Origin of the sequence: Sorangium sp. So ce1014, from assembly GCF_051521505.1 — a bacterium.
Lineage (GTDB): Bacteria > Myxococcota_A > Polyangia > Polyangiales > Polyangiaceae > Sorangium.
Genome location: NZ_CP150356.1, coordinates 10110001 through 10167671, shown reverse-complemented (window position 1 = coordinate 10167671; position 57671 = coordinate 10110001). Strand labels below are relative to the sequence as shown.

Annotated in this window: 44 protein-coding genes and 2 pseudogenes (1 of these 46 running past the window's edge); 16 read left to right on the top strand and 30 right to left on the bottom strand. The window is 70.0% G+C overall.

Annotated elements, in window-relative coordinates:
* Together WME75_RS38575 and WME75_RS38570 are read right to left on the bottom strand one after the other, a co-directional pair.
* Window positions 1–40, bottom strand: partial view of a DUF4209 domain-containing protein gene (locus tag WME75_RS38575; protein WP_437481596.1) — the 5' end (the start) only. The gene continues 1778 nt to the left of window position 1, outside the view; the window shows 40 of its 1818 coding nt (coding positions 1–40); the start codon lies at window positions 38–40; its stop codon lies beyond the left edge, outside the window.
* A 144-nt stretch (window positions 41–184) separates the two neighbouring features.
* Window positions 185–1213 (bottom strand): DUF6602 domain-containing protein, encoded by a 1029-nt coding sequence (locus tag WME75_RS38570; RefSeq protein ID WP_437481595.1) that lies wholly within the window; start codon window positions 1211–1213, stop codon window positions 185–187.
* Between the two features lie 408 nt (window positions 1214–1621).
* On the opposite strand from WME75_RS38570, the pseudogene WME75_RS38565 reads away from it, so the two are divergent.
* Window positions 1622–2572 (top strand): annotated as a pseudogene (locus WME75_RS38565) (integron integrase).
* 371 nt (window positions 2573–2943) lie between these two features.
* Here WME75_RS38565 and WME75_RS38560 read toward each other — a convergent pair.
* On the bottom strand, window positions 2944–3222 hold the full coding sequence (locus WME75_RS38560; RefSeq protein WP_012233090.1) for a helix-turn-helix domain-containing protein: 279 nt from the start codon (window positions 3220–3222) through the stop codon (window positions 2944–2946).
* A 168-nt stretch (window positions 3223–3390) separates the two neighbouring features.
* Here WME75_RS38560 and WME75_RS38555 point away from each other — a divergent pair, with 168 nt between their 5' ends.
* Together WME75_RS38555 and WME75_RS38550 are read left to right on the top strand one after the other, a co-directional pair.
* Complete coding sequence (locus WME75_RS38555) at window positions 3391–4041, top strand: RNA polymerase sigma factor (RefSeq protein WP_437481594.1); 651 nt, start codon at window positions 3391–3393, stop codon at window positions 4039–4041.
* A 5-nt stretch (window positions 4042–4046) separates the two neighbouring features.
* A complete protein-coding gene (locus WME75_RS38550) occupies window positions 4047–4673 on the top strand; it encodes a JAB domain-containing protein (protein ID WP_420854466.1) in 627 nt (208 codons plus the stop codon).
* Window positions 4674–5060: 387 nt separating this feature from the next.
* On the opposite strand, the gene WME75_RS38545 is transcribed toward WME75_RS38550, so the two are convergent.
* The 3 genes from WME75_RS38545 to WME75_RS38535 form a co-directional block, all read right to left on the bottom strand.
* Window positions 5061–7178 carry a recombinase family protein gene (locus WME75_RS38545; protein ID WP_437481593.1) on the bottom strand — a complete coding sequence of 706 codons (2118 nt, stop codon included), beginning with the start codon at window positions 7176–7178 and terminating at the stop codon, window positions 5061–5063.
* Window positions 7179–7427: 249 nt separating this feature from the next.
* Window positions 7428–7934, bottom strand: a complete 507-nt coding sequence (locus WME75_RS38540; RefSeq protein ID WP_437481592.1) for a helix-turn-helix domain-containing protein — start codon at window positions 7932–7934, stop codon at window positions 7428–7430.
* A gap of 76 nt (window positions 7935–8010) precedes the next feature.
* Window positions 8011–8382 (bottom strand): DUF5372 family protein, encoded by a 372-nt coding sequence (locus WME75_RS38535; RefSeq protein ID WP_437481591.1) that lies wholly within the window; start codon window positions 8380–8382, stop codon window positions 8011–8013.
* Between the two features lie 686 nt (window positions 8383–9068).
* On the opposite strand from WME75_RS38535, the gene ltrA reads away from it, so the two are divergent.
* Both ltrA and WME75_RS38525 read left to right on the top strand, forming a co-directional pair.
* The gene (gene ltrA, locus WME75_RS38530; RefSeq protein WP_437475746.1) at window positions 9069–10583 is read left to right on the top strand and encodes a group II intron reverse transcriptase/maturase; all 1515 of its coding nucleotides are present in this window, start codon (window positions 9069–9071) and stop codon (window positions 10581–10583) included.
* A 7-nt stretch (window positions 10584–10590) separates the two neighbouring features.
* Window positions 10591–10923, top strand: a complete 333-nt coding sequence (locus WME75_RS38525) for a LysR substrate-binding domain-containing protein (RefSeq protein ID WP_437481590.1) — start codon at window positions 10591–10593, stop codon at window positions 10921–10923.
* A gap of 3 nt (window positions 10924–10926) precedes the next feature.
* Here the strand turns inward: WME75_RS38525 and WME75_RS38520 are convergent, their stop codons facing one another.
* The 4 genes from WME75_RS38520 to WME75_RS38505 form a co-directional block, all read right to left on the bottom strand.
* Complete coding sequence (locus tag WME75_RS38520) at window positions 10927–12531, bottom strand: hypothetical protein (RefSeq protein WP_437481589.1); 1605 nt, start codon at window positions 12529–12531, stop codon at window positions 10927–10929.
* A 117-nt stretch (window positions 12532–12648) separates the two neighbouring features.
* Window positions 12649–13728, bottom strand: a complete 1080-nt coding sequence (locus tag WME75_RS38515; protein ID WP_437481588.1) for a hypothetical protein — start codon at window positions 13726–13728, stop codon at window positions 12649–12651.
* 802 nt (window positions 13729–14530) lie between these two features.
* On the bottom strand, window positions 14531–14956 hold the full coding sequence (locus WME75_RS38510; protein ID WP_437481587.1) for a hypothetical protein: 426 nt from the start codon (window positions 14954–14956) through the stop codon (window positions 14531–14533).
* Window positions 14957–15295: 339 nt separating this feature from the next.
* Entirely contained in the window at window positions 15296–16171 is an 876-nt protein-coding gene (locus tag WME75_RS38505; RefSeq protein ID WP_437481586.1) for a sigma-70 family RNA polymerase sigma factor, read from the bottom strand.
* A 16-nt stretch (window positions 16172–16187) separates the two neighbouring features.
* Here WME75_RS38505 and WME75_RS38500 point away from each other — a divergent pair, with 16 nt between their 5' ends.
* Together WME75_RS38500 and WME75_RS38495 are read left to right on the top strand one after the other, a co-directional pair.
* Window positions 16188–21056: an nSTAND1 domain-containing NTPase gene (locus WME75_RS38500; RefSeq protein ID WP_437481585.1), complete on the top strand. Its 4869-nt coding sequence runs from the start codon at window positions 16188–16190 to the stop codon at window positions 21054–21056.
* Between the two features lie 276 nt (window positions 21057–21332).
* On the top strand, window positions 21333–21866 hold the full coding sequence (locus tag WME75_RS38495; protein WP_437481584.1) for a hypothetical protein: 534 nt from the start codon (window positions 21333–21335) through the stop codon (window positions 21864–21866).
* A 47-nt stretch (window positions 21867–21913) separates the two neighbouring features.
* Here the strand turns inward: WME75_RS38495 and WME75_RS38490 are convergent.
* The 3 genes and pseudogenes from WME75_RS38490 to WME75_RS38480 form a co-directional block, all read right to left on the bottom strand.
* A pseudogene (locus WME75_RS38490) lies at window positions 21914–22405 on the bottom strand (hypothetical protein); the annotation flags it as partial.
* Window positions 22406–22667: 262 nt separating this feature from the next.
* Window positions 22668–23504, bottom strand: a complete 837-nt coding sequence (locus WME75_RS38485) for a helix-turn-helix domain-containing protein (protein WP_437481583.1) — start codon at window positions 23502–23504, stop codon at window positions 22668–22670.
* Window positions 23505–23531: 27 nt separating this feature from the next.
* On the bottom strand, window positions 23532–24548 hold the full coding sequence (locus WME75_RS38480; RefSeq protein WP_437481582.1) for an aldo/keto reductase: 1017 nt from the start codon (window positions 24546–24548) through the stop codon (window positions 23532–23534).
* A gap of 237 nt (window positions 24549–24785) precedes the next feature.
* On the opposite strand from WME75_RS38480, the gene WME75_RS38475 reads away from it, so the two are divergent.
* Window positions 24786–24947, top strand: coding sequence for a hypothetical protein (locus tag WME75_RS38475; RefSeq protein WP_437481581.1), 162 nt, complete (start codon window positions 24786–24788; stop codon window positions 24945–24947).
* 61 nt (window positions 24948–25008) lie between these two features.
* Here WME75_RS38475 and WME75_RS38470 read toward each other — a convergent pair whose 3' ends face one another.
* From WME75_RS38470 to WME75_RS38460, 3 genes are all read right to left on the bottom strand, one after another.
* Window positions 25009–25767: an NAD-dependent deacylase gene (locus WME75_RS38470; protein ID WP_437481580.1), complete on the bottom strand. Its 759-nt coding sequence runs from the start codon at window positions 25765–25767 to the stop codon at window positions 25009–25011.
* Between the two features lie 32 nt (window positions 25768–25799).
* Complete coding sequence (locus WME75_RS38465) at window positions 25800–26162, bottom strand: GFA family protein (protein WP_437495011.1); 363 nt, start codon at window positions 26160–26162, stop codon at window positions 25800–25802.
* 187 nt (window positions 26163–26349) lie between these two features.
* Entirely contained in the window at window positions 26350–27117 is a 768-nt protein-coding gene (locus tag WME75_RS38460) for an SDR family NAD(P)-dependent oxidoreductase (RefSeq protein WP_437481579.1), read from the bottom strand.
* Window positions 27118–27419: 302 nt separating this feature from the next.
* Between WME75_RS38460 and WME75_RS38455 the strand changes: the two genes are divergently transcribed.
* A complete protein-coding gene (locus tag WME75_RS38455; protein WP_437481578.1) occupies window positions 27420–29606 on the top strand; it encodes a sensor histidine kinase in 2187 nt (728 codons plus the stop codon).
* Between the two features lie 22 nt (window positions 29607–29628).
* On the opposite strand, the gene WME75_RS38450 is transcribed toward WME75_RS38455, so the two are convergent.
* The 6 genes from WME75_RS38450 to WME75_RS38425 all read right to left on the bottom strand — a co-directional run bounded on the left by WME75_RS38450 (window position 29629) and on the right by WME75_RS38425 (window position 37438).
* A complete protein-coding gene (locus tag WME75_RS38450; RefSeq protein WP_437481577.1) occupies window positions 29629–31875 on the bottom strand; it encodes a glycoside hydrolase family 2 protein in 2247 nt (748 codons plus the stop codon).
* A gap of 138 nt (window positions 31876–32013) precedes the next feature.
* Complete coding sequence (locus WME75_RS38445; RefSeq protein ID WP_437481576.1) at window positions 32014–33198, bottom strand: aldo/keto reductase; 1185 nt, start codon at window positions 33196–33198, stop codon at window positions 32014–32016.
* Between the two features lie 29 nt (window positions 33199–33227).
* On the bottom strand, window positions 33228–34544 hold the full coding sequence (locus WME75_RS38440; RefSeq protein ID WP_437481575.1) for a putative metal-binding motif-containing protein: 1317 nt from the start codon (window positions 34542–34544) through the stop codon (window positions 33228–33230).
* A gap of 219 nt (window positions 34545–34763) precedes the next feature.
* A complete protein-coding gene (locus tag WME75_RS38435) occupies window positions 34764–35210 on the bottom strand; it encodes a PIN domain-containing protein (protein ID WP_437481574.1) in 447 nt (148 codons plus the stop codon).
* A 31-nt stretch (window positions 35211–35241) separates the two neighbouring features.
* Complete coding sequence (locus WME75_RS38430; RefSeq protein ID WP_437481573.1) at window positions 35242–36645, bottom strand: glycosyltransferase family 87 protein; 1404 nt, start codon at window positions 36643–36645, stop codon at window positions 35242–35244.
* A gap of 76 nt (window positions 36646–36721) precedes the next feature.
* Window positions 36722–37438, bottom strand: coding sequence for a caleosin family protein (locus tag WME75_RS38425; protein ID WP_437481572.1), 717 nt, complete (start codon window positions 37436–37438; stop codon window positions 36722–36724).
* A gap of 301 nt (window positions 37439–37739) precedes the next feature.
* Between WME75_RS38425 and WME75_RS38420 the strand changes: the two genes are divergently transcribed.
* Both WME75_RS38420 and WME75_RS38415 read left to right on the top strand, forming a co-directional pair.
* A complete protein-coding gene (locus WME75_RS38420; RefSeq protein ID WP_437481571.1) occupies window positions 37740–38294 on the top strand; it encodes a hypothetical protein in 555 nt (184 codons plus the stop codon).
* 117 nt (window positions 38295–38411) lie between these two features.
* Window positions 38412–38729, top strand: coding sequence for a hypothetical protein (locus tag WME75_RS38415; protein ID WP_437481570.1), 318 nt, complete (start codon window positions 38412–38414; stop codon window positions 38727–38729).
* A gap of 54 nt (window positions 38730–38783) precedes the next feature.
* Here WME75_RS38415 and WME75_RS38410 read toward each other — a convergent pair whose 3' ends face one another.
* On the bottom strand, window positions 38784–40181 hold the full coding sequence (locus tag WME75_RS38410; RefSeq protein WP_437481569.1) for a cytochrome-c peroxidase: 1398 nt from the start codon (window positions 40179–40181) through the stop codon (window positions 38784–38786).
* 407 nt (window positions 40182–40588) lie between these two features.
* On the opposite strand from WME75_RS38410, the gene WME75_RS38405 reads away from it, so the two are divergent.
* Window positions 40589–43345 carry a serine/threonine-protein kinase gene (locus WME75_RS38405; RefSeq protein ID WP_437481568.1) on the top strand — a complete coding sequence of 919 codons (2757 nt, stop codon included), beginning with the start codon at window positions 40589–40591 and terminating at the stop codon, window positions 43343–43345.
* Window positions 43346–43418: 73 nt separating this feature from the next.
* A complete protein-coding gene (locus WME75_RS38400; RefSeq protein ID WP_437481567.1) occupies window positions 43419–45338 on the top strand; it encodes a PEGA domain-containing protein in 1920 nt (639 codons plus the stop codon).
* Between the two features lie 19 nt (window positions 45339–45357).
* On the opposite strand, the gene WME75_RS38395 is transcribed toward WME75_RS38400, so the two are convergent.
* The gene (locus WME75_RS38395; protein WP_437481566.1) at window positions 45358–45807 is read right to left on the bottom strand and encodes an FHA domain-containing protein; all 450 of its coding nucleotides are present in this window, start codon (window positions 45805–45807) and stop codon (window positions 45358–45360) included.
* Between the two features lie 405 nt (window positions 45808–46212).
* On the opposite strand from WME75_RS38395, the gene WME75_RS38390 reads away from it, so the two are divergent.
* Complete coding sequence (locus tag WME75_RS38390; RefSeq protein WP_437481565.1) at window positions 46213–48159, top strand: ribonuclease R family protein; 1947 nt, start codon at window positions 46213–46215, stop codon at window positions 48157–48159.
* 37 nt (window positions 48160–48196) lie between these two features.
* Here WME75_RS38390 and WME75_RS38385 read toward each other — a convergent pair whose 3' ends face one another.
* From WME75_RS38385 to WME75_RS38370, 4 genes are all read right to left on the bottom strand, one after another.
* Window positions 48197–50107: a hypothetical protein gene (locus tag WME75_RS38385; protein ID WP_437481564.1), complete on the bottom strand. Its 1911-nt coding sequence runs from the start codon at window positions 50105–50107 to the stop codon at window positions 48197–48199.
* Between the two features lie 17 nt (window positions 50108–50124).
* On the bottom strand, window positions 50125–52074 hold the full coding sequence (locus WME75_RS38380) for a serine/threonine protein kinase (RefSeq protein ID WP_437481563.1): 1950 nt from the start codon (window positions 52072–52074) through the stop codon (window positions 50125–50127).
* 108 nt (window positions 52075–52182) lie between these two features.
* Complete coding sequence (locus WME75_RS38375; RefSeq protein ID WP_437481562.1) at window positions 52183–53574, bottom strand: ABC1 kinase family protein; 1392 nt, start codon at window positions 53572–53574, stop codon at window positions 52183–52185.
* A 43-nt stretch (window positions 53575–53617) separates the two neighbouring features.
* Entirely contained in the window at window positions 53618–53971 is a 354-nt protein-coding gene (locus WME75_RS38370; RefSeq protein WP_437481561.1) for a DUF3634 family protein, read from the bottom strand.
* 157 nt (window positions 53972–54128) lie between these two features.
* On the opposite strand from WME75_RS38370, the gene nadA reads away from it, so the two are divergent.
* Window positions 54129–55088 carry a quinolinate synthase NadA gene (gene nadA / locus WME75_RS38365; RefSeq protein ID WP_437481560.1) on the top strand — a complete coding sequence of 320 codons (960 nt, stop codon included), beginning with the start codon at window positions 54129–54131 and terminating at the stop codon, window positions 55086–55088.
* Between the two features lie 19 nt (window positions 55089–55107).
* Here nadA and WME75_RS38360 read toward each other — a convergent pair whose 3' ends face one another.
* The gene (locus WME75_RS38360) at window positions 55108–55710 is read right to left on the bottom strand and encodes a hypothetical protein (protein WP_437481559.1); all 603 of its coding nucleotides are present in this window, start codon (window positions 55708–55710) and stop codon (window positions 55108–55110) included.
* 8 nt (window positions 55711–55718) lie between these two features.
* Window positions 55719–56552, bottom strand: a complete 834-nt coding sequence (locus tag WME75_RS38355) for a hypothetical protein (protein WP_437481558.1) — start codon at window positions 56550–56552, stop codon at window positions 55719–55721.
* A 154-nt stretch (window positions 56553–56706) separates the two neighbouring features.
* On the opposite strand from WME75_RS38355, the gene WME75_RS38350 reads away from it, so the two are divergent.
* The gene (locus WME75_RS38350) at window positions 56707–57252 is read left to right on the top strand and encodes a DUF4920 domain-containing protein (protein ID WP_437481557.1); all 546 of its coding nucleotides are present in this window, start codon (window positions 56707–56709) and stop codon (window positions 57250–57252) included.
* Window positions 57253–57671: the final 419 nt, after the last annotated feature.

Here is a 57671-nt window from a genome sequence, read left to right as displayed (position 1 = left end):
GCAGCTCGGAGAGGAACCTTCGTGCATCTTCTGCGTTCATAGGCCTTCGCATCTGGCTATCCTCGCTCGCAGGGACGGGACGTGTAGCAGCAGCGCCTGCGGCGCCACTCTGCTCCGCCCAACGGCCACCCGCTCACCCGCGGGGCGTCGTGCCGAGCGAAGCGAGGCACAGCCGCACCATAAACTACTCATCGGCTTCTCCGCGTGTTCGACATGGTTTCTCAAGGCGGCGCACCCAATCCTTGTCTGGCGGCAGCGCAACGTGTGGTTGCGTAGGGAGCGCGATTCCGAACGAGGCAGCGTCACCGTACGCTGTGACAATGTCCTCGGGGGCTAGCACCGAATGGAAGAGGTGCAGATGGAGGGTTTGCAGTAGCGAAAAGAGGGGCGGGCGCACATCCACGGGAGCGTATGCCGGGACAATCGGGTGAAAGAGATCGCCTTCCATGAAGAGAGCTGGCCTAACCTCGTCATTCCGAAGGGGATCACGGAAAGCCCATGTGACGGCACCTTTGCCTAGCACACACAGGCATCTTACGACTTCAAGTCGTCGAAGCTGACGGTTGATGTCGAAGAACCGCTCGATTAGTGGCTGCAGGTCGCCGCCGTCGACATCGCCCGCCAGAATGAAGCTAAAAAGAGGGTTGGTGAGGCCGTGTTCACATGGGCCAGACTCTCGATTTTCTACGATTCGATGGGCGTAGGTGGGTGGACGATGAAGCCTGTGGCAGGTTACAAGTTTCTCCATGGCGGCATCGAGCGTCGCAACGGAGAGCGTCTGCTTAACCTCACCGATCGCGTACGCCCCCTCCACAGGAATGAGCAGTCGGGCCGGTTGCGCCAAAGTGGGGGCATTGACCGCGGTGAACCAAATATGATTGAAGATGACGACGTCGCACTGACCGGCGGTGAATCCATTGCGATCCACCAGTACACCGTGCGTAACTTCATATCGGCGGGGAACTAGTCTTGCCAGCTCCTCACGAACGGCGGCCTCAAAGGGGAGTCCAGAGTCAAAATTGTCTACGGCGAGGTCCCGTTCCTGCTGAAGCATGCGACGCAGCGACTCCTCACCGGATGCGCACCGCTTTGCGAACGCGCTGGCTAGTGTCGTCGCTGCCTTCTCACGCGGAACCCAGTTCGCGGCAGACGGGAGGGCCTGAGGCTGACGGCCGTTCCGTTGTTGCTTCCGGTTGGTGCGCTTCTTCTTCATAGCTCACATGCTCGTCCGCCCAACGTCGCAATCATCTGTACCGCGCGACATATCTTCGCGCTTTTGCATGTAGGCTGCGAACCGTGGTGCCCGATCACCGTGTTCTCGCGGATGAGTCGCGGCACCCCGCAGCATATCTAGATATTCCCGCGGATAGGTCGCGATCTTCCGCAGGCTATCTGCGCATCTCCGGAGATAGGCCGCCTCTGCACAACTACCTATCGACGTTGAGGGGCTTCGGACGGCGACGGTGTGCCACGAAGCAAGATGCGTGCCGGCGATTGATTGCCCCGGGCGACTGATGTGCGGCCCAAATATCCGCCGGCCGACGCAACTCGCGCCCGCCCTGCGCCGATAAGGGTCAATGCGGGTCCCACGAACCGGCCCCAACCAATCGGATCCATCCCCATGACCCTCATCGAGGCCGTACGCGCCACCATCCGACGCCTGCATTACTCTCCGCGCACCGAAGAGGCGTATGTCCACTGGATCCGGCAATTCATCCGCTTCCATCACGGCAAGCACCCACGGCAGATGGGCGCGGAAGAGGTCACGGCCTTCCTCAACGATCTTGCGGTCGCGCGCCGCAGCGCGGCGTCCACGCAGAACCAAGCGCTGTGCGCGCTCCTCTTCCTTTACAAGCGGGTCCTCGACCTGCAGATACCCCGGCTCGAAGCGCTCGAGCGTGCCCGCCGGCCGGAGCACCTCCCCACGGTCCTCTCGCGAAAGGACGCTCTCACCTTGCTCGAGCACCTGATCCCACCTTTTCGACTCATCGGCGAGCTCCTCTACGGAAGCGGCCTGCGCCTCCTCGAAGCGCTTTCGATTCGCGTCAAAGGCGTCGACCTCGATCGACGGTAAATCATGGTGCGCCGCGGGAAAGGACAGCACGACCGGCCGGCCTTGCTCCCCGCTCGGGCGCGCGACGAGCTGCAGGCCCAGCTCGACGCCGTGGCGCAACGGCACCAGAAGGAGCTCGCGGCTGGCCGCGGCGAGGTCGACCTGCCCCACGCGCTGCGAGTGAAGATGCCAGGTGCAGCCACGAGCCTCCCCTGGCAGTACCTCTTCCCCGCCTCTCGCCCTTGCACCGATCCAGCGACGGGTCGACAGGTCCTCTACCACCTGCACGAATCGGCGGTGCAAAGGGCCGTGCACGATGCCGGACGGGCGGCGGGGCTCACCCAGCGTGCGACATGCCATACCCTCCGCCACAGCTTCGCGACCCACCTGCTCGAGGCGGGCACCGACATCCGGACGATCCAGACATTGCTCGGCCACAAGGATGTGCGGACCACGATGATCTACACCCACATCGTCGACCGCGGCCTGCTCGGCGTGATCAGCCCTCTCGACCGCTGACCGCCGCTTCCGCGTGGAGCGCCTTGAACTCCGACCCCATCCCCACGTGCCGCCCCCACGCATCGTGGAAAGGTAGCGTAGCCGACGGCTGCCCCATCTTGTCAAGGAGGCCAGCGCAGGACCGTGCGGTCTCTACACCGGACGAAGGCGCTATCGGGTCCTCGATGCCCTACCCCTCCGAAGCGAAGGAGTGCCCTTGCAACCTCCCGGCCGATCAGCGACGAGGCTGTTCAGGTTGCCGCAGTTCGCCGAGTTCTCCACCACGCGGGACGGCGTCCGAAGCCGCAACAACGCACGCGCCGACGGTGAGCCAAGTGGAGAAGCGCGCGGATGGCCGCGGGCTGTCGAGGTGCGGACACCGGGGTTGAATGTCAGGTGCCGGCGGGACGCTTGCGCGGCCGGCCGCGTTTGATCTCCGGCATCGCGGCGCTGCGAAGAAGAACCCCGGGCGACACATCGAGCGCGTTCGCGAGCCTGACGAGCGTGCCGAGGCTCATGCTCTGCCGCCCAACCTCGATCGCCTGCATCGTCCGCAGCTCGATCCCGGCGGCTTCCGCGAGCTGCTCCTGCGTGATGCCGCGCTGCTGGCGTAGACGCCGCAGGTTCGCCGCAATGTAGAGCAAGAGGGTATCGAGCGTGAGCGTTCGCACTCCGTTCGCGTACCCCTGCGCCGGGTTCAGAATAATGATCCAGCAGATCGGATTTCCTTGACCTGCCGGCTGTCAGCTCGTAACGTGGCGAGACCACAAAAGTGCCGCCCGCGGGTGCTGCTAACACCCCGGGCGGCGTGGCCGAACCCCGCGTTCACGAGGTCCGACATGGAAACCGTACGTCTACGCCCTGACCAGGGCCAAGAGATCGATCCGTCCTCCCATCGCCGCCCCCGCCCCGCAGCTCGCAGCCGCCTCGCCCGCCCGCCTAAACCCCTTCACCAGCCACCTCACCCCGCCGTCTACCTCGACCCCGCCGCGCTCCTCGAACAGCGCCCGCTCATCCGCCGCACCCTCCGCGCCCGCGGCGTTCTCCCCGCCGATCTCGACGACCTCACCCAGGACACCCTCCTCGGCGCCTGGCGCAGCCTGCGCGCCGGCCGCTTCCGCCCGTCCCCGGCTCTCCCTCCCGCCGACGCCCTCCGCCGCTGGCTCGCCGGCATCGCCTCGCGGCAGGCCTCGCACTACCGCGACAAGGCCCACCGCCGCCACGAGCTCCCCGCGGTCGACCCGGACCGCCTCTCCGCCTTCGCCGCCCCCTCGCCCGAGGCCCGCCTCGTCGCCCGCGGCCTGCTCCGCGCCTTCCACCGTCTCCGCCCCGAGCTGCGCGACGTCCTGGCGCTCGCCGCCACCGGCCTTTCCTCGCGCGAGATCGCCGCCTCCCTCGAGCTCCCGCGCCCCACGGTCGCCACCCGCCTGCGCCTCGCGCGCCGCCTCTTCGCCCGCGCCCTCACCCGCGCTCGGAGGTGGCCCCGATGAGCCCGATGAGCCGCGCCCCCGTCGACGCCCCCGCCGAGACGGCGGCCGAGCTGCCGACCGCGACCGAGGCCGCCCTGCTCGAGATGGTGCTCGGCCTGCCCGGCGTCGGGCCGCGCCTGCTCGGCACGGCCGCTCTCCCCGCGCTCGGTCGCCTCTCGCCCGCGGCGCTGGCCGAGCGCACCCAGATCGCGCTGTTCGACGCGACCCGGCTCGCCGCCGCCTTCGAGCTCGGCCGCCGCTACCACGCCGCCCGCGCGCGCCGGGGCGCGCTCCTCACCGACGCCGCCCGCGTGGCGCGGTACTTCGGCCCGAGGCTCGCCTCCCTGGTCCACGAGGAGCTCTGGATCGCGGCGCTCGACACCCACGGCCGCGTCCGCGAGACGCGCCTGCTCGCCCGCGGTGGCGCCGACGTGCTGTACATCGACCGCGCGACCGTGCTGCGCACGGCGCTGGACATGGCGGCCCACAGCTTCGTGCTGGCCCACAACCACCCGAGCGGCGACCCAACGCCGACCCGCGAGGACGAAGACATGACCCTGGAGCTGCGCCATCTCGGCTCGGAGCTGCACGTGCCGCTCACGGCCCACGTCATCGTCACCCCCAGCGGCCGCTACGCCGCCGTCCACGAGTAAGCCATCGCGGGGCGCTGCGCCCCTCCGATGGGCGCTGCGCCCCTGCGCATCGGGCCGAAAGCCTCCAGCGCACCGCCCCCGCCCGCATCTCCGTCGCCTCCGGCAGCCGCACAACGCGCTGGAGCACGCGGAGCCACCGGCTGTTGGTTCCCCAACCTCGGTCGGGTCACGGCGCCTCCTGCCGTTCGAGCGGCCGGACCGGATGATGCGTCGACGCGACGCTGACGAGGGGTCGTACAAGCCGGCCACCTTCGACTTCCTCGGCTTCACCATCCACTGGGGCAAGAGCCTCGCGGGCAAGTGGGCAGTGAAGACGCGAACGGCATCGGATCGCTTCCAACGGGCATTGAAGGGTATCTCGCAGTGGTGCAACCACCTGTCTTCACACTACACCTCTTTCGATTTCAGACGAGGACGTTGGTTCCGGCTCCGTGATGCACGGGCTGCCGCCGCCCGGTCGCTGAGGCGATCCCAGCGGCTGCAGTGCTTCGTGGGGTGAGTCGCCGGCTCCTCGTAAAGCCACGCGTGGCCGTTGTACGCATGCGCCTTGATGATGCCGTGCTTCACCCAGCTGATCAGGGTGCACTCGTGAATTCCAAGGCGAGCGGCGAGCTCCTCCTTGGTGAGAAGCCCGCGGGCGCGCAGTCGGTCGAAGCGCGGTCTCAAGTCATACGTATGCACGATGTACTGCACGCGCTTCGACGTGAAGCGGGCCCCGCCACGGCCGGGCCACGCGGCCCCGCCGGGATGGAGCCCACGCGCGTTGAGAATGTCGGCGATCTCGTCATAGATGTGATGGTCGAGCAGCCGGTCGACGAGCTCCACAATTTTCGCCGGCGTCTTCACTTTCTCCCAGGAAGCTTTCGGGTTAACGGTCGTGATGGTCGTCGTTTGACCGCCTCGGAAGCGAACATGGATCTTCGTAGTCGCGTCGGCAGATTGCTTCACGAGCGTCGCGTCCTCCACCACGTAGGCGAGCATTCGCTTCCGCTCCCGGTTCGGCGTCGCCGGGTCGAACCACAGCCGCTTAAAGTCAGTCGTCATCGCGACGAGTCGATCGCGAAGCGCCTCGTCGATCGCGATCCCATCCTCGTGTCGAGCGCGCTCGCGTTCGTCGCGCGCCTTCGCCAGCACGCGAAGCCTCTCATTCCAATTGGACTCGAGCGTATCTGCGACGAGACGGTTGGCGGGGTCAACCATCATGAAGCGGCGCTGTGCGAGGTCGGCGTCGACCTGCGCCCTCTCAATCGCGCGACATCGAAGCTGATCCGCCTGCTCGTATCGAGCCTCGATTTCTCTCCGAATCTCGAGCGCCAACTCGACGGCGGCAGGCGTCATCTTCTCGGTCACCAAGAGCCCGACCGCTTCGTCGATGGGAGGCCCTGCGAGGGATTGGCAGTTCGGTTCGGCACGGGAATCGGTGGCGCGGTCACAGACGTACCAGGACTCGAGCTTCCCTCGCGCCTCCCTGTAGCGTACGCGAAGATGCTGCCCGCATCGCCCGCACACGGCGCGCCCCTGCAGGAGCGCGCTACCCTCGCGCGGTGGCGATGCACGCGCGGCGTCGTACCCGCGACCGTTCGACGCGAGGAGCCGGAGGTTCTCCTGGTATCGGTCCCACGTGATGTAACCAGGATGGGCGTTGGGAATGCAGGCAAGCCAGTCATCGCTCGCGCGCTTCCGCTGCGTCATCTTTCCATCGACCGTGCGACTGTAAACGCGCTGTCCGTACGCGTAGGCACCGGCGTACCGCGGGTTGCGCAGCGTCCGCATCGCCGCCGATGCCGTGAGCGGACGGAAGATCACTCCCGCGGCTGGGGCGCGGAGGCGAGACGGGAAGCGGAGGCCCTCGTCTCGAAACGCTTTGACTGTCTGGTGTGCCGAGCCGACGCGGGCGAAGGTCTCGAAGAGGTGCGCGATCGTTTCGCGCACCTGCGCATCCGGGTCGAGGACGACGGCCCCGCTCTCATCGTAGACGAAGCCGGTGGGGAGAACGCATCGATACTCACCGCGCCGGACCTTGTTCAGGACCCCGCCCCGCAGTCTCGCCTTCAGGACGTGCAACTCCGCCTCGCTCATCGTTCCCTTGAGGCCGAGAAGGAGACGATCATTGAAGTTCGTCGGGTCGTACACGCCATCCTCGTCGAGGATCAGGGTGTTCGCCAGGGCGCAGATCTCGAGCAACCGATGCCAATCGGCGTTGTTCCTCGCGAGCCTCGAGACCTCGAGCCCCATCACGATGCCGGCACGCCCGAGCCCGACGTCTGTCACCAGCCGCCGAAACCCTTCGCGCCAAGCCGCGGATGCACCCGACTCTCCCTGGTCGGAGTCGATCACGACGATGCGATCGTCGGGCCAGCCGAGCGCTGTCGCGCGCGCCCGAAGCGCATACTGGCGTTTCGTGCTCTCAACATTCTCGATCACCTGCTTCATCGACGACTGTCGGACGTAGAGGTAAGCGTCACGCTCGAGATGGTGCGACTGAACTTTGCGCGATTCATTCATGGTTCCTCGGGGGAGTGGATCTCCTCGCCATCGCTGCGAAGAGGTGAACAACGGCTCGTTGTTCGTCATCAGGGGTCAAGCTCGGATGCGACGATTGCGTCGGGCGGGATGTCGTGCTCTGGGCGGCCGCTGCCCGCGCCCACGCCCACATTCCTCGCCGAAGCAAGAGCGCAAGACCGCTCCTCGCTTCGAGGGGGAGCCGTTCGCCAAGAGCGGCCGTTCGCAATGTCTCGTACTGCTCGGTCATTCTCACCCTCGCAGCGGCTTCTTCAGCACCGGCTCGGGTGCCCGCTGTGTCGTTTTTTTTCCGCCGAGCGCGCGCTCGATCGTCCTGGGATGGATCTCGACCAAAAACACCTGCCAGATCAGCCTCGCCAGTTCGCGCGCTCGGAGCGGTTTCTCCGGGACGATCTGCTTCTCGACGAAGGCTAGAATATCACCCTGGAGCTTGTGCGGCCCACGGGGCCCTCTCTTCTTTGGCACGAGTCCGCCAAGCCCTGCCTCATCGAAGCTCGCTCTGGCCTGGTAGTACGTCGGGCGAGAGACGCCGTACTCGGCGGCGGCCTGCGTTACTGAGAGCTTGTCGATCGACACGCGACGCAACATCTCGTACCTCACCTGCATCAGGTCGCGACAGTCGAAGAAATCGCCCGTCTGGAACTTCGCATCGCCGACCTTCTCGGGGGACGGATTTAACGTGCCGTCATCGCGGAGCGATGCGGTCTTGGGATCTGTCCGGTCGCCTCTTTTTGGCATGGGATCTCCGACCTGTGAGTCATGAGAACTACGCCGCGCCCAGTGACCGATGTCAAATTTGCGCGATGCGTATTGGTCAAAACTTGTCGCGTTTTCTCGCGTGTTCGGATCGTCTCATTTTAGCATGCGGCACAGTTGGCTTTACATGTGCGGTGTTATTCCCTTTACGCGCTTGAGCCCGGCGCTCCTGCTCGACGAGGTGCGACACCAGGCCGGCAAGCTCCAGGAGATCGGCTACCCGGAGCAGAGCGCGGCCCTCGCCGATGACGACCTCTGGATCGGGCGCGACGACGTCGGTCCACTGCCGCGGCACGGAGCAGATATGCTCCTCGTCGACGCGCAGCAGGAGCCGCGTCCCGTACCGGTTGTACCGCTCGCCCACGCAGACGAACTGCCGTCCGCTGAGCGGGTGGAACGGGTGCGTCACGCGCACAAGGCGCTCGCCCATGAGCGAAGGGCGTGCAGTTCGTGGTGAGGTACAAGGCCCATCGCCATGAACCACTCGAGAGGCAGCAGCACGTCTTGAACCTGAAGCTCCGAGGCCACTACGGCTACTATGGCCGCCCTGGCAATCGGGTGAGTCTCTGGACTCTTCTGCATTGGGCCACGCGGGTGTGGTGGCGGTGGCTGCATCGCCGCTCCCAGCGTGGTCTCTCCTGGGCGGCAATGAATCGGCTCCTGAAGCGCTACCCGCTTCTGAAGCCGACCGCCGTCCGAATCGTGTAGCGAAGCCGTGTTTCGAAGAGCCGGATGCGGGAAACCTGCACGTCCGGATCCGGTGCGCCGGTGGAAAACCGGCATGAGAACGTAGGTGAGCACGATGAGAAGGAAACATCGACGAATCGAGCAAGTCCTACCCCAGGAGGAGTCCACCCCTGGGAAGTCCATTCCTTGCGCAGCGTGGGGCGACCCACGAGGCGAAGCGTAGGAGGGCACGTGAGCGAGCCGGGCGATCGAGCCTCGAAACGACTACATTTGGGGGAGCCAACGCATTCGGATCATGCGGATGGCCATGGCGAGGTTCCGAACAACGTGGACCTGGAACCGCCGCTCCCTCCGGGGTCAAAGAGTTCGGCACGGTCACATATGTCTCATGCACGGGAACCGGGAGACCTCGAAGGGGCTGGCGATCCGATGGTGGATCGGTGGCACGGGCGGGAAGGCAATGGCCGCAATCCGCAGCAGTCCTTCAAGGAGTCGGACGCGCGCACTGTACCAACCTGCAAGAAGTCGGCGAACTCGTGGGTAATGCCCGAGGAGTCGATGGAGGGAAAGCGCGCGGCCAACGGGAAACTCGCTCCACGAAACGCGCTCCGGGCTCAGGACCGGGCAGGCGCGCTCACGGCCACGGAGCGGGTCGGACAGCGAGCGAAGCAAGGAAAAGGGGAGCGGTTCACCAATCTGTTGAACCACCTCAAGGTGCCGCTGTTGAAGACGGCGTATGAACGCCTGAACAAGAATGCGGCGCCGGGCGTCGATGGGGTTACGTGGAGCAAGTACGGCGAGAATCTGGACGCACGACTGCGCGACCTTCAGGACCGCGTTCATCGCGGCAGCTATCATCCGCAACCGGTGCGGCGCGTGCACATCCCGAAAGGAGATGGTCGTACGCGGCCGCTCGGTATTCCCGCACTGGAGGATAAAATCGTCCAGCAAGCGGCGCGGATGATCCTGGAGCCCATCTATGAGCAAGAGTTTCTCGGGTTTTCGTACGGCTTCCGGCCTGGCCGGTCGCAGCACCGAGCCCTGGATGCTCTCGCGGTGGCAATCAGTAGGAAGGTGAGCTGGGTGCTCGATGCGGATATCCGTGCGTTCTACGACACCATCGAGCACGGATGGATGCAGAAGTTCTTCGAGCACAAGATCGCGGACCGACGCATGGTGCGGCTGCTGATGAAGTGGCTGCACGCGGGCGTCGTGGAGAAAGGCGAGCTGCGCGCGGTGGAGGAGGGAGCGCCGCAAGGGGGTGGGATCAGCCCCTTGATGTCGAATGTCTACCTGCATTACGCGCTCGATTTGTGGGTTCAGCAATGGCGCAAGCGGCACGCACGAGGTGAAGTCTACGTCGTGCGCTACGCCGATGACGTGGTGCTGGGCTTTCAGTTCGAACAGGACGCGCGCGCGATGCAGTCGGCCATGGCCGAACGCCTCGCGAAGTTCGGCCTGGAGCTACACCCGGAGAAGACCCGGGTGCTTCGGTTCGGGCGTTATGCCCGCAAGGACAGTGAGCGGGACGGGCACCCGCGGCCCGAGACGTTCGACTTTCTTGGATTCACCCACATTGCGACTGAGTCGCGATTGAGGCGTTTCATGCTGATGCGCCGCACTGCCAGGAAGAAACGCGCAGCGAAGATGATCTCGCTGCGCGAAGAGATGCGACGTCGGATGCACGAGCCCCTGAAGAAGCAGCATGGGTGGCTCTGCTCGGTGATCCGTGGGCACGACAATTACTACGGCGTGCCCACCAACCATCGAGCGCTTGCCTCGTTTCATCGAGAGGTGCAGCGGTGCTGGTACCGTCAGCTTCAACGACGGGACCAGCGCTCTCGATGGCCCGTCAGCAAGTTCAAGCACCTCGACGCTCGATACCCTCTTCCGCCTCCGCGCGTCGTGCACCCCTGGCCCGATCGAAGATTCGCTGGCCCGTAGACCGGAGGTGGGAGCCCGGTGCGGGAAATCTGCACGCCGGGCTCTGTCCGGGGGGCGACCCGAAAGGGTCGTCCCTACCGGGACTGGGGGCCCCGGGAAGGCGACGACCCGGTGCTACCCGACCGCTCCGCTCCTCGCGGCGTGCCTCGCAGGCCAAGGGATCGCGCAGGTGATCGAGCTCTACGTGCGCGAGCACCTGGCCGACGGACGGCTGGTTCAAGTGCTCCCGGAGTGGGCCGAGGAGCCGTATCCCCTCTACGCGTACCATCACTCCGCGCAGCTCATGTCGGTCAAGGTCCGCGCGTTCCTGGAGTTCGTCGTCGCGCTGACACGCGCGTAGCGTTCAGTGCGTCGTCGCGCCGCCGAGCGTGGGGACCGCCTCGTCGCTCTCCACCGCGAGCGCGGCCGAGGTCGTCGGCGTGGAGCACGTGTTCCCGTCCGCGTGCGCCGCGAGGAAATCCTCGAGCACGCCCTCGCGGTGCGGGAGGAAGAAATCGGTGAGCGCCGTCGAGAGCTCCCCGTCCTCCTTGACATGGACGAACCGGCGCGGCGTATCCTCCACGGGCCACGTCACGTTGTTGCCGAGCGAGTCGCCGGCGCTCAGCTGGTGGCACCCGGCGCACGACTGGGTGGTGGCGCGGTTGGCCACGTCCGCGGGCGTGAAGACGCTGTCCCGCCCGAGGCGCACGAGCTCGGCCTGGATCCGGTCGCGCAGATCGAGGTTCGGCAGCCAACTGAACTCCGGCAGCAGCTGATTCAGGTAGTCGTTCCTGTCGTCGACGGTGCTCTGGCCCGCGTTGTAGAGGGCCTCCCTCGAGTTCTTGAGCTGGATGTCGTTGATGTCGCCGCTGAGGGTCGTGAGCTTGTCGACCGACTCGAGGAAGTCGTCCATGAACCACGTGTAGCGGAAGTCGCTCTGGTCGAAGTTCGTGCCGAACAGCTCGCCGAAGGGGTTCTCCTTCACCGTGACCGGCTTGAAGGTGAGCCGATCCCCGCCGTTCGGCCCGTCGGGGGTCTTCGCGATCTTGAACTCACGGAGCTGCCAGATCTGGCCGGGCTGGACCTGCCCGGGGGCGCCGGGGTTGCCCATGAACTGGTTGGTGCGGATCTGGCCCGTGCCGCGGCGGCCTCCGGGGCCGTGGACCGCGTCGGCGAAGTTGTCCGGGTGGAGCACCGGACCGAAGCCGGCGTCGAGCAGGCCGACGGTGAAGAACGTCTCGAGCTCGTTGGCGCGCTCGGCCGCGTCCAGGGTCGAGAGGCGCGCCCAGAACTCGGCCACCGGGAGGCATGCGGCGAGGCCGCATTCGGGGTGGGGGTTCGGGAGCTGGGCCTCGAAGATGAACAGGTTGCGGTCGGCGATGCCGGCCGTCTTCTTGGCGTAGACGATCCGGTACTCGCCGCAGTGCGAACCGTCCAGCGGCGCCAGATCGAAGCGGTTCACGACCGCGATCGGCTCCACGAAGTGCGGCGAATCCGGGTCGAACGGATCGCTCGTGGCGAGGCGGCCCTCCCTCCGGCCGCACGAGATCCGGTAGCCGTTGAGCGCGGGAAAACCTTCGCTGTTGGTCTGGTCGTCGCAATGGATGGCGTCGGGGAACTGAGCTCCAACGGAGGGGTTGAAGAAGTCCCACCAGCGGCGGTAGAGATCGAGGGGGGTCTGTTCATCGAAGGTCCCCGCCCTGATGATGAGCTGATTGAGGACGAACTGGAGCGGGAACCGGGTCATGGCTTGCGGGTCGGTGACCTTCGTGAGGATCAGCGATCGCAGCGGCTCGATATCCAGCGGGGCCGACAGCGCCTGCCGGCGCTCCGCGGCGCGCTCCTCGGCGTCGATGCCGGCGACCTCGCCGGGCGCGCCCGCGTCGCCGCACGCGGCCAGAGAGGCGGACGCCGCGGCGCACATGACCGCCGCGGCAAACGGGAACCTGGAGGCATAACGAAGGTGCATGAACACTCCTGTGGAGTAGGGCGGACCGGGGTCGATAGCGGGATTCATACCAACGTCGCTCGCGCCGAGCTCGGCCACCGCCGGGGCATGCGCGAGCGCATGCCCCGGCGTATCGCTTCACGGATTGTAGTCAGGATTGTAGTCGCAGAGGCAAACTGACCATTCATTCGCCGGGGTGGTCCACCAGGACCCCGTCCAGCTCGACTCGGTCCAGGGGACGTTCGTCCAGATGTCGCACACCTGCCGGCACACCTGCGTCGCGTGATTCGGGTCCCAGATCGGCGCAACTTTCTTCTCGACGGCGCCGTCGGCGGGTATCTTGATCTGAGCCGAGGTATACCCAGGGACATCCCAGGCCTCGCTCAGGCGACCTCCCTTGAATTCGCACGTCGTGCCGAAGTGAACGAAGGAGCTGCAGTCAGGGTCGCTCAGGCAGGAGAGCGCGCACCCCTCGAGGTCGAGCCCGAGCTGGGTCTTCCAGACCTCTCCGGCGAGGACCTTCCCCTGGCCGACGTCGAACGAATCAGATGGAGTCTCTTCGAAATAGGCACTGCTCTCAGCGCTGAACAGGTAGGGGTAGTCGAGGTGGTTCAGCCGGTTGTGCGGGTAGTAGCCGCCATTGCACATGATGTTTTTCGTAGGCCCTTGCGACGCGCAGTCGGGCTCCGGCATGCCGAACGTATGCCCGAGCTCGTGGCCGATGCTTCCGACCCTGCGCAGGTCCCCCTGCTCGGCTCCATCGATGATCCACTTGGGCATGACGGCTGCGCCGAAGTTGGCGGCCGCCACGCTGCCGGACACGCTCGAGATGTCGGCCTCCAGGAAGATGATGTACTTGTGGTTGGCGTCCCCCGTGCAGGCGTCAGGGTACACGTCCCTGGCCGCGTTGCAGGCGTTTCCGAGCCAGTACCACTCTGCCAGGGCGCCGTGAAAGCCGTCGGGGTTGGTCAGGAACCAGTTCTCGTCATGATGGCTTTGAACCGTCACGACGTCGTCCGTGGTCATCGTGGCGCCGTAGTTGTGCCATGTCTGACGGTTGTGCTCGACGGCGTTCGCGACGAGAGCGGCGCGGTCACTTCGCTGCGCGTCGCTCGGCACGACGTAGAGGACACGAACACTCTTTGTGCTCGCTTGGGCACTCGCCGTGGCGGCGAGAAGCGTGGCTCCGAACATGGCGAAGGCGAATGTATTTCTCATGGTGTCTCCTTTACGAGGCGTGTGATCTCGCACGATGTGAGGGCTCGCGTGGGCAATCACGGCTGGCCGAGAGGCGAGAGCTTCCATCGTCATTGCTTGGCGCTGCCTGGCGCTGTCCAACGGTGTTCAACGCTGTTCAAATCCATTTCAGCGACGTTTCTGTCTAGCGGATCGTATTCAGCGACCGCCGTGCGCAGGTATTTGTTGCCAGGGTAGTTCTCGGCGGCTTGCGTGTGCGAAGTGCCCACCACCAGGCGAGGCCGGCGCTCACGAGGCCTCCGCCGGACTGCATGAAGGCGCCGCGCTCGCGGCGTCCGAGCTATCTGATCCTGTCGCATCGTGGGCGGGCGAGCACGCGAGCGGCGCCGACGCGAGGAGGGCGGCGGTGGCGAGGAAGGAGGCGAAGCGAGGGCGAGCAGGTCGTGAAGGCGTGCCCATCGGCACCCAGCGAGGAGAACGCGGCGCGCGGGTGATTGCGTCGTTCTTGATGCTCTTCGATTGCATGATGCTTCTCGTTGTTTTTCTCGGCGATTTCGCCGATTCGTCTACAGCGCTCCCCCCCGCGGTGTGGCCAGATCCCTCCCCTCGGGAGGAGGACCGGGGCCCACATCGCTCTGCCCGCTTGAAGGTCACTGCGACGTGGACGGAGTCTCAAAAATAATTTGGCGAGGGCATGGCTACCCCGACGGCCGCAAACGTCCTTCGCGCGCGCGGGGCTAGCTTTTGTCTCCCGAGACAAGGCGGCACCCCACGTGCGCTACGCGAAGCGCAGCCCTCCCGCCGTACGTTTGCGAAAGGAGCTCTATTCGCGGAGGAGCGAGGCGACGCTCACGTCGAGCCGGCCCTGGATCAGCCTGGCCAGGCTCGCGTACTGCGACTCGGTGAGACCGAGCTTGGCGACGAGCTCTGCGCGCGTGAACTCGCGCAGCGCCTCGCGCGCGCCCGCAAGCCAACGCGCCGCCGTGGCTCGCCCGACTTGGTAATGCGCGCCAAGGACGTCGATGCTCAGGCCGTCGAGGAGGTGAAGGCGAAGCAGCGCCCGTTGCTTCGGCGCGAGGCGCCCCATGGCGATGCGCACCGCCTCTTCGAACTCGGCCTTGTAGCGCGTCTCGAGGTAGGTGGCCTCCACGTCGACGGAGGCGGCGATCTCCCGCTCCTCGTCGAGCGGGGTGCCCGCCGCGTCCGCCTTGCGCCGCCGCAGGTTGATCGCGGTGCGAACCGCGATCACGCGCAGGAAAGTCCGGAGCGGCGCCCGCCCCGCGTACCCGGCAATCTTCGGTGTGGCCGAGGGCGGCGCGCTAAAGAGGCCCTCGAGGAGGACGCGGCGTGCGGGTGATCGCGTCTTTCTTGATCCTTTCCGGTTGCATTTTTCTCGTCACGCTCTATCGGCGACGTGCGACGTGCGACGTGCGACGTGCGACGTGCGACGTCGCCGAACGGTCCACAGCGTTTCGCGGTGGTGCCAGACCCTTCCTTCGCCAGGAGGGCCGGGGGCTCACACCCGCGTGCCTACCGGGAAGTCACCGTGAGGCGGACGAAGTCTCAAAAATAGTCTGGCGAGGTGTGCCTACTCGCGGAGGAGCGAGGCGACGCTCACGTCGAGCCGGCCCCGGATCAACCTGGCCAGGCTCGCGTACTGCGACTCGGTGAGGCCGAGCTTGGCGACGAGCTCCGCGCGCGTGCCCTCGCGCAGCGCCTCGCGCGCGGCCGCAAGCCAGCGCGCCGCCGTGGCGCGCCCGACCTGGTAATGCGCGCCCAGGACGTCGATGCTCAGGCCGTCGAGCAGGTGGAGGCGAAGCAGCGCGCGTTGCTTCGGCGAGAGGCGCCCCATCGCGACGCGCACGGCCTCTTCGAACTCGGGCTTGTAGCGCGCCTCGAGGTAGGCGGCCTCCACGTCGACGGAGGCGGCGATCTCCCGCTCCTCGTCGAGCGGGGTGCTCGCCATGTCCGCCTTGCGCCGCCGCAGGTTGATCGCGGTGCGTACCGCGATCACGCGCAGGAAAGTCCGGAGCGGCGCGCGCCCCGCGTACCCGGCAATCTTCGGCGTGGCCGAGGGCGGCGCGCTGAAGAGGCCCTCGAGGACCACCTGTTGGAGGTCGTCGGCGAAGGCGGGCGACGGCTCGACGCGGGCCGCCGCGCGCGCGATCACCCCGGAGAACTCCCGCTCGAACGCGGCGTGCGCACCCGGTACCCCGAGGACGCAGGCGCACGCCAGGTAGACGTCCGCCGCGAGCGACGGAGGCGGCAGCGCGCCGCCCGCGGCCGAGCAACGCTCGCCGAGGTAGCGCGCCAGCGCGGTCGCCTCGACGGCGATGGCCGGGAAGGCCGCCTGCCCCGCCTCGAAGAGCGCCGCGATCGTCGCGCCGGGATCGGCCTCGGGCATCACCCCGCCCCCGCCGAGGCCCGCCGCGAACGCAGAGGAGAGGCCGCTCGCTCGATCCACCTGCGGAGAATGGCTGATGTCGGCGCGGGCCGTCAAGAAGGCGTGTCGCCTGACAGTCCCGCTCCGTGTGGTAGAGTCGGGCACCATCGAGCCGACGTCGGACTGCCCCACGGACAACCAGCTCGCAGAGTACGCCGCGTATCCGTCAGGTTTCGAGGCGATCGCGCTCCACATCGACGGATGTGCGGTTTGCCGCGTCATCGTCGCTCGGCTGGCCGAGCTGGAGTTCAGTAGCGTGGCGGCGCCTCCGGGAGAATCCTTGCGTGGCGTCGCCAAGGGATCGCCGCCGGGGGAGGTCCTCCAGACCAGCGATCAGGACGACGCGACGGGCGCCCTCGGTCGCGCGCGGATCGCCACCGCAGCCCTGCGGTCGCGACCCCTGCACCCGGCGGTCGCGGCTCCGCAGGTGGACTCCACCCTCAAGCACTACGAGATCATCCGCAAGCTGGGCCAGGGTGGCATGGGCGTGGTCTACCTGGCCCGCGACACCAAGCTGGGCCGACTGGTCGCCGTCAAGGTCCTCCTCGAGTCCGACGGCCGGAGCGCCGAGCGCTTCCTCGCCGAGGCGCGGTCCACGGCGCGCTGCAAGCACGAGAACATCGTGGTGATCCACGAGGTGGACGAGGTCGACCGCGTTCCTTACATGGTGCTCGAGCACCTGGAGGGCCGCACGCTGCGCGCCTTCCTGGTCGAGCGAGGAGGGCCGCTGCCGCTGAGCCTCGCGGTCGAGCTGATGCTCCCGGTGGTGCGCGCGCTGGGCTGCGCCCACGCGCTCGGGATCGTGCACCGTGACCTCAAGCCGGAGAATGTCTTCTTGACCGAGGCGGGGCCGATCAAGGTGCTCGACTTCGGTATCGCCAAGCAGCTCGACGCCGACGAGATCGAGCGGCTCGCGGCCCAGGGCGAGAATTCGCGCTGGCTACCGGCGTTGACGCAGGAAGGAGCGCTCGTCGGCACCGTCCCGTACATGGCGCCGGAGCAATGGCGGGCGGAGAAGGTCGATCCCAGGACGGATCTGTGGGCCGTGGGGATCATGCTCTTCGAGCTCTGCACCGGGACGCACCCGCTCGCGCCGTTCGCGGTGGGGCAACTCGGGCAGGTTCGGCGTCTCGACGTGCCCATGCCGCGCGCAAGCGACACGCGTCCCGACCTGGGCGCGCTGGGCGACGTGATCGATCGCTGCCTGAAGAAGCGCCCGGACGAGCGCTTCGGCGGAACCGAGGAGCTCATCGCGGCGCTCGAGCCCTTGCTGCCGGGCGCGAAGGCGCCGGCGCTCCGCGAGGACGAGAGCCCCTTTGCCGGGCTGGGCGCGTTCCAGGAGGTGGACGCCGGGCGCTTCTTTGGGCGCGATCACGACGTCGCCGCGCTCGTCGGACGTCTTCGCAGCCAGCCGCTCGTGATGGTTGCCGGGCCGTCCGGCGCGGGAAAATCGTCGTTCGTGCGCGCGGGCGTGATCCCGGCGCTGAAGCGCTCGGGCGAGCCCTGGGAGGCGTTCACGCGCAGGCCGGGGCGAAGGCCGCTCCACGCGCTCGCCGACCTGCTCGCGCAGATCGCGGCCACGCCGGTGACGACGGGAGCTCCACCCGACGCGTCGAGCTCGCACGCCTTCTCCTCGGCGAGCGATCCCGATGCGTTCATCGCGGCCCTGCGCGCCCAGCCCGGCCTCCTGGGCGCCCGGCTGCGCGCGCGTTGCCGCAGCCAGCGCGCCGAGCACAAGATTCTCGTCTTCGTCGATCAGCTCGAGGAGCTTTACACGCAGGGCATCGATCCGGCGGAGCGGGCCGCGTTCGTCGCGTGCCTGGAGGGCGTCGCCGACGACGCGTTGTCCCCGCTCCGCGTCGTGCTCTGCATGCGCTCGGACTTCCTCGACCGGCTGGCCGAAGATCGCCGGCTCATGACCGAGGTGACCCGCGGGCTCTGGTTCCTGCCGCCCCTCGACCCGAACGGCCTCGTGGCGGCGCTGATGCGGCCGGTCGAGGCTCTCGGCTATCGCTTCGAGACCGCCGAGATGACGCGAGCGATGCTCCGCGCCCTGGAGAGCGCGGCGAGCCCCCTGCCGCTCTTGCAGTTCACCGCGACCAAGCTGTGGGAGGCGCGCGATCGTGGGCGCCGGCTCCTGACGCAAGAGAGCTACGAGAAGCTCGGGGGTGTCGCGGGCGCGCTCTCCACCCATGCCGACGCGGTGCTCGCAGGTCTCTCGGGGATCGAGCAGAGCCTCTGCCGGGCGATCTTCCTCCGGCTGGTCTCACCCGAGCGGACGCGCGCCGTGGTGAGCTTGCCCGACCTGCGAGAGCTCGACGAACAGTTAGACGCCGTGGACCGGGTAGTCTTCCGCCTCTGCGAGGCGCGGCTGCTCTTGATCGAGACCGCCGAAGAGCGCGCGTTCCCGACGGTGGAGCTCGTGCACGAGTCGCTGATCGAGAGCTGGCCCAAGCTCGGGCGATGGCTGGACGACAACCAGGAGGCGGCGGAGTTCCTCGCGCGGGTGCGCCCCGCGGCCAAGCAATGGGAGGCGAGCGGCTGCGCCGACGGCCTGCTCTGGCGAGGCGAGGCGGCGGAGGAAGCCCGGCGCTGGCAGAAGCGGCAGGGCCCGGCGGCGGGCGCGCAGCAGGGCGCGCGGGAGGCGCGCTACCTCGCGGCGGTGGTGGCGCTGGGGGAGCGGGAACGACGGAGGAGGAGGCAGGTCGTCGCGGTGCTGTTCGGTGCCCTGAGCCTGGTCGTGCTCCTGGTCTCCGCTCTGGCGGTCCAATCGAAGCGGGCGGCGGAGAGGGCCGAGGCGGAGAGGGCCGAGGCAGAGCGCAGCGCCGCGAGCGCCCGGAATGCCACGCGGATGGCCGCGGCCCGCGAGTGCCAGGGAGACCCCACCACGATGCTCGCGCTACTCCGCGAGATCGAGCCGGGCCCGGCGCCGCCGGGATGGGGCGAGCTTGCGCGGTGGGCACGGGGTGCAGGCGTCGCCACGATGGTGCTCCTCCACGAGGATTTGGCCTGGTCTGCCGCATTCAGCCCCGACGGCCAGCGCATCGTCTCCGCTTCGTGGGACAAGACGGTGCGCGTGTGGAACAGTGACGGCTCGGGACTGCCCCTCGTGCTCCGTGGTCATGAGGACCACGTCTTCGCGGCGGCGTTCAGCCCCGACGGCCAGCACATCGTCTCCGCGTCGGCAGATAAGACAGTGCGCGTGTGGAACGCTGACGGCTCGGGACTGCCCCTCGTGCTCCGTGGTCACGACGCTGTCGTCTATGCAGCAGCGTTTAGCCCTGACGGCCAGCGCATCGCCTCTGCGTCGTGGGACAAGACGGTGCGCGTGTGGAACAGTGACGGCTCGGGACTGCCCCTCGTGCTCCGTGGTCACGACGACCGCGTCTATGGGGCGGCATTCAGCCCCGACGGTCAGCGCATCGTCTCGGCGTCGATGGACAAGACAGTGCGCGTGTGGAACGCCGACGGTTCGGGCCAGCCCCTCGTGCTCCGTGGTCACGACGATTTCGTCCTTACGGCAGCGTGGAGCCCCGACGGCCGACGCATCGTCTCCGGGTCCGAAGACAGGACGATGCGCGTGTGGAACGCCGACGGCTCGGGCCAGCCCCTCGTGCTCCGTGGTCACGACGGTAGCGTCTATGGGGCGGCGTTTAGCCCCGACGGCCAGCGCATCGTCTCCGCGTCTTTTGACAAGACGGCGCGCGTGTGGAACGCCGACGGCTCGGGCCAGCCCCTCGTGTTCCGTGGTCACGCAGACCGCGTCCCTACGGCGGCGTGGAGCCCCGACGGCCAGCGTATCGTCTCCGCGTCCGAAGACAGGATGGTGCGCGTGTGGAACGCCGACGGCTCGGTCCGGCCCCTCGTGCTCCGTGGTCACAGCGACTGCGTCAACGCGGCGGCGTTCAGCCTCGATGGCCAGCGCATCGTCTCCGCCGCTTCTGACAGGACGGTGCGCGTGTGGAAGGCGGACGGCTTGGGCCAGCCCCTCGTGCTCCGTGGTTGCGACCATATCGTTTTTGGGGCGGCGTTCAGCCCCGACGGCCGGCGCATCGCCTCCGCGTCGTGGGACGGGACGGTGCGCGTGTGGAAGGCGGACGGCTCGGGCCAGCCCCTTGTGCTCCGTGGCCATGACGGTGGCGTCAATCCAGCGGCGTGGAGCCCTGACGGCCAGCGCATCGTCTCCGCGTCCGAAGACAGGACGGTGCGCGTGTGGAACGCCGATGGCTCGGGCCAGCCCCTCGTGCTCCGTGGTCACGACGCTGTCGTCTATGGGGCGGCGTGGAGCCCCGATGGCGGGCGCGTCGTCTCCGCGTCGAAAGACAAGACGGTGCGCGTGTGGAACGCCGATGGCTCGGGCCAGCCCCTCGTGCTCCGTGGTCACGACGGTGTCGTCTATAGGGCGGCGTGGAGCCCCGATGGCCTGCGCATCGTCTCCGCGTCCGAGGACAGGACGGTGCGCGTGTGGAAGGCGGACGGCTCGGGCCAGCCCCTCGTGCTCCGTGGTCACGACGGTAGCGTCTATGGGGCGGCGTTTAGCCCAGACGGCCAGCGCATCGCTTCCGCGTCGCAGGACAAGACTGTGCGCGTGTGGAAGGCCGACGGCACGGGACAACCCCTCGTGCTCCTTGGGCACGACGATGCCGTCAACACGGCGGTGTGGAGCCCCGATGGAAGGCGCATCGTCACGGCCTCGGACGACAAGACGGTGATCGTGTGGAGCGACCTCGAGCCGCTCTCGGGCGCCGACGACCCGAAGCTGTGGACCGCGACCAACTACTGCATGCCGCTCGACATCCGCCAGCGCCTGCTCGGCTTCCCGGAGGATCAGTCCCGCGCCGACCACGAGCGCTGCCAGCGTCGTGTCCGTGAGGTCCAGACGCAAGCCGCCGCGCCCGGGCGCTGATGGTCCGTGACCACCGACGTCGGCGCTGGCTTGCGGGCGCGCGCGCGTCGGCCTCGCCTGGGCTCCCCGGGACGTCGACTGCCATATGCCCCGACGTCATGATGCCGCCCTTGTCGGGCAGGAAGGTGTTGCCGAGGTAGTAGTCCTCGTCCCCGGGGAACTGCGTGCGCGTCTCGGAGACGATATCGCTCGACAGGTTGATGAGCACGCAGCTCGACGCGGCGTCCCCGGTCGGCCGCGAAAAGGCCACCGGCATCGGGCGCGGCGCAGTGCGGCTTGTCGTCCGCTGTCGTCCGCGAGTGTCAGCAGACCGTGCTCGTGCCGGACGTGACAGCGGGCCTGCGGCTTCCCGGGGAGGTAAGACTCTACGATTGCCTGTTTTCGAACCAGCATACATGGGTGAAGCCATCGCCGTCTGAAGTGTCGGCGCCCGGTGCAGTTATCGAAGCGAGCAAGCTTACAGATTCGCTCGTTGCGGTGCTTACCGTGCTCGCGGCGCTCTATCAAATCGCATGGGCCCTGATGCCTGAGGTGCAGAGCGGTTCTTCCTACTGGGTGGTGACGACGGATGGGGTCCTGCGCAAAGAGGAAGTACTGAGGGTACTTGTAAAAATTCGCGTGCTCATGGATCCGCCGACGACTCCCCGCGGCATCGCTTCCAAGCGCGAGCTCGAAGCCGCAGCGCGCGAGCTCGAAACGCTGGTCGCGTCGTGGGACGGTGAAGGCGACCCGCCGGCCGCCATGGTCGCGTGGGCCTCCCGCTTCTTGGATGGCTGGCTCGTAGACGCCGAGCCCGGAGCTCCCTCGTAGCCGTCATGGAGATCCGTGCCGTCGTCCTCCCGGGAGGCGATTGGCGACTATTCAGAAAACCGAAGCGTCTCGTGGGCCTTGCCGCTCTCTCCCACCGTCGTGCCGCCATCGTGATTCCAGCTCGTGCCGCCCGGGCCCGCCGGTCCGATCTCGAAGGTGACGCCCTCGAGCGTGAGCTGGTCCTCGTCGAGGTAGGCGACGCCGATCGAGTCGCCGCCACGCCCTGGGCCGCCGTAGCCGCCGGGCCCCCCGTCGCCGCCATGGCCGCCGAGACAGGAGTAGAACCCATCCCCCAGCGCTCCGCCCCGTGCGCCTCTGCCGCCTCTGCCGCCCTCCTCGGGTGGCCCGCCGGCCCCGCCCGAGCCTCCTCCTGGGCCTCCCTTGGAGGCCACGCCGCACAGGGCCAGCCCGCCCCAGCGACCGCCACCACCGCCGCCGCCCTGGCCCGGCGTGCCCCAGGTGCCCTCGCCCCCCGTGTCGCCCTCCCATCCTGTCTCGGTGAGGCGCCCGATGCCCTTGCCCGGTGCCCCCTGTGTTCCCTCGCCCGCGCCCGCGTGCGCCTCCTGTCGATCGCCGTGAAGATCGCCGATCCCGCCTATCGAGCGAGCTTCTTCGAGAACGTCCCGGAGAACCGCCGGATACTCGCTCTCGCCCGCGAATGGCTCGGTGATGGAGATGGCTGATGAAGCGTGCGATTCGCCTCGATCAGCCAGTTACATCGACTTCGAACGTTCGGCGCAGAAGTGTAGCCCACGGGAGGCGCCTTGACGTCGCGAGCAACACCCCGTCGTCGTGCCCGAGCTACAGGACAGGCAAAGGAAAATCCGACGTGATCCGCCTCGCTCGGGTCATCCGGCCGCCCGCGCGTTTGAAGAACGCGCCCGGTGTGAGCCCGACGAGCTGACGGAAGTCGGCGATGAGGTGGGCTTGGTCGTAATAGCCCGCGTCGGCGGCGATGCGCGCCCAGTCGCACGAGGTCGCTGCCATTCGCACCGCGCGTTGCAGGCGGACGGTCCGCGCGAACTCCTTCGGGCCGATGCCGACGTTCTCGGTGAAAGCGCGGCGAAGATGCCGCGTCGTGACGCCGAGCCGGTCGGCAACACGCTCCACGCGGACCTCGCCCCCTTCGAGCAAGCAAACCGCACGACGAGCGAGCTGCCCCGATGCCGTCTCGAATGACTGGCCAGCACGAGGGGCGAGCGCCCGGGCGACGCGGTCCATCACGTCCGCGCGGCTCCTCGCGGCGAGCAGCTCACCGCAGAGCTCGCGCCCCGCGCGGCCCCACATGTCCTCCAGCGGAACGATCCGGTCCGTGAGCTCGCTCGCTGCCACGCCGAGCAGCGGAACCGACCAGCCTGGCTTGAACCGAACCGTGACCGTCCGCGCGAAGCCGGTTTTGCTCTTGAATATCGCGTGCGTTCGGGGGCCCGCGACCCACACGTCCCCTTCGCGCCCGCCCTCGAGCGCTCGAAAAAGGAGGATCGTCCTGCCGTCGGGAAGCCACTCGAGGTCGAGCGCCTGACCGGGAGGTGGCGCGACCGCACGGACGTCCTCGATGAAGCGCGGGAGCGCGAGGGTGGGGAGATCCATCGCTGCGACCACGTTCATGACTCTTACGCCTTTCGTGCGGCCGTTCAAGCCGACGCGAGGGCCCGCATCGATCGGCTACCGCTCGCTGTCGAGCGCCTGCATGTGCTGGGCGGGGTAGCGCGCGCCGCCGATCGCGTCCGCTGGCACGATGCTCTCGAGCGCCGCGACGTCGCTCGCCGACAGCGGCTTGTCGAGGGCCACGAGGGCATCGTCGAGCTGGGCTCGCGTGCGGGCCCCGACGACCGGCACCAGCGTGGGCTGCTTCGCCAGCACCCACGCGAGCGCGACCTGAGCCGGCGTCATCTCTCGCTCGCCGGCGAAGGCGTGGAGCTTCTCGACGACGCTCGCGTTCTTTGCCCCTTGCTCGCCTGCGAAGCGTGGCATGTACTGTCGGAAGTCCCCCTTTCCCGAAGGCTTGCTGCCGGTGAGCAGCCCTCGCGAAAAGACCCCGTAGAGCGTCGCGCTCATCCCGAGCTCCGCGAGGGCAGGGAAGATGGACGCCTCGGGCCCGCGCGTCGCGATCGCGTACTCGATCTGCAGGTCCACGATCGGGTGCACCTTGCTCGCACGCCGGATCGTCTCGACCCCCACCTCGGATAGCCCGATATGCCGGACGAAGCCGGCCTTGATGAGGTCGGCGATGGCCCCGACGGTGTCCTCGATCGGCACCTGCGGGTCGAGACGCGCGGGGCGGTACACATCGATGACCTCCACGCCCAGCCGTTGCAGGCTGTACGCAGCGAAGTTCTTCACGGCCGCCGGGCGGGTGTCGATGCCCAGCATGGCGCCGTCCGGGCCGCGCATCGCGCCGAACTTCACCGAGAGCTGGACCTTGTCGCGCGCCCCCTCGATCGCGCGCCGGAGGAGGAGCTCGTTGTGCCCGTTGCCGTAGAAATCTCCGGTGTCGATCAGGGTGATCCCTCGCTCGATGGCGTGGCGGATCGTCGCCACGCCCTCGGCGTCTTCGGCCGGGCCGTAGGCGCCGGACATCGCCATGCAGCCGAGGCCGACGGGAAAGACGCTGGGCCCGGTCTTGCCCAGCGGCGTCGATCGGAGGGGGGAGCGGCTCATCGTGACGTCGAGGTGGGTCATGGGGTGTTCATGCGACGCGCCCGCCACCTCCGATTGGAAAAATCGGACATCTCGGCGATCCGGGCAGACGACAGCCATGCAATGTCCGGTCCTTTCCAGGCGAGTACGTTCTCGCACGCAACACTCGGACGGCTCCCGTGGTGACGGAGTCTCTTGGGCGCGAGTCCATCGGAATCCCGACACCCTTGTTACTCCAGGGCTCGATGCCCGGTCCGGGGGTCAAAGCTCGGAGACGACTTGTACGAGGTCCACCCGGGCGTGCAGATGTTCTTCTACGACGCCGAGTCGATCCGGCGGGAGCTCGGTCCGCACGGCGAGATCGAGCTCTCCGAGATCGACGAGGCGACACCGGGGGGCGGCACGTTCCCGTTCATCAACGTGGTGTGCAGGACGGAGTGAGCACCTGCGCTGCGCGCCAGGCTGGCGCTCCTGGACGTCGCGGACGTGATCCGTCCGCATGTCAGCCGCTGGGCTCGATGCGGGAGAGGATCCCTTCCAGCGCCTCGACGGCGCGCATTGGCAGCCGCACCGCGACCGCGGTCGAGATCGTGGTGGGCTCCGGGTTGATTTCGAGGGTCGGCACCCCTGACCGCGCGGCCTCCAGGACCGGCCCGGTGATGTACGGGAAGAGGCTCGATGTGCCGATCGAGACGACCACATCGAAGCCCCGCGCGAGCTCTCGCCGGAGGACCTCTACCTTCTCCAGGGGGAGCATCTCCCCGAAGAGGACGACATCGGGCCGGAGCACCGCGGCGCACTCCGGGCAGCGCGGGCACGGGGCGAGCGCCGCGTAGTCGTCGACGTGCGCCTCGTACGCGCAGCGCGTGCAGAGGACGTGGCGGATATCTCCGTGGATGTCGATGACGTTCGTGGAGCCGGCGATCCGGTGAAACCCGTCGACGTTCTGGGTGAGCACCCAGCAGCGCGCGATGCGGCGCTCGAGCCGGGCGAGCGCCGCGTGCGCGGCGTTGAACCGCGCGCCCCGGCACGCGCGCTCGATCTGGTGGATGTACTTCCACGTGACCTCGGGGCGCCGCTGGAACATCCCGCCCGAGAGCGCGTCCTCGATGGCGAGCCCCTCGTCGGTCGCCTTGTCGCCGTAGAGCCCTCCGATCCCGCGGTAGGTCGGGATGCCCGAGGCCGCGGACACGCCAGCTCCGGTGATGAAGAGGGCTGACCGGGCCGAGGCCAGAAGCGCGCTTGCTTGCTCGATCGACATCAGGCGCGCAGTCTACCCCGCGCCGGCCGTGATCACACGCTCTTGCCGTCGAATTTCATTGTCTTGAGAGCATCGATATCGACGTCGTCCAGACAGCGGACGTTGATGGCGCACATCTCTTTCCCGTCCGGCCCGGTTCCCCGTGCGAACGACTCGATGCCGCAGACCGAGCAGAACATGTGGTGAATGACCTTCTTGTTGAACTGGTAGTCGGTGAGGAAGTCTCCTCCCTGCTTGAGCGTGAAATGGTCCACCGGCACGAAGGCCAGGACCACGCCCAGCTTCGCGCAGCGCGAGCAGTTGCACACGCCCACGGGAGCGCTCAGGTCCGCCTTGACGTCGTAGCGAACCTTCCCGCAGTGACAGCCACCTGTATAAGTCTTGAGCTCCGTCATGGGCGCATGGTGCCACAGGCGGCCTGTCGCGTGCCGCAAAAACACGAACCGCCGCGGCGCCCCGCGCTGCAGCGGCAGGTCGCCGGCGCCGGGCTCCGGCGTCATGCATTGCCTTCTGTCGAGAACTTTTCTCGGTGTCCGGGCTGACCGAGCGACCCCGCCTCTCGGCGCGGGGCCGGTGTCTCGCCTACTGCTCCTCGTAGTTCCAGGTCAGCCCGCCATCGACGAAGTACGTCGAGCCCGTCACGTAATCGGCGTCCGCCGAGGCGAGGAACACGGCGAGCCCGGCCACGTCCTCCGGCTTTCCCAGGCGGCCGAGCGGGATCTGCCCGAGCAGCGCGCTCAGCTTGTCGCGATCCTTGAGCAGATCGGCGTTGATCTCCGTCGCGATCGCGCCCGGCGCGATGGCATTCACGGTGATCCCGGTGCCGCGCAGCTCCACCGCGAGCGTGCGCGTGAGCATGCGGACGCCGCCCTTGCTGGCGCAGTACGCCGCGAAGTTGGGGAAGGGGAGATCCTCGTGCACCGAGCTGATGTTGATGATCTTGCCGGGGCGCCCCGCCTCGCGCAGGTGACGGACCATCGCCTGGCTCCCGAAGAACACCGCTTTGAGATTTGTGTTCACGACCTGATCGTAGTCCTCCTCGGTCACCTCCCAGAACGGCGCCCGCTTCTCCAGCCCCGCGTTGTTGACCAGCACGTCCAGCCGGCCGAAGCGCGCGACGACGTCCTGGATCAGCTGCTGCACGCTCTGGACGGAGGCGACGTCGACGGCGAACAGATGAGCTCGCCGTCCGGCGGCCTCGACCTCTGCCCGGGCTTCCTCGGCGCCTTCCTTGCTCTTGTGGTACGTGAGCGCCACGTCGGCGCCCTCGCGGGCGAAGCGAACAGCGATGCTGCGGCCGATGCCCCGGCTGCTGCCGGTGACGAGCGCGATCTTGCCTTGCAATCTCATGGTGACCTCCTGTCTCCACGGGTCGTGCCCCCGCGCCCCGCCGCGAGGGCGCGCGAAGCGTGACTCCCCACTTCCCGCGATCCGCTCGCGCCCTTCAGCTCGCTGCTCCTCTCGGGCGTGGGCCTCTCGCCGACCCTGCCCTCTCTAGCATGTTCGTGTCGCAGGCCCCAGCAGCGGTTCAGCGGGCTCAGCGCGAGCGGGCGGGCTGCCCAGGCGCTGCCGGGCTCATCGGGGCAGGCCTCCTCGGGGCGGGTGAGGAAGTGTGACAGGGCGTCATGCACATGTATTGTATACGGAGAGCCATGCAGGACAGCCACCACCCCGGGGCCGCCCGGCCCGGCGACGCGCCGTTCCTCGCCGGCGACGGTGAGATGGCGCAGCTCATGCGCGGTCTCGACTGGTCGCTCACCCCGGTCGGCCCCGTGGACGGGTGGCCGCAGAGCCTGCGCACGGCGGTCAGCATCTGCCTCGCGTCACGGCACCCCATCGAGATCTGGTGGGGGCCCGAGCACGCTCGCCTCTACAACGACGCGTACCGCCCCATCCTCGGCGCGACGAAGCACCCGCAGTTCCTGGGCCGCCCGGGGCGCGAGTGCTGGAGCGAGATATGGGACGTCATCGGCCCGATGCTCGACGGGGTGCGCGCCACCGGGCAGGCGACGTGGTCCGAAGACTTCCAGTTGATCCTCTCGCGCAATGGCTATCAAGAAGAGACGTACTTCACGTTCTCCTATGCTCCTGTCCTGATCGAGGACGGCACCGTCGGAGGCATCTTCTGCGCTTGCGCCGAGACGACGGGGCGCGTCCTCGGCGAGCGCCGCCTCCGGGCGCTGCGCGCCCTCGGCGCCCAGGCCGCCGCGGCGGCGATGGTCTCGCCGGAGGAGACCCTCGCCCGCTCGGTGGGCACGCTCGCCGAGAGCTCCGCGGACGTGCCGTTCGCGCTCGTGTACATGATCGAGCCGGGCGGGGCGGCGGCCCGCCTCGCGGCGGCCGAGGGGCTCTCTCCCGGCGGCCGGGCGAGCCCCGAGCGCCTCCCGCTCGCGGAGGACGGCGGCAGCTGGCCCCTCGCGGACGTCGCGCGGGGCCGCCGGTGCCTGCGCGTCGACACCCCCGCCGAGCGGTTCGGCGAGCTGCCCGGCGGCCGGTGGCCCGAGCCCTGCCGCGAGGCGGTCGTGCTGCCGCTCTCGCGGTCCGGGCAGGCCGCGCTCCAGGGCTTCCTCGTGGTCGGCGTCAGCCCGCGCCGCGCGCTCGACGCCGCCTACAGCGACTTCTTCGAGCTCGCGGCCGGCCACATCGCCACGACGATCTCCGGCGCCAGGGCCTACCAGGAAGAGCGCCTCCGCGCCGAGGAGCGGGCCGAGCTCCTCGCGCGCGAGCAGGCGGCGCTCGCCGAGGCCGAGCGGCACAGGTCGCGCCTCGAGACGCTGTTCATGCAGGCCCCGGCCGGCATCTGCGTCCTGCGCGGGCCCGAGCACGTCTTCGAGCTCGCGAACCCCCGGTACGTGAAGCTCATCGGCGATCGCGACGTCCTGGGCAAGCGCCTGCGCGACGCGCTGCCCGAGGCGGAGCCGGCGGTCGTCCCGCTGCTCGACCGCGTGTACGCCACGGGCGAGCCGCTCTTCGGCGACGAGTTCCCGGTGATGCTCGCGCACGGCGGCGACATCGAGGAGCGCTTCTTCAACTTCATCTACCAGCCCATCTACGACGCTCTCGCCCGGGTCGAGGGCGTCGCCGTGCTCGCCTTCGAGGTGACCGACCAGGTGCGCGCGCGGCGGCGCGCCGAGCAGCTCGCCCACGCGCTCGCGATCACGAACCAGGATCTCGACCAGTTCGCCTACGTCGCCTCCCACGATCTCAAGGCGCCCCTCCGGGGCATCGCGAGCCTGTCGGAGTGGATCGAGGAGGGGCTCGCCGACAAGATGAACGACGAGGCGCGCCAGCAGATGCGCATGCTCCGCGGCCGCGTGCACCGCCTCGAGGCGCTCATCGAGGGCATCCTCAGCTACTCGCGCGCGGGGCGCATCCGCGACAAGCTCTCGCCCGTCGACGTGGGCGCGCTCATCGCCGATTGCATCGAGCTCCACGCGCCGCCTCCCCAGACGCGCATCGTCGTCGGCGACGGCATGCCGACGCTCCTCGCCGAGCGCGTGCCCGTGCAGCAGGTGTTCATGCACCTGATCGGCAACGCGCTGAAGCACGCGCGCCGCGCCGACGCCGTCATCGAGATCGCGTGCGCCGACGCGGGGGAATTTTATGATTTCACGGTAAAAGACAACGGTCCCGGGATCCCGCCGCAGTTCCAGGAGCGCATCTGGGGCATCTTCCAGACGCTGGAGGCGCGCGACAAGCTCGAGGGCACCGGGATCGGCCTGTCGGTGGTGAAGAAGATCGTCGAGACGCGCGGCGGTCACGTGGCGCTCGAGTCGGCGCCGTACGCCGGCGCGACCTTCCACGTCTTCTGGCCGAAGCGCCAGAAGAGGGCCTCGTGATCGGCGCCGCGGGGCGCCTCGCTCAGCCGTTGAGGAACCGCTCTCCGGGCGCGGCCTTGCGCGGCTCGGAGACGCTCGCGCACGCGAACGTGTAGCTCGAGTCGAGCGCTTCCTGGCCTGCGACGACGAGCTCGAGCCGGAACGTGTCGCCCTCGAACGTGGGGAGCACGAAGGAGAGCGTGGGCCCCTTCTCGTTGCGCCGCGGCGCGAGGTCGGGGAAGCGCCAGCTGACGAGCACCACGGCGCGGCCCGCGCAGACGATGCGGGCCTCGACGGTGCCTGACGCGACGCCCTCCGGAGCGTCGTTGAGGACGAACAGATCGGCGCGGAACTCCTCCCCGCTCTTCCAGCCGAACTTCGGCGCCCGGGCGCTGGCGAGCGCGGGCCTGCACGCCGCCTTCACCGCGTGGTACGCGGGCTTCGGCCGGCGCGGCCAGCTGATGAGGTTGTTGTTCGCGGCCGACGGCCACGGCTCGTTGTAACACCAGTTCAGCGCCATCGAGCACACCGGCTTCTGCCGGCGCGCCTCCTCGAAGATGAACTTGTATCCTTCACGCTGGAGGAGCTGCCCTCTCTCCACGAGCTCCTCCAGCGTCCTCGCGGGGCCGAAGTAGTGCTCCAGGGTGGCCTGGCAAAGCCAGCTCCCGGGGTCCGCGCTCCAGGCGGCGAACGCGTGGTGCGCTTCCCAGGCGGTGCCCTCCCGCGGCGGGAAGAGCTCGGCCTCGGGGATGAACGTCTTCAGGTACTCCACGTCCGACGGCCCCGGGCACCCGAACTCCGAGTAGGCCGTGTTGCTCGCCGTGGCGAAGATCTGGTGAGGCTCCCGGCCGTGCTCGTCGCGGAACCGGTAGTCCCCGTGCCCCATGCCGTCGATCGGCGCGGTCGGGATGAACGGCGTGTCGCGGTCGAGCTCGTAGGTCAGCTTGTTGAGGAGGCGCAGCGGGAGCGACTGGTCGGTCATGCCGGACCAGACGTTGAAGAGCTCGTTCCCCCCGCACCAGAGCGCGAGCGACGGGTGCTGCCGGACGCGCCGGATGGTGCTCTCTGCCTCCTGCTGCAGCACGCGCAGGTAGCTCGGCTCGCCCTCGTACAGGTTGCACGCGAGGTGAAACTCCGTCCAGACCATGAGCCCGAGCTTGTCGCAGAGCTCGTAGAACACTTCCTTGTTGATGATCGCGCCGCCCCAGGTGCGCAGCAGGTTGAAGTGGGCGTCGCGCGCCAGCTCGAGCAGCGGGCGGTACACGCCCTCATCGATGATCCCGGGGAAGATCTCGGGGCAGACCCAGTTCGACCCGCGCGCGAAGATCGTCCGGCCGTTCACCTCGAGCGTCACCGGCGGCCGGCTCCGGCTCTTCGGGAACCGCGCCGGCTCGTCCCAGGCGCCCTCGTGCATCACGAGCCGCACCCGGCGAAAGCCCACCTTGCGCGTGTGGACGACGGCGCCGTCGAGGCGCACCTCGAGCGTGTACAGCTCCGGCTTGCCCTCGCCGTTCGGCCACCAGAGCCGGACGCCCGGGAGCCGCGCCTCGGGCCGCTCGCTCGACACCACCTCGTTTCCCTCCGGGTCGAGGAGCCGATACGAGGCGCCGGCCGCGCCCGCGCCGGGGTCGCTCGTCTCGATCCGCACGTCGAGATCGGCCGTGGTGAGATCGTCCGACAGGCGGTAACGGAAATCCACCGAGCGGAAGTGGCGCGCCGGGCGCACCTGAATGCCTGTCTCCTGCCAGATCCCGCACGGGATCAGCCGCGGGTGCCAGTCCCAGCCGTAGCTCACGGGCGGCTTGTTCGAGAGGCGCGCCTGCGTCCGGTCCTCCGGAGACGGCGTGGCCTTGGGCGCGGGGAAGATCACGATGGAGAGCTCATCCCCCGTCTTTGCGCGACCGGTGAGATCGATCTCGAACGGCGTGAACATGCCTTCCTGGTCGTGGCAGAGCTCGCCGTCGAGGAGCACTCGAAAGCGGTAGTCGACGCCGCCGCAATAGAAGACCACGCGCTCGCCCGCCCCGGTCCGCGGCACCTCGAGCCGCGCGCGATAGACCCAGTAGACGTCCTCGGCGAAGCGAAACTGCCGGAAGTTGTCCCCGACGGTGTAGTCGGGGAGCCCCTTGGCCCTGGCCCAGTCGAGCTGCACCGCGCCCGGGACCGTCGCGGGGACGAGCTCCGCGGGAGGGACGGAGGGATCCCTCGTGAATCCGACCTCCCACGCCAGCGGGACGAGCGGGTACGAGGCGGCGACGTGCTCCGAAGCGAGGCGTGAGGTGCTGGGCATGGGAATGGCCCCGTTCATAGCGCCCCGCCGCGCCGTCCGGAAGATGAAGATCGGCAAACGCTCAACGGTCAACCGCGCAGGGGGCGCCGCGCGCGGTCACGCGGGGACCGCGCGCCTCGAGCCGGCGCCGGCCCAGACTCAGTGTTTGCCGAGGCGCTTGACCTCTTGTCCCGCGAGCAGCGCGTGCGCCTCCGCCAGCGCCTCGGGGATGCGGTGCCGCTGCGGCGCGCTCACGAGGGCCTGCGCGAGGTCGAGCTCCCGCGCGCGCTCGGCGCGGTTGCCGGGGAACCAGTGGTCGCCGCTGCCGAGGAGGTTGTACCGCATCTTGCCGTAGGCGATCATGTCGAACGCCCTGGCGTAATTGTACAGCCGCAGGATCTCGCGGAGGTTCACCTGTCCGGGGACGGCCTCCCACTCGGGCAGGCCGACGTGCCATGTGTCGAGCCACGCGCGGCCGAGCACCCGCTCGAGCTCCTCGTCGAGCCGGCGCAGGATCGGCTCCAGCGCGGCCTGCGCGGCGCCCTCGCGCTCCAGCAGCGGCAGGACCTTCATGTGCTCGTCGAAGTCGGACGGGCGCGCCGCCCCGACGCTGATCGTGTGGACCTCGGGGCGGGCGAGGCAGAACAGGTCGTTGAACACGATCGGCGAGAGCGGGGCGCAGAGCCGCACGAGCTTGTCGCTCGGCTCGTACAGCCTCCCTCCCTTGTCGGTGGGGCTGATGATGAAGACCCCCATGTCGCGCTCGGCGGCAGCCTGGATGGCCGGCCAGGCGATCTGATTCACGTAATACCAGTGCAGGTTCACGTAGTCGCAGCGGCCGTCCTGCACCATGGCCAGGATCACGGGCAGCGCCGCGTGCGTCGAGAACCCGACCGCGCGCACGCGCCCCTGCCTCTTCAGCTCGAGCGCCGCGTCGAGGCAGCCCCCTTTGCGCAGCGACCACGAGAGGCGCGTCTCGTCGTTCACGCCGTGGAGCGCGAGCAGGTCGACGTGATCGAGGCGGAGGAGCTTCATCGATCGCTCGAACCTCTCGAGGAGCTCCTTCGGATCTGCCTCGGGGATGACCTTCGTCTGGACGATGATCCGCTCGCGCGGCAGCTCCGGCAGGATCTGCCCGAGCTGCTCCTCGCTCGTGCCGTATCCCCGCGCGGTCTCGATGTGATGGATGCCGAGCTCGAGCGCCCGCGCGATGCACGCCTCGACGTTGCGCTGGCTCTCCGGCGAGCTCCGGTCCTTGTCGTTCCAGGAGTGCTGGTACCGCATCCCTCCACAGGAGAGGACGGGCATCTCGATCTCGGTGCGACCGAAGCGGCGGTAGAGCATGCGTGTCACCTCGGCCTCGGGAGGGAGACCTACCGCACCGTGACAGCCCTCCGCAGGCGCCGCAACGCGAGGAGGGCGAGCGGCGAGAGGGCGAGCAGCCGCCACGGAGACCCGCCCCGGGGGTCGACGGCGCAGCCGCCGCCGTTCGTGCCGCCCTCGTCCGGCGGGCCGCCGCCCGAGGCGCCGGAGGACATCACGCCGGTGCTGCCGGCGCTGCCGGCGCTGACGGCGCTGACGGCGCTCCCGGGGGTCCCGCCGCCGGTCCCACCGCTGCACGTGCCGTTCGGGCAGCCCTCGCCGGGCTCGCAGAGGCCGGGATCCTCGTCGGTCTCGCCGTCGCAGTCGTCGTCGACCCCGTTGCACGCCTCGGGGCTCGGCTCTCCGGGCGTGCACGACCCAGGGGTGCATGCGATCGCTTCGCGCGCGCACATCCCGACGCCGCACACCTCGCGCACGCCCTCGTCCACCCGCCCATCGCAGTCGTCGTCGGACAGATTGCATGTCTCGGCCGCGTCCGGGTGGACGTCAGGGGACCTGTCGTTGCAATCGTTCGAGCTCGGCGCGTAGCCGTCGGGGGGGCACTTCGCCTCGACCGTCGCGCCGAAGAGCCACCCGTACCCGTCGCCGTCGGTGTCTTCGTACTGGGTGCTCACCGTGAGCTCCTCGTCGACCTGGCCATTGCAGTTGTCATCGAGCCCGTTGCAGGCCTCACCCTGATCGGGGTGGACGTTGACGCTGTAGTCGTCGCAATCCCCGCCGCGGGGGGCGTGCTCGGCGGGCGGGGAGCAATCGACCCTGGGCACGCCGGAGTCGCCGTATCCGTCTCCGTCGCGGTCGAGGTAATACGTCGTCCCCTCGCATCCGTACGCAAACGCGGCGCTGGCGGCCGACGCGCCGTCTCCGCGAGAGCCGTTGTCGCCGTTGGCCGAGACGGCCCACACCTCGACGACGACGCCGCCCGCCGCTCCCGGCGCGATCCACTGCGCGTCGAAGCGAACGACCCCGCCGCTCGCCCGCTTCGGCGCGTCGTGGACGAGCTGCCGGTCGTCGATGAGGTGGGTGCCTTGACCGGCGATGGGGGAGAGCCGACCCGTCCCGGTGCGGAGATAGATGCCGCCGGCGTTGGCGGCCTGGATCTGCACCTGCAGAGTCACTGCCTCGCCGGCCGCCGGGTTCTTCGGGCTATGGTCGATGGTGATATCGGGCGCCGCGCCGCCGCTGTGGCAGCCGTTGCACCCTTCCACCGCCGTCCCGTTGCGGCGCGCATGGGCCTGCGACGCGACCAGCGTGGCCAAAAGGGCCACGCTCACCGAGAGGGCCGGTGAAGAAAGCGATGTACTTCGCATGCGTCTCGCCGCGCAGACCGGGCTCGCGAGCTCCGCGCGCTCCGCTGCGAAGCTCAGGGATAGCCGCCCTCGCCGGGCACGACAAGCGCGTATGCGCAGAGCGAAATATTGTGCTGTGACCATCGACCATCGACCATCCCGCCGCTGTTTTCGCTTCGGCGCCGCCGGGACAGCGGGTGTCGCGGAGCGCGTCGCCGTTCGGCGCGGCGCGTTAGCGCGTTACGCGAGCCGGGCGTGCTGCGGCCGCGTCACGTCGCAGACCACACCGTGGTACTTGAGCAGGCCCTCATCGAGGGTCACGACGGTCGCGTCGGTGCGATGGGCGGCCCACAGGTACACGAGGTCGGTCGCGTTGGCGAAGGGCCTGCGGCCGCGCAGGCGCTTCGTCAGCAGGGCGAGGAACTCGGTGACGGCGCCCTCGTCCGCGGGCGCGACAAGCTCGACCTCGAGGCCTCCCAGCGCGCTCGCGGCCGCGGGCGCGCCACGGCGCGAGGTCGCGAGCCGCTGCTCGGCCACGTACACCTCCAGCCACAGCTCGGGCGGCGCGAGCACCTGCGCCGCCCCCGCGGCCACGGCCGCGCGGGCGCGCTCGAGAAAGGCGAGCGCGTCGGCGTGCCCGGCCTCGGCGGGCTTCATCGAGGCGATGGCGACGGAGCTGTCGAGCACGATCCGCAGGATGCGCTGCCTCGCGCTTTCGTCACCGGACCGAGAGTTCGGCGGTGTTTGCGGGAATGTCATCCTGGGCACCGGCACGACGTACCTGTCGGCGTGAGCTCGCGTCAAGGAACGCCCCTACGCGTGGGCTGGTCGGCGCGGGCGGCTGGCGCCCTGTCGCTGTCTCGCGCCGCTCCCGCCAGAGCAGGAACATGCCGAACCCGTAGAGCGCGAGCAGCACGTACAGGTTCATCGAGAGCGCGAGCCGCGGCAAAGGCCCCTTGAAGCGCTCATAGACGTACGGAAAATCGATGGTGGCGAGCGACGTCAGGACCACGAGCGCGCCCATCTCGAGCCGGCGCTCCTGCTCCGCCGCGCGGTCCAGCGCGTAGAGCGCGGCCGGGAAGAGGTAGAGCACGTGGTGCACGTAGGCGAACGGGCTCGCCACGATCATCGTGACGAGCAGCGGCAGGAGCCGCCGCAGCGAGCGCGACGGGGAGGGGGAGCGGCCTCCCAGCGCGAGCGCGCCGCCGAGGAGGAGCAGGAGGGTGATCGCCGACGCGGTCTTGATGGCGGCCGTGTCGTGGCCGAAGAGCCGCGCGTAGAAGCCGGCGACCGAGAAATTCTGCACCGTCCCCGGGTCGAAGAGGCCCGGGATCTTGGCCCCGTGGGACATGCGCGGCAGCCGCCGCAGGAACTCGAGCCACGCCGGCGCGGCGCCGAACGGCAGGCTGATCAGGACGAGGGCGGCGAGCCCTGCGGCCAGGCCGGCGAGCGCGCGGAAGCGCCGCTCGATGACCCAGGGGATCGCGAGCAGGATCGGCGTGACCTTGATCCCCGCGGCGACCGCGAGGGCGAGCCCCGCGGCGGTGTCCTTGCGCGCGACCGAGAGCGCGAGCGCGGCGCAGATGAACGCGAGGACGAGCGGGTTCACCTGCCCCATCGCCAGGCTCTTGCGCAGGTTGAGCGCCCACGCGAGGAAGGCGATGAGCGCGATGAGGACGGTGGGGACCGCGACGCGGCGGGCCGCGGCGAGCGAGCCCTGCGTCGCGCGGCGGACGGCGACCACCGCGAACGTCGCGGCGAGGCCGTAGCTGACCACGGCGATGCTCGACCAGACCTGCTGAGCGGCGTTCGGGCGCAGGCGGGCGAGCCACGAGAAGGTGTGCGCGAAGAACGGCGGATACAGGTAAGGGAACATCGGGTCGTGCGGCAGCCGCATCTCCGTCGCGATCGACTCGAGGACCTCGACGTCGTACACGTCGAGGCCCCGGCGGGCCGCGACGGCGGCGGCGTAGAACGACTTGAAATCGATCGCGACGGCCTGCTCGAGGACGATGTCGAGGACGCAGAGCCAGGCGGCAGCCGTGGAGAACGCGAAGATCGCGATATAACACGGGATTTCTCCCGAGAGGCGCTTCTTGACGGCGGCTGCGAGCGCGGTCACGGCGCTCACGTTCTGTGGTGTCAATCCAGGACGTCAAGTGTCCTGGCCGGGGCGAGAGCTCCGCCGATTCGGCGGATCACGCCGCGGCGCTCCCGCTGCTTCGGGCGGCCTGCCTCTCTTGCTCGAGCTCGTAGAAGAGCGTCCCGTCGTACATCCGGCGCAGCTGCTCGCGCGTCAGCTTCCCCCCTTTGCCGGCGAGCGCGTAGAGCACCGACCACTCGCCTGCTGACGCCAGGAACCCGAGCACATCGCCCAGGTCGCGATCTCCCAGCGCGCGCGCCACGAGCTCGCGGGCGTTCAGGGCGCCGTCGCGGTCCTTGTCCCAGCGCGCGAACAGCTCGTCGAACTTCTGCGGGTCGAACCTGCCGTCCTTGTCGTAGACGCCTGTGTCGCTCGCGTGCTTCGCTCGGTGGATATTCTCGAGGGTGATCGAGAGCGTGGGAACCAACGATCGGGACGTCGCGGGCCCGAGCGCCCCGTGGATGGCGAGCGCGAACCACGCGGAGATCACCCGCCCGATCCCGAGCGCGCGCAGCCCCTCGTAGGTCTCGCGGAGCGTGATGACCCCATCGTGGTTTCTGTCGAAGAAGGCCGAGTGCAACTCGAGCGCCGTCCTGTCGCCGAGCGCCGCCGGCTGCGTGCCGTACACGTCCCGGGTCGCCGACGCCGACACGAACCTCTCCGGTCCTCGCCCCTCGCCGTGGGGCGGCGGGCTCGCGTCCGCCGAGGTCCCGGGCGACCTGGATAGCTCCGTCGGTTTGAAGTTCCTCAGCCTGCCATTTCGCTCGTCCATGGTGCTCCTCTCCCGCGTCCGCGCGACCTGGCCGCGCCTGTCCTGGCCAGGGAGCGAAAGCACGACGCGGGCCGACGCGGGCCGACGCGGCGCGGAACGGGGCGGCGCGGCGCAACCTGCTGCGTCCGCGTGGCCGGATCGCCGGCGCGTGAGGCAAATTGCCTCGCAGGGGGGCCAACGATCACGGAGCGCCCGCACGGGCGCGCTGCTGAGCCGGCGCGCCTGCGACGGCCTGGAGCACGGAGCGCGGTCGGGCCCTGGGCACGATCTTGCTTGGTGCGTCGCGACGAGGTGGAACGACATGGCTACACTCTCGACGTCTGCATGGGTATTACATGAGCTCGGTCTCGCCGCGGGGTTCGGCGGCCCTCTCTTCGGCCGGCTGGCGTTGCACCAGGCGGTCAAGGATATCCATTCCGAGGCCGAGCGCGGCAAGGTGCTCGCCGACGCCTGGCAGCGATACAACCTCGTCAACGCGATCTCGCTCGGCACCGCCGCGGCCACCTGGTTTATCGGGCGGACGATGATCTCGGGGCGGTCGATCGACGAGGAGACCCGCAATCTTGTGCGCTTGAAGGACGTCCTGCTCGGCGCGACGCTCGCGACGAGCCTCGTCAACATGGTGAGCGGACGTCAGATGAGCGAGCAGGCGCCTGGCCGCGCCGTGCCGGTCCGGGACGGCGACACGCCGTCGCCGCGCACGCCCGCGAAGGCCGCGGGGCTGCAGCAGCTCCTCAACGTCATGGGGCCGCTCAACATCGCCCTCACGGCGGGGGTGATCGGCGTGACCACGGTCCTCGCCATGAAGTCCGGCCGCTCGGCGAAGTGGAGCTTCATCTCCCGGCTGCTGCCCTGAGCCGCGTCCTCTCCGGGGAGGGCGCCGCGACCCCCGGCGCTGCCGCGGCGGCGGGGCCTCTCCCCCCGGAGCCCGCGCGGGCCGCGCGCCGCCTCGCGCTCATGGTACGATGGCCCGATGAAGGTGATGACCAGCATGGCGCTCGTCGGGCTCGCCCTCGCCGCCCTGAGCTGCAGCGACGGCCACGGCGAGGAGGGGTGCCCTGAGCTCTGCGAGCGAGCGGTGGAGTGCCCGGGCGCCCCCATGACCGAGGACGCCTGTCTGGACGCCTGCGGCGCCGACACGGAGGCGGCCGAGGAGGCTGGCTGCGAGGACGCGTGGGAGTCCTACCTCGAGTGCCGCAACCACGCCGACGACAACTGCGTTCCGGAGAATTACAACGAAGAGTGCAGCATCCAGCTGGAGTCGTTGAACAGCTGCCTGGCTCGCCGCTGAGAGGAGGCTCCCGCGAGCTGGAGGGCCCGGTGAGCACCGGCTACCCAGCCGCGGTTACTGGAAGTGGTGGACCGCATGCCCGCTCGGGACCTCGTCCGGGATGAGCGCCTCGAGGCGCCTCGGGGTCGCGCGCGGGTCGAGCAGCGCCTCCCCGACGAAGGCGCAGAGCCAGCCGATCTCCTCCTCGGTGAGCTCGATCGGCTCCTGCAGCAGCGGATCGACGGCGGCGAGGACCGGGGCGAGCGGGCCCATGTCGCCCCGCAGGTCGGGAGCGAGGTGAGCGTTCGTGTACTCGGTGGCCGACGTGTAGACGTCGAGGTGGTGGCGGATGGCGCCCTCGAGCGACGTGAACGAGCCGTTGTGGAAGAACGTGGGCTGAAGGGCGAGGTTGCGCAGCGGCGACGTCCTGAACTTGTACCGATCGGCCGGGTCGCCCGTGACCTGCTCCAGGCCGAAGTCTTCATCGGCGTTCGGGCCGTCGAAGATCACGTTCGAGAGCGCCGGGTCGTCGGTCGGCGCGATCTGCGGCACGCCGATGGCGTGCTGCTGGAAGTCGCTGAACATCTCGTTCGACGGCCCTGACACAGCGTGGCAGCGGACGCACCCCGCCTCGCCGAAGAAGAGCAGCGCGCCGCGCTTCTGCTCCAGCGTCATCGCCTTCCGGCGGCCGCGGGCGAACCTGTCGATGGGCGCGTCGGCGAACGTGAGCGACAGCTCGAACTCGGCGATGGCGGTCGCGATCATCTCGTAGGTGATGGGCTCTCCTCGCTTCACCGCGTTGAACTGCTTGCCGAACCGGCGGCGGTAGGCCTTCACCTCGTTCACGCGCGCCGCGACCTCCTCGCGCACGACGTCGTGCGACGTCGGCGCCTGGTACCCGGTCATCTCGGGGATCTCGGTCGGCGGGATGAACGCCTGCGCGGTGAGCAGGTGCGGCAAGGACGAGAGCGACATCCCCTCCGGCGAGGTGAACGAGAACCCCTCGCTGTTGTCGAAGGGGTCGCCGGACACGGCGGAGAACCGCGAGTTCCACATCAGGGTGGGATAGAAGGCCGTGTTGATGACCGACGGCGCGCGGCGCTGGTTGCGGGGCCCCGCGCGGCGCGGCCCGACGACGCCGTTGTTCTCGATGCCGATCGAGATCGACTGCGTGTCGGCGAAGCCCGCTGTCGCCGAGTGGCACCCTGAGCACGAGTTGTCCTCGTTCAGGCCGAGGATGCTGTCGTAGAACAGCTCACGCCCGAGCCTCGCCAGCTTCTTGTCGAGCTTGCGCCCGAGCCGCGGCTCCAGCGTCGACTCGATCTCTCCGGTGAAGCCGTGTCGGGCGAGCGTCTCCGCGAGCCGCTCATCCACGCGGGAGCCCTTGGCGCGCGCCGGGCGCGCGAGGAGGAGCGTGACAACGAGACATGCCGCCAGGGCGGCGAGAGCCCGCCCGATCCATCGCAGGGTCATGGTGCCTCCAGCTCCCCCGGCGGGGGAGGCGCACATCGCTGTGCGTCGGTGAGATCAACCAGTCCTGCCCAGAGCCTGACCGAGCGGCTGTGAATCCGATGATGGGAATCTAATGTTGCGAGTCGGTGGCCGGCAAGAACAATCTTCCCTGATTCAACAGGCTTACTGCGTGTCCGAGGGTCTGGTCACCGCGCTATCTGCGGTTGTCGTGCCTACATTCGGCGGCGACGCTGCGGCGCGGCGTGGCCGCTCGCGGCGCGGCGTGGCCGCTCGCGGTGCGGCGTGGCACCGTTGTAGGTGCGTGGCCGGCGCTCCGCGTCGGTGCGGCGCCCTCGCGCAGCGCGCCTCCGAGGTCGCCTGAGACTCATGCTTTGTGGGGAGCGAGGGGCCGTCGTATGCTTGAGGTCATGGGCCGGACAGCAACTCTGGCGGATCCGACCGCGCTCGTGGGGGGCGCGCTCACCGGCGGATATCGGATCGCCCGCGTCCTCTCCACGCAGGGGTTCGGTGTCGTGTTCGAGGCCCGGAGCTCCTCTGGCCGCCGCGTCGCGCTGAAGGTCCTGCGGCCCGAGGTCGTCACCGAGGACACGCTGTCGCGGCTCAGCCGCGAGGCGAGCGTCACGTCGAAGCTCGACAACGCCCACGTCGTCCCGATCGCCGACGCCGGTCACGACCTCGAGCGAGATCTCGCCTACCTCGTGATGCCGCTGCTCGACGGCACCGACGTCGCCGCCCTCCTCGCCGAGACGGGGCCGCTCGCGCCCGAGGTCGCCGTGCGGATCGCGCTCCAGGCCGCCGCGGGGCTCTCGGCGGCCCACGCCGCGGGCCTCGTCTACCGCGACGTCCGCTCGCCGCGTCTCTTCCTGGAGCACCTCCCGAACGGCGAGATCCTGGTCCGCGTCTTCGGCTTCGGGCTCTCGAAGGGCTACGACACGGCCACCTCCGACCCGGGCAAGGCGAGGAGCTCCGGTCGCCCGCGCGACGAATCGGGGCCGCGGGATCGCGCCGCGGACGTCCGGGGCGACGTCTTCGGCCTGGCGGCGACGCTCTACGAGATGCTCTGCGGCGTCTCGCCGTGGGCCGAGCTCGACGTCACGCCGGACACCGCCGACTTCGGCCCGGCGGACTCGGGGGCGGACGCGCCGCCGCCGACGCTCGCGCAGCTCCCGTCGATCCAGGACCGCGCCCCGTGGATCGAGGCGCGCCTCGCGACCGCGCTCTCGCTCGCGCTGCACAGCGACGTGGACCGGCGCTACCCGTCGATCGAGGCGTTCGCCGAGGCGCTGCGCGCTGCCTCCGGCGGCGAGGAGGGGCTCACGATCGACATGCTGAGGCCGCTCGATCCCGAGCTGCGCGACGCGATCGCCGAGCGCGCCGGCGCCGAGACCGATCCGCTCGTCGGCCGCCAGCTCGGCGGCCGGTACGCGGTGCGCCGCCTGATCGGCCGCGGCGGGATGGGCGCCGTCTACGAGGCGGAGTCGCCCGAGGGGCGGCGGGTCGCGGCCAAGGTCATCTTCAAGAGCGCCGTCGGGCAGGACGACCACGCCGTGCGCCGCTTCATCCGCGAGGCGCGCGCGGTGACGGCGAGCCAGAGCCCGCACGTGGTCAAGACGTTCGAGCTCGGGACGGATCTCACGCTCGCCACCCCGTTCATCATCATGGAGCTCTTGCACGGCGTCGACCTCGCCAAGCTCCTCAGGATGCGCGGGCCGCTCGAGCCGGCGCCGGTCGTGCGCGTGTTCATCCAGGCGGCGCGCGGGCTCGCGGCGGCGCACGCCGCGGGGATCGTGCACCGGGACATCAAGCCGGCGAACCTCTTCCTGCACGCGCCGTTCGAGGGCGCGACCTGCCGGGCGCCGAGCTCGATCGCGCCGCCGCCGTCCACCCAGCGCGCCCCGCTCTCGGCGGCGTTGCCGCCGTCCACGCGGCGCGGCTCGAGCTCGGTCAGGCCGCCGCCGTCCGGCCAGCGCCGGTCCAGCTCGATCAGGCCGCCGCCCTCCACCCGCCGCTCGTCCGGCTCGATCCGCCCGCCTTCCTCGAGCGATCGCCGTCTCGTGGTCAAGGTCTGCGATTTCGGCATCGCGAAGCGCACCGGCGACGGCGTCTCGCACGAGCTCACGCGCGCCGGCGGCGTGCTCGGGTCGCCGATCTACATGTCGCCCGAGCAAGCGAAGATGGCGAAGGACGTCGATCACCGCTCCGACATCTGGAGCCTCTGCGTCTCGCTCTACCAGGCGCTCTGCGGGAGCTGCCCCTGGGATCCGAACGCCTCGCTCGCCGAGCTCCTGCTCTCGATCTGCACCGAGCGCGTCCCGCCGCTGGCCGCGGCCGCGCCGTGGCTCGATCCAGCCCTCGCCGCCGTCGTGCACCGCGGCCTCCTGCGCGATCCCGGGGAGCGCTGGCAGAGCATGGAGGAGCTGATCGTCGCGCTCGAGCTGCACGCGGAGGGCACCGACATCGTCACGCTGGAACAGCTGCGTGGCATCGACGCCGAGCGGCGCGCCGGCGCCACCCCGATGGCCGCGCTGCGCCGCGAGTCGAGGCTCGCCCGCTCCGTCGAGGGGGAGGAGCGCTCGATCGGCGGCAGCTCCTTCACGGCGGCGCAGGCGCCCGCGGGCGCCGCGCGGAGGCGCTTCGTCGGGGCGGCGGTCACGGCGGTCGCCCTCGCCGCGATCGGCGGCGGCTTCGCCCTGCGCGCCTCGACGGGCGGCGAGGCGCGCGCGCCGGCCGCCGCGCAGGGCGAGCGCGCCGTTCCTGCCCCCGCGCCCGCGCCGACAGCTGCGTCCTTCACCGCGGCCGTGACGCTCCCGAAGGAGGCGACGGTGCGGGTCAACGGCGCGGCGCGCCCGGTGAGCGATGGCCGGCTCGACCTGACCGGCAAGGCCGGCGACACGTTCGAGCTCGAGGTGAGCCGCGACGGCGCGACCACGAGGGAGACGGTGTTCATGCTGAGCGATGGCCGGCTCCGCCCCGATCGCATCGAGCTCCAGCCGCTCGCGCCGGCCTCTGCCTCGGCCCCGGTCCCCGAGCCGGCCCCGCGCCGTGACCGGACGCGCCGCGCGCCACGCGGCGCCTCCCCTCCGGTCGATGTCTCCTCGTCCTCCACGGGGGCGCCCGCGGCCCCGCCGGCCCCGACCGCGGTGATGCCGGTCGACCGGTGGTGATCCGGACGCCGCGCGCCCCGCGGGTCGTGGTCCAATTTGAACGTGAAGGCGGGAAGACGGGAAGAAAAGATCAATGATCTTCCCATTTTACCGCCTTCATGTGGACTCTCTCTGGGCAACATTGACCACGACCGCCCCGCGGCGCTCCTTCGCCGTGTGCGCGCTCGCCGCGGCGCTCGCGGCGCCTGCGTCTCCGGCCCTCGCGCAGCCCGAGCGGGCAACGCCCTCCACGCCTTCCACACCGCCCGCCGCCGCGCCCGCGCCGCCCACCGCGCCCGCGCCCTCCACGCCGCCTGAGCCCTCCGAGTCTGCCGACGCGACGCTCGCCCGGGCCAAGGCGCTCTTTCAGGAGGGCAACGAGCTGCGCAAGATCGGCGACTGCCAGCGTGCGCTCGAGCTCTATGTGAGATCGCGCCAGCTTGTCGCGTCGGTGCCCAACACCCTCAACGCCGCGTTCTGCCTCGATCAGCTCGGGCGTTACGACGAGGCGCTCGAGCTCTACGAGGCGTTGCTCACGGGTTTCCGCGCGGAGCTCGGCGAGCCGGAGCGCAAGGGCGTCGCGTCCACGATCGCCGGGCTGCGGGGGCGGATCGGCAGCGTCCTCGTCTCGTCGAATGTCGATGGCCTGGTGCTCATCGACGGGAGGTCGCGCGGCCAGCTCCCCGTCTCCGGCCCGATCCGGCTGCTCCCCGGCGGCCACACCCTCCGCGTCGTCAAGGATGGCTGGCGCACGTTCGAGACGATCCTGACCGTCCGGGTCGCCGAGACCACCGCGGTGGACGCGAAGCTCGAGCCGCTCGCCAACACGGGCCGGCTGAAGGTCGAGGACGAACGGCTCGTCGGCGCGGATCTCATCATCGACGGCACGCTGATCGGGCAGCTGCCGTGGGAGGGAGCGCTCGCGCCTGGTCCGCATTTCTATTCGGTGCGCAGAGGCAATCTCGGCTCCGCGCCGCGCGAGGCGAACGTCGTCGCGGGGCAGCTCGCCGTCGCCACGGTCGAGGCGGGCCCGCTCGGCGACGAGGTCCACGTCGTCGTCCAGCCGCTGAGCGCGGATCTGACCATCAACGGCGTCCCGGTCGGCAAGGGGCAGTGGCGGGGGGCGCTGCCGCTCGGGCGCCACACCTTCGAGGCGCACGAGCCGGGCTATTTCGCGCGCACGCTCCGCACGACCGTCGACCGGACGACCAGGGGCGATATCGTCCTGCCGCTCGCCACCGACGAGGCCCACCCGCGCTGGGGGCGGAGGGTCGGTGTCTTCCGGCTGGAGGCGGTCGGCGGCTATGCCTTCGCCCCGTCGCTCGAGAGCGACGCCGAGCTGAGCTGCGGCAGCTACCGCTGCTCCAACGTCTCGCGCCCTTCCGGCGTCCTCGCGGGCCTGCGCGGCAGCTACGAGTTCCCCACCGGCGCCGCCATCGAGCTCACGGCCGGGTACCTGAGCCTTCACACGGCGCTCGCTCGCTCGCTCGACGCGACGTACGCCGCGCCGGACGGGGGCATGGCCCGGCTCCCCATCCGGTACACCTTCCAGGACGACATCGAGCTGGCCGGCGTGACCGTGATGGTCGGCGGCAGTTACCATTACGGGCTGTCTTCCTGGTTCGACGTCGGCGGAGCGCTCGGGCTCGGCGTGGTGCTGGCCGAGATGAGCGACGAGGTGACCGGCACGGCGTCCGACGCGCGGAGGACCGTCCGCGTGGCCGTGTACAACGCGGGCAGAGCCGTCCGCTCCGCCGCCCCGTTCGCGATGCCGGAGCTCCGGCTCCGGCTGAAGCTCGGGCGGCTCACCGCCAGCGCGGGCCTGGGTGTCGGCTTCTTCCTCGTCGACGGCCCGCCGCTCGAGACGGGCAACACCTACGTGGTCGACGCCGAATGCAACGAGGCGGACCCGACGGTCGACTGCGCGCCGGGCAAGAAGGTCGTGTTCGAGGAGCTGGCCCACGGCACGTTCACGATGTTCTTTCCGAACATCGCCGCGGGATACCGCTTCTGAGCGCCGCCGCGCGCGGCGCTCAGCGGCTCGCCTGGTCCCGCGCGAGGCGCGCCTGCTCGCGCACGAGCTCGAAGAGGCGCGACGCGTCGAGCAGCGAGGCCGTGAGCCGGCCGAACTGGATCACATCGCCCACCGCGACCTCCTGCGGCTCGTTCTCGGAGAGCAGCGCGCCGTTCACGCGGGTACCGTTCTGTGAGCCGTTGTCGATGAGCGCGAGCTGCCCCTGCGCATCCAGCCGCCGGAAGTGCGCGTGCAGCTTCGACACCGACGGGTGGCGCAGCACCACGTCGCAATTGCGCGTGCGGCCCACCGAGATCTGATCGGGATAGGGATTGCCCTTCGCCTTGACGACCTCGAACACCTCGCTGGTCGGACCGGGCGGAGGCGGCGGCTTCCGGTGCGCCGCCGGCGAGGCGGCGACGGTCCGGAAGGCAAATGGCTGGCTGTCCGGACCCGCATCGGACACCACGAGAAGCAGGCTCGTCACCCTGCGGACGAAGCGGTCCCGAGGCATCACACGCGCAAGCTCGATGATGTCCCCTGATTCTTCCACGATGTGCCGAGTATAAGCCGAACCCGAGGAGCGGAACGTTGGTGGACGCACTTTGCTGCCGCGAATCACCCACCTTTCCGCAGCGTGGACTCGCGGTGACCGTCGAGCTGGGGCACATCGCCTCTCCGCGGCGCGGCGCGAAGCTCCCTGAGCCCGAGTCGGTGTTCCGATGTGTGCGCATCGCGGTGTCCTGGGATCGCGCCACCTCTGATTACCGCTCCGCGGTAATTCGTGAGCACCGAGCACCGATGAGGCGGCTGGGGCGGCTCGCCGGACAGACTGCGCTCGAAAACGCCGGAACCTGGCGTACCTTCCGCGCCCATGCACGCACTGGTTCGTGGACGCATCTCGGTCAACCCACGCGGCTTCGGGTTCCTGAACATCGAGGCCTCTCCGGAGAAGGGCGGTGCGCCGGGCAGGCCGGGCGGGGCTGCCCTGGCCCCGGCGACCGCCTTCATCACGCCGCCCGATCTGAACCCGTTCCTCGACGGCGACGTCGTGGACGCGGTGGTCGTGGAGGCGGAGCCGGGTCGCTACGGCGCGTCGCAGCTCGCGCTCGTCCATCGCGATCGCGCCGAGCTCTTCGGGACGGTCGTCTCGCACGCGAAGCGGCCGCACCTCCGGGTGGATCGCCTCGTCTCCAACACGGACTGGCCGTTCAAGCCGGGCACCGCCGACGACCTCGCCGAGGGCACGTCGGTGGTCGCCCTCATCGAGGGCGCGACGGTCGTCCCGGCGCGGGTCGTCGCGCCGGGCGCCGATCTCGGCATCGAGCGCTGCCTCGCCCGCAACGGCGTGCGCGCCGTGTTCCCGGGCGAGGTCGTCGAGGCGTCGCGCGCGATGGTGGCAGCGACGTCGGTCGAGCGTGAGCTCGCGCGCGGTCGCCGCGACCTGCGCGAGCTCATCACGGTCACGATCGACGCGCCCGTCACCACGGACATCGACGACGCCGTCTCCGTGCTGCCGGCCGGGCCCGACGGGGCGCTCCGCGTCTTCGTCTCGATCGCCGACGTGGACGCGTTCGTCCCGGAGGGCTCGCCGCTCGATCTCGAGGCCCGCGCCCGGGGCACGAGCGTCTACCTGGCTGGCCGCGTCATCCCGATGCTCCCCGACGCGATCTCCAGCGAGGGAGCGAGCCTGCTCCCGGGGGTCGATCGGCTCGCGGTCACGATCGAGCTGCGCGTCGATCCCGAGGGCGGCGTCACCTCGATCGACCTTCACGAGAGCGTGATCCGCTCGCACGCCCGCCTCTCGTACGATGCCGTCGAGGAGTTCCTGACGACGGGCCGCTCCGCCGTCATCCCCGAGGCGGCCCGCCCGGTCGTGCGCTGGCTCCGCACCGCGGCCGCGCGGCTGTCGACGGTGCGCGCGGCGCGCGGCGGGGTCGAGCTCGACCGCGAGGAGGCCTATGTGACGCTGGACGCCGAGACGCGCGAGCCGACCGGCGTCTCGCCGCGCGCCGACACGGGCGCGCACCGCCTCATCGAGCGGCTGATGGTGGCGGCGAACGAGGCCGTGGCCAGCTGGCTCGTGGCGCGCGGCCTCCCCTGCGTCTTTCGCGTCCACGACGAGCCCACCGAGGAGCGCGTCCGGACGCTCGAGCACTTCGCGCACAACTTCGGCGTCGAGGCCGGGTTCGGCCCGCGCCTGAGCCCCTTCGGCCTCGCGGCGTTCGAGGCGCAGTTCCGTGGCTCGGAGCTCGCGCCCGCCATCCGCACCGTGCTCGGCAAGGCGCTCGGCCCGGCGCGCTACACGGCCGTCCCGGGCCTGCATTTCGGCCTGGGCGCCCCGCTGTACCTGCACTTCACCTCCCCGATCCGCCGCTATGCCGACCTCGCGGTGCATCGCGTGGTCAAGCGCTACCTCCAGGGCCACCGCGATCCGCGCGCGGACTCCGAGGTGCTCGCGTCGCTCGCCCACCACCTGAACGCGCGGGCGCGCAGCGCTGGCAAGGCCGAGACCGAGCGGCACCGCATGCTCGTGGCGCGCCTGTTCGCCACCCGGATCGGCGAGGAGATCGAGGGCAACATCGTGTCCATCAAGCCGTTCGGCCTCGTCGTCCAGATGCTCGAGTCCGGCGCGACGGGCACGATCGCGCTGGAGGCGCTGCCGGACGGCCCTTATCGGCTCGACGCCGCCGCCCAGGCGCTGATCGGCGCGACCCGTCGCTACGGCATCGGCGAGCCGATCCGCGCCGCCATCGCGTCGACGAACGAGGAGCTCGGGCGCGTCGACCTCGTCCCTGCGGGCGCTCGCGGCGCCGCGTGACATGGGCCGCGGCGCGCACCCGCGGCGTCCGCGGCGGCTACGGCGACAGGCTCGCGGCGAACGCGTCGGTGCCGTTCGCCTCGTGCTCGCCGAGGCCGAAGTCGATCCTCCCCTCGGCCGTACCGCAGAGCACGATGGTGCCGGTCCCGGGCGAGATGGCCGCTGCGTTCGACTTCTGGTTGCCGGCGGCGCCGAGCACCTTCCCCCAGACGGTCTTGCCCTGCGGGTCGAGCTTCGCGATGAAGGCGTCGAAGCCGCCGCCGTTCGGGAGCGCCTCGTCGCCGAGGGCGATCACGCCCTGCGCCGCGCCGGTCACCACCGCGTTGCCCTCTGCGTCCGCGACGACCGCCGTGCTCTCCTGCGAGCCATCACCGACGAACGACCGCGCCCAACCAGGCGTGCCGCTCGGGTCGAGCGACACAACGAACGCTGTCTGTACGCCGTTGGCACGGATCCGGTTCTCAGCGCCGAAGTCGAGCTCGCCCGCGTACGTCCCCGTCACGAGCACCGCGCCGGATGGGGAGGTGGCGATCCCGGTGCCTGCCTGCGAGGCCGTGTCCCCGTAGTCCGAGAGCCAGACGCCGAGCCCACCGCTGTCGAGCTTGAGGACGAACAGGTTCGGCCCGAGCCCGGTGTTTCTCACTTGCCGGGTCCCGACGATCAGCGTGCCGTTGTACCGGCCGGTGATGAACACGCTGCCCTCGGCGTCGACGGCCACGCTGGTGGCGAACTGGTTCGAGGTGTCTCCGTAGATCCTGGTCCACAGGACGGCCCCGAGCGGATCGTACTTCCGCACGAAGATATCGGTGCCGCCTGCGCTGTCGACGCAGACCGGGACGGGCCCCGTCGAGCAGAGCAGCGACCCGCTGAAGTAGCCGGCGATCACGATGTTCCCGGCCGTGTCCACCGCGATGGAGCGCAGCGTCTGATCCGCGCTGTTTCCGATCTGGCGTGCCCAGCCGGGGGTGCCGTCTCCGCGCAGCGTGGCCACGAAGCTGTCGAGCGCGTTGACGCTGCTCAGCGTAGCGCTGCCGAACGTGAACGATCCGTAGAACGTCCCGCCGAACACGAGGTTGCCGTCGGGCGTCACCGCGAGCGCGTTGAGCGTCTCGGCGCCGCTGCCGCCGAACCTCGCGCTCCAGCGGTGGGCTCCGGTCGCGTCGAAGCTCGCGACGTACACGTCGGCGGTGCCGATGGCCACCAGGGTCTCACCGCCCAGGTGGATGGTCCCCGAGAAGGTGCCGCCGATATAGATGTTCCCGTTCGCGTCGACGCCGACGCTCGTCGCGCTCTGGATGTTCGAATCGCCGTAGAGGGCGGACCAGAGCGGCGCGCTGCAGGCGAAGCCGTTGCAGTCCTCGTCGGTGTCGTCCGCGCACGTCTCGCTCGCCGGGGTGACCTGGCCGTCGCACGGCCGCCACGACGTCCCCGAGATGTCGCACATTCGCAGCCCCGCCGCGCAGAGCCCGACGCCGTTCGTCCCCTCGGGGCCGCTGTAACAGGTCTCGATCTGGCCCGGGGTGCACACGCACCCCGCGTCGGGCTCGTTCGTCTCGCCGTCGCAGTCGTCGTCCAGGGTGGTGCTGCAGTCCTCCGGCCCCGGGACGACGGCGCCCTCGCACTCGCCGAAGCTCTGGCCGTCCGGCTGGCACCTCCGCACGCCCGCCGCGCACACGCCGACGCCCTCGGTGTCCGCCGGGCCGGGATAGCAAGGCTGCTCCTCGCCGCCGCTGCAGAACGGCGCGCCTCCGGTGCCACCTCCGCTGCCGCCGCTGCCGCCGCTGCCGCCGCTGCCGCCGCCGCCGCCGCCGCCGCCGGCACCGGGCCCCGGATTGAATGGCGCCGGCTCCGAGCACGCTCCCGCGAGCGTGAGCACGAGCGCAGACCCGACGAGCATCGATCGAGCGCGCAGGGTTGTCCTCGTGACCATCAGGGGACGGAGCTCCATGTTCGGCGATTCTGACTTCAATCCTGATGCGATTTTCTCGTCTGGCGTTTCTTCGTCTTGGTCAAGTCGATGATGATGGTGTTGACGGGCGGCGGCGCGCTCGCCGGGGCGTTCGGCGGGGCCGGGCGTCTCGTCTCCGGCTCGCCCGGGTCGCGCGGCGGCTCGTCGGTGCTCTCGGACGGGGACAGCTGGGTCGGCCCGGCGCTCGCGCCCTGCGCCGGCAGCAGATCGTGTCGAACCGCGTCGCTCTGGGGTTCGTCGCGGAGCGCCATCCACACCGCGACGACGCTCGCGATCACGAGCGCCACGCCGCCGACCGCGAGCAGGATCATGAGCTTCAACGGCTGCTTCGGCTGAGCGCGGCGCGGCGCCCAGCCGGTAGCCGACGGCTCGCCGTAGGGGGCGCTGGCGGCGTGCGGCGACGAGGGCGCGCCGTAGGACGCGCCGCTGTTGTGCAGGGATGAGCCGGTGTTGTGGAGCGAGGCAGGCGCGCCGTAGGACGCGCCGCTGTTGTGCAGGGACGAGCCGGTGTTGTGGAGCGAGGCGGGCGCGCCGTAGGACGCGCCGCTGTTGTGCAGGGACGAGCCGGTGTTGTGGAGCGAGGCGGGCGCGCCGTAGGACGCGCCGGTGTTGTGGAGCGAGGCGGGCGCGCCGTAGGACGCGCCGGTGTTGTGGAGCGAGGCGGGCGCGCTGTGGGGCATGCTGGCGCCGTGGCGTGAGGCGGGCGGGCCGTGCATTCCGGCGTGACCTGCTCCCGTGTTGTGCAGGGACGACGGCGGTCCGTTCGGCGCTCCAGGGCCGGCCTGCGCCATGCTCGGGTGGCCTCCGTGCGCCTGGGCGGCATCCATGACGCTCCCGCCCCGGGCCCCGGGCGCCGCCATCGTGGGGGCCTCCCACGCGGTCGCTCCGCCGGAGCCGGGCTCCGGCCCGAGCGCGGGCGCCGAGCCCCTCTCGCTCCACCTCGCGCCCGAGGGGGCCGCCGGCCGCGGCGGCGGCTCGGCCGGCGCCTCCATCGAAGCGGCGGCCGCCGCGAGCATCGGCGAGACCTGCGGCGCGCCCGCCGACGGCGAGTCCCCCGCCGCGAGGCGCGCCGACGCGAACGGCGGCGCCTCTCCGCGCAGGAGCGCGCGCATGTCCGCCTGCATCGTGCGGGCGTCCGGGTAGCGCCGGTCGCGATCGAAGGCGAGCGCCCTGTCCACGAGGGCGCACAGCCCCGGCGGCGTCTCCGGCGCGACGCTCGCGAGCGGCGGCGCCGCCATGGTCGCCATCTTCACGAGCAGCTCGGACTCCGTGCGCGCCTCGTGGATGCGCCGCTTCGCGATCAGCCGGAACATCGTCGCGCCGACGGCGAAGAGGTCCGCCCGGTGGTCGACCGAGATGCCGCGCACCTGCTCCGGGGCCATGTACGACACGGTCCCGAGCGTCGCGCCCGTCCGGGTCCGCATCGCCGTCTTCACGCCGTCGCGCATGCGGGCGATGCCGAAGTCGAGCACCTTGAGGCGCCCGGTCCGCTCGAAGAAGAGGTTGTCGAGCTTGATGTCGCGGTGGATGATCCCCTGCTCGTGCGCCGCCCCGAGCACGTCGAGCAGCTCGTCCATCAGGCGCAGCATCTCGCCCGTCTCGACGTGGCCGAGCCGCTGGAGCCGGTCGGCGAGCGACTCGCCGTCGAGGAGCTCCATCACGAGGAACGGCGCGCCGTCCTCGGCGATGTCGATGTCGCGGATCTCGACCACGCCGGGGTGGCGGAAGCGATTGACGGCCTGAGCCTCCCGCTCGAACCGGGCGCGCAGGTCCTTCGAGCGCGCGACCTCGGGGTGGAGGATCTTGATCGCCTCGCGCCGCCCGATCTTGTGGGTCGCGGCATAGACGGCGGCCATCCCGCCGATCCCGAGGAGGCGATCGATCGTCCATTTGCCCCGCAGGGTCGTCCCCACGCGCCTCTCGCAGGTCGCCCTCTCGTCGTCCATGCCCCGATCGAATGTCACAGCGTGCGGGATCGAGGTCAAGGTGAGAGCCGCGGCGAGGGCGACATCGTGACGCTTCCCCCTGCCGACGAGCCTGCCAGCGTCCCCGGCTCAATCGGGGATCGGGTACACCCCGTCGCGCACCCAGGGATCGATGGTCGGCCGGAACGCCGCCTCGGTCCGGAGCCCCGCCAGCACGGACGCGAGCCCCCACTGCAGCCGATTCACGAACGTGAAGTCCTGCGGCATCTTCGGCACGTGGGGGATGGTGGGCATCTTCTCCCCCTGCTTGAAGGCGAGCCCCCGGATGCCGCGGGTCAGGTAGGCCACGGTCTCGCGCGCCTTCTCCGGGGAGCACTTCCATGTCCCTTGCGCGCACAGCGGGACCATGAGCTCCATCGTGTAGCTCCGGTAGAGGTCCCAGCTCTCGTCGTTCGGGTCGTAGCCGAGCTCCTCCACGCAGGCGCGGTCGAACTCCTTCCAGTCCGCGTCCATGGCGGCGCGCATGTAGCGCTTCATGCCCTCCACGAGGTCGGGCGGGAGCTGCTTCACGCAGCCGAAATCGAGGATCCCGACCCGGCCGTCCTCGTGGAATCGGTAGTTGCCGGGGTGCGGATCGGCGTAGAGCCAGCCGTAGCGGAGCATCGAGCGAAAGGTGAAGCGCCAGATGGCGAGGCCCGCGCGGTTCTTGGCCTCCTGGCTGCCGCGCTCGCAGAACTCGGCGTAGCTCATGCCGTCGACGAACTCGAGCGTGATGACCCGCCTCGTCGTGAGGCTGTGGTGGATCCGGGGGATGTAGATGTCCTCGTCCCCGGCGTTCATGCGGCGGAACAGGTCCGCCATCTCGGCCTCGCGCGCGTAGTCGAGCTCGGACAGGAAGACCTTGCGGAGCTCGTCGACGGTCTGCCGGGCGTGCAGCTTCTTGGCGATGGGCGCCATCATCGCCTCGAGCATCGAGACGCTCTTCAGGTCGTTCTCGATGGCCCTGTCCATGCCGGGGTACTGCACCTTGACGGCGACCCGCTCCCCCGCTTTCGTCGTGGCCCGGTGCACCTGTCCGATGCTCGCCGCGGCGAACGGCTCGCGCTCCCACGCCGCGAACACCTCGTGCGGCGGCGTGCCGAGCTCCTGGAGGACCATCTGCTCCGCGGCCTCGGGCGACAGGGGCGGCGCCTTGTCGAGCAGCTTCTTCAGCGTGGCCTGGAACTTCTCCTCGTACCCCGGCGGCGCGAGCCCGTCGATGTAGCTCGCCATCTGGCCGAATTTGAGCGGCAGGCCCTTCATCTCGCCGAGCGTCTTCAGCATCGCCTCGGCGGTCTTCTTCACCTCCTGGGTCATCTTCCGCCGCGCCTCGGCCTCCTCCTCCTCGGTCCGCGTCGCGCCGAGGGCGCGCCTCGCGCCCTCGATGGCGAACGGGATGGTGCGGGGCGCGAGGCCGGCGAGGCGCGCCAGGCGCGCCAGCTTGGAGGTCGGCGGTTTGTCTCTGGGCTTGTCGTGGGCCATGCGGGACTGACTCGTCAGGGTAGCGTGGGTCGGCGCGGAGAGGTCAGGCGCCGATGCGGCGCTTCGGGGCCGCGCGGATCTTCGGAACCGGCCAGAGGGAGACGGTGTTCCTCAGCTGCTGAGCCTGCTCCGGGGAGATGTCCCCTTGCACATGGACCCGGGCCCGCCGGTCCTCGACCACGACCCGCACCGCGCCCCGCCCGACCGGCGCAGCGCGGAGGACGTCCGTGATGTCGTCGAGCAGGCGTTGCGGCAGCCGGCCGCGGAGCAGCCGGACGTTACGCCCCTCGACGCGCACGTAAAAGAGCTCATTCGCGCGGAGGAGGGCCACGATGAGCGGCACGACGACCGCGAGCAGGGCGAGGGGGATCAGGAAGGACATGGGGAGGCTGCCCACGACGAGCGCGCCTCCCCCAGGCTCACCGCGGGCCAGGATCGTGAACCGGTGCCGGCCGTTGTCAACGCTGGACGCGGCGGGCTCTGGAGCGCCTGCGAGCGCGGCCCGGACCGCGGGGCCTGGTCAGCGCGGCGCGCGGTGCCTACCTTAGGACCCCATGACGAGCGCCGCGCCCCAGCCTGCCGCCATCGATCCGCGCCTGGATCTGCACGACGAGATCAGCCGCCTGAAGCGGGAGAGGAACGCCGTCCTCCTGGCCCACTACTACCAGGATGGCGAGATCCAGGATCTCGCCGACTTCCTGGGCGACTCGTTGCAGCTGGCCCAGCAGGCCAAGAAGACCACGGCGGACGTCATCCTGTTCGCCGGCGTGCATTTCATGGCCGAGACGGCGAAGATCCTGAACCCGGAGCGCATCGTCGTGGTGCCCGACATGCAGGCTGGCTGCTCGCTCGCCGACGGCTGCCCCGCCGACCGCTTCCGCGCGTGGCGCGCCCGGTACCCCGGCGCGGCCGCGATCTCCTATATCAACTGCTCCGCCGAGGTGAAGGCGGAGAGCGACTACATCTGCACGTCGTCGAACGCCGAGAAGATCGTCCGCGCGATCCCCGAGGGGCAGGAGATCCTCTTTGCGCCCGACAAGAACCTCGGGCGCTGGCTCGTGGAGAGGACGGGACGCCCGATGCGCCTGTGGCAGGGCAGCTGCGTCGTGCACGAGACGTTCAGCCTGCGCAAGATCATCGCGCTGCGCGAGCGCCACCCGGACGCGAAGCTCATCGCGCACCCCGAATGCGAGGAGCCGATCCTGCGGATGGCCGACTACATCGGCTCGACGACCGCGCTGCTCAAGTACACGATCGCGGACGACGCCACGAAGTACATCGTCGCGACGGAGAGCGGCATCGTGCACCAGATGCGCAAGGCGTCGCCGCAGAAGGAGTTCATCGAGGGGCCACCCGAGGGCAACTGCGCCTGCAACGAGTGCCCGTTCATGCGGCTCAACACGCTCGAGAAGGTCTATCTCGCGCTGCGCGACCTCGCCCCGCGCCTCGAGATGGCGCCCGAGCTGCGCGAGCGGGCGCGCGTCCCGATCGATCGCATGCTGGCCCTCAGCTGAGCTCGCCTCGCGACGCGGCTCATCGCTCCGGGCACGCGTGGCGGTGCAGGGTGCAGATGTTCGTCCGTTCGCACGTCGTCGACAGGGTGAGGTCGCGGCAGGGGCGCCCCTTCTCGTGCGGCCGCTCGCGGGTCGCGCGGACCGGGTGGGGGCGCGGCTCGTGGGCGACGGCGCAGTCGTGGTCCCCCTCGCACGGCACGGGCAGCACGCGGAGCAGCGCGCACGCGCCCGCGTCGCAGTAGCAGACGATCCCCTGATCCGTGACGGGCGGCTGCCGGTTCAGCCGGGGATCGGCGCCGCAGCGCTCGCTCGCGGGGTCGTAACCGCAGTCCGCGTCGCCCCCGCAGGCGGCCGGAAATGGCCGCTCCCGCGGCTGCGCTGCGGCCGCGTCTTTCCTGGAGCCCGCCGGCTCGTCGCCCTGGCCTCCCGCTGGGGCATCGCCCTGGCGTCCCGCGTGCGGCGCTCCGCCGTCGCCGCGCTGCGAGCGAGCCGAAGGCGCCGTGGGAGCGGGCGATCGCGGCGGCGCTGGAGGGCGTCCCCGCGGGGCCGGATCGCCGCACGCCGTGGCCGCCAGAGCGAGCGCGGCGGTGAGGGTCAGCCGCCTGCGACCGCGCGCGCGCACGCCGGCGATCACAGCACCAGGGACAGGCCGAGGGTCTGGATGAACGAGCCGCGAGCCTGCGGCAGCGCGCCGATGGTGCGCCGCAGCCCCAGGCCGTCGATGGCCTGGCCTTCCCGCGTTGCGTCGCCGCCCCGGCCGAGCACGAACGCTCCCGAGGTCTCCAGCTCGATCGTGAGCCAGTCGCGGATGAGGTCGAGCGACACCCCGAGCCCCAGCGGGATGGCGACGTACGAGGCCCCGCGCTCGCGGATGGTGAACTCGCCCCCCGGATCCGAGACCCGCATGCGGTCGAAGTCGAACCGGTCGTAGCCGACGCCGACCGACGCCCACGCGCGGGCGCGCTCGCCGAGCGGCAGCGTCGGCGCGAGGCGCGCGCCGAGCGCGAGGGCGCGCACCCCGGGCGCGCCGTCCTCGCGCGGCTCCGCCGTGATGGCGCCGGGCTGCCCCAGCGCGCCTTGCTGCAGGGCGAGCTCGTGCCGGGAAAGCACGACGAAGGCGGAGAAGCGCAGGAGCTCGAGGATCTCCCAGCGCGCATGGATGCCGAGGCCGATCGCGGGCTCCAGGCGAACGCGCGTCAGACGGCCCGCGTCGTCGCGCGTCCCGAGCCAGCTGACGAAGGCCGCGTCCGCGCCGATCTCGATGTGCCGGTCCCACGGCAAGCGCGGTGGCGGGGACGCGGGCGGCAGCGGCGGCCGCGGCGGTTTCGCGGGCTCCTCGGCGTCAGCGGCGCCGTGGGCGGGCGCGGCGGCTGTCGATTCCTCGGCGCGCGCGGTCGCGGCGCAGGCGAGCGCGACCGCGCCCGCTGCCATGCCTCGTCCCACGAGGGCGCGAGCGGTTCGCATGCCCGCCCTTGTAGCAGGCTTTGGCGGCGGCCGAGCCCCGAGCTGCGCTCGCGCGACCCGCCCGCTGCCGCGGGGCAGCGGGCGGGTCGGCGCCCCCGCACCGTTCCCCTCGGGCGGGTGGCAGGGGCCCGTGCTGTCGGGCAAACTCGTGTTCATGCGTGCAAAGCACATCGCCTCCCTGTCCGTCTTGATCCTCGCGCAGCTCGGCTGTTCCACCGATCGCAAGCCCGGGAGCGAGCTGGCGCCCGGGGCTGCGCCTGCTCCTGCCGCCGAGGGCCCCTCGCCGATGCAGGCGTCGGCGTCCGGGATCGCGCCGCTCCAGAAGAAGCAGTTCGGCGCGCCCATCACGGAGACCTCCACCACGCCGCTGCCGGCGCTCCTCCAGGATCCGAGCAAATTCAGCGGCAAGACCGTCCGGACCGAGGGGGTCGTCTCGGCCGTGTGCAAGTCGATGGGCTGCTGGATGGAAATCGCCGACGAGTCCGGCAGCGCCCACATCAAGATGGCGGGGCACAGCTTCTTCGTGCCGAAGGACGCCTCCGGCCACCGGGCGGTCGTCCAGGGCAACCTGGTCGCCGCCGAGGCCGAGGAGGGCGCCGCGTGCGGCGCGAAGGACAACTGCCGGGGCGAGGCGGAGAAGCAGACGGGGCGGGTCGCGAAGGTCGAGCTCGAGGCGACCGGCGTGCAGTTCCTGGACTGACGGCACGGGCGAGCGCGGCTGCTCGGTGCAGCGCTCCGGCCGCCCGGCCGAGCGCGCTCAAATCGCCGCAAAACGAGCTCTCGAAGGGACCCTTCAGGGAGGTCGGTCGCTGCCTCAAAAAAAGTGCTTGCGCATCTCGGCGGGTGGACGTAGAAAGCGCGCCCTGTTCGGGACACGCTGCTTCGGCGGCGGCCCGGCGGGAAAGCTTCGGGAGAGCGGCTCGTCATGCGAGCCGAGCGAACGGGGCTGTCCGTCACCCCGCCACGGCGATTTTTGCCAGGCGGGCAGTTTCAGCGAAGCGACGCTTCAAAGAAACTTCGATGACGGGTTGACTAAGGACGGAAGTGGTAGCATATACCGCCCCGTTCTCCCGAAGGAAGCCGGTAGCAAATACCGGACGCCGAACGGGCTCGGTCCTT

Bases quoted from the DNA above. Each gene is read 5' to 3' on its own strand.
- WME75_RS38380 (WP_437481563.1), bottom strand. From the start codon at position 52,074: ATGGACGACGAGAGGGCGACCTGCGAGAGGCGCGTGGGGACGACCCTG.
- WME75_RS38545 (WP_437481593.1), bottom strand. From the start codon at position 7,178: ATGAATGAATCGCGCAAAGTTCAGTCGCACCATCTCGAGCGTGACGCT.
- WME75_RS38540 (WP_437481592.1), bottom strand. From the start codon at position 7,934: ATGCCAAAAAGAGGCGACCGGACAGATCCCAAGACCGCATCGCTCCGC.
- ltrA (WP_437475746.1), top strand. From the start codon at position 9,069: ATGGTGGATCGGTGGCACGGGCGGGAAGGCAATGGCCGCAATCCGCAG.
- WME75_RS38450 (WP_437481577.1), bottom strand. From the start codon at position 31,875: ATGCCCAGCACCTCACGCCTCGCTTCGGAGCACGTCGCCGCCTCGTAC.
- WME75_RS38515 (WP_437481588.1), bottom strand. From the start codon at position 13,728: ATGAGAAATACATTCGCCTTCGCCATGTTCGGAGCCACGCTTCTCGCC.
- WME75_RS38465 (WP_437495011.1), bottom strand. From the start codon at position 26,162: ATGACGGAGCTCAAGACTTATACAGGTGGCTGTCACTGCGGGAAGGTT.
- WME75_RS38500 (WP_437481585.1), top strand. From the start codon at position 16,188: ATGTCGGCGCGGGCCGTCAAGAAGGCGTGTCGCCTGACAGTCCCGCTC.
- WME75_RS38570 (WP_437481595.1), bottom strand. From the start codon at position 1,213: ATGAAGAAGAAGCGCACCAACCGGAAGCAACAACGGAACGGCCGTCAG.
- WME75_RS38420 (WP_437481571.1), top strand. From the start codon at position 37,740: ATGGCTACACTCTCGACGTCTGCATGGGTATTACATGAGCTCGGTCTC.
- WME75_RS38535 (WP_437481591.1), bottom strand. From the start codon at position 8,382: ATGGGCGAGCGCCTTGTGCGCGTGACGCACCCGTTCCACCCGCTCAGC.
- WME75_RS38470 (WP_437481580.1), bottom strand. From the start codon at position 25,767: ATGTCGATCGAGCAAGCAAGCGCGCTTCTGGCCTCGGCCCGGTCAGCC.
- nadA (WP_437481560.1), top strand. From the start codon at position 54,129: ATGACGAGCGCCGCGCCCCAGCCTGCCGCCATCGATCCGCGCCTGGAT.
- WME75_RS38405 (WP_437481568.1), top strand. From the start codon at position 40,589: ATGGGCCGGACAGCAACTCTGGCGGATCCGACCGCGCTCGTGGGGGGC.
- WME75_RS38440 (WP_437481575.1), bottom strand. From the start codon at position 34,544: ATGCGAAGTACATCGCTTTCTTCACCGGCCCTCTCGGTGAGCGTGGCC.
- WME75_RS38355 (WP_437481558.1), bottom strand. From the start codon at position 56,552: ATGCGAACCGCTCGCGCCCTCGTGGGACGAGGCATGGCAGCGGGCGCG.
- WME75_RS38385 (WP_437481564.1), bottom strand. From the start codon at position 50,107: ATGGAGCTCCGTCCCCTGATGGTCACGAGGACAACCCTGCGCGCTCGA.
- WME75_RS38350 (WP_437481557.1), top strand. From the start codon at position 56,707: ATGCGTGCAAAGCACATCGCCTCCCTGTCCGTCTTGATCCTCGCGCAG.
- WME75_RS38390 (WP_437481565.1), top strand. From the start codon at position 46,213: ATGCACGCACTGGTTCGTGGACGCATCTCGGTCAACCCACGCGGCTTC.
- WME75_RS38520 (WP_437481589.1), bottom strand. From the start codon at position 12,531: ATGCACCTTCGTTATGCCTCCAGGTTCCCGTTTGCCGCGGCGGTCATG.
- WME75_RS38410 (WP_437481569.1), bottom strand. From the start codon at position 40,181: ATGACCCTGCGATGGATCGGGCGGGCTCTCGCCGCCCTGGCGGCATGT.
- WME75_RS38425 (WP_437481572.1), bottom strand. From the start codon at position 37,438: ATGGACGAGCGAAATGGCAGGCTGAGGAACTTCAAACCGACGGAGCTA.
- WME75_RS38550 (WP_420854466.1), top strand. From the start codon at position 4,047: ATGAGCCGCGCCCCCGTCGACGCCCCCGCCGAGACGGCGGCCGAGCTG.
- WME75_RS38415 (WP_437481570.1), top strand. From the start codon at position 38,412: ATGAAGGTGATGACCAGCATGGCGCTCGTCGGGCTCGCCCTCGCCGCC.
- WME75_RS38375 (WP_437481562.1), bottom strand. From the start codon at position 53,574: ATGGCCCACGACAAGCCCAGAGACAAACCGCCGACCTCCAAGCTGGCG.
- WME75_RS38455 (WP_437481578.1), top strand. From the start codon at position 27,420: ATGCAGGACAGCCACCACCCCGGGGCCGCCCGGCCCGGCGACGCGCCG.
- WME75_RS38480 (WP_437481582.1), bottom strand. From the start codon at position 24,548: ATGACCCACCTCGACGTCACGATGAGCCGCTCCCCCCTCCGATCGACG.
- WME75_RS38555 (WP_437481594.1), top strand. From the start codon at position 3,391: ATGGAAACCGTACGTCTACGCCCTGACCAGGGCCAAGAGATCGATCCG.
- WME75_RS38445 (WP_437481576.1), bottom strand. From the start codon at position 33,198: ATGCTCTACCGCCGCTTCGGTCGCACCGAGATCGAGATGCCCGTCCTC.
- WME75_RS38400 (WP_437481567.1), top strand. From the start codon at position 43,419: ATGATCTTCCCATTTTACCGCCTTCATGTGGACTCTCTCTGGGCAACA.
- WME75_RS38460 (WP_437481579.1), bottom strand. From the start codon at position 27,117: ATGAGATTGCAAGGCAAGATCGCGCTCGTCACCGGCAGCAGCCGGGGC.